Annotated in this window: 55 protein-coding genes, 1 tRNA gene and 2 other annotated features (1 of these 58 only partly in view); of the genes, 38 read left to right on the forward strand and 18 right to left on the reverse strand. The window is 37.6% G+C overall.

Annotated elements, in window-relative coordinates; all coding sequences use genetic code 11:
• From BN1068_RS00570 to ccpA, 6 genes are all read left to right on the forward strand, one after another.
• On the forward strand, positions 1 to 1,802 hold the 3' portion of the coding sequence (locus tag BN1068_RS00570) for a DNA translocase FtsK (RefSeq protein ID WP_254846679.1). Its footprint begins 748 nt before the window's first position; 1,802 of the gene's 2,550 nt are visible here — the last part of the coding sequence; the start codon falls outside the window, past its left edge; its stop codon occupies positions 1,800 to 1,802.
• A gap of 812 nt (positions 1,803 to 2,614) precedes the next feature.
• Positions 2,615 to 3,910 carry a UDP-N-acetylmuramate--L-alanine ligase gene (gene murC, locus BN1068_RS00575; RefSeq protein WP_077600902.1) on the forward strand — a complete coding sequence of 432 codons (1,296 nt, stop codon included), beginning with the start codon at positions 2,615 to 2,617 and terminating at the stop codon, positions 3,908 to 3,910.
• A 493-nt stretch (positions 3,911 to 4,403) separates the two neighbouring features.
• The gene (locus tag BN1068_RS00580) at positions 4,404 to 4,817 is read left to right on the forward strand and encodes a DUF948 domain-containing protein (RefSeq protein ID WP_077600903.1); all 414 of its coding nucleotides are present in this window, start codon (positions 4,404 to 4,406) and stop codon (positions 4,815 to 4,817) included.
• A 19-nt stretch (positions 4,818 to 4,836) separates the two neighbouring features.
• A complete protein-coding gene (locus BN1068_RS00585; RefSeq protein ID WP_077600904.1) occupies positions 4,837 to 5,412 on the forward strand; it encodes a YtxH domain-containing protein in 576 nt (191 codons plus the stop codon).
• A gap of 293 nt (positions 5,413 to 5,705) precedes the next feature.
• Entirely contained in the window at positions 5,706 to 6,782 is a 1,077-nt protein-coding gene (locus BN1068_RS00590) for a bifunctional 3-deoxy-7-phosphoheptulonate synthase/chorismate mutase (RefSeq protein ID WP_077600905.1), read from the forward strand.
• A 376-nt stretch (positions 6,783 to 7,158) separates the two neighbouring features.
• On the forward strand, positions 7,159 to 8,154 hold the full coding sequence (gene ccpA, locus BN1068_RS00595) for a catabolite control protein A (RefSeq protein WP_077600906.1): 996 nt from the start codon (positions 7,159 to 7,161) through the stop codon (positions 8,152 to 8,154).
• 108 nt (positions 8,155 to 8,262) lie between these two features.
• Here ccpA and BN1068_RS00600 read toward each other — a convergent pair whose 3' ends face one another.
• The 4 genes from BN1068_RS00600 to BN1068_RS00615 form a co-directional block, all read right to left on the reverse strand.
• On the reverse strand, positions 8,263 to 9,417 hold the full coding sequence (locus tag BN1068_RS00600; RefSeq protein WP_077600907.1) for an acetoin utilization protein AcuC: 1,155 nt from the start codon (positions 9,415 to 9,417) through the stop codon (positions 8,263 to 8,265).
• On the reverse strand, positions 9,414 to 10,061 hold the full coding sequence (locus BN1068_RS00605) for an acetoin utilization AcuB family protein (protein ID WP_077600908.1): 648 nt from the start codon (positions 10,059 to 10,061) through the stop codon (positions 9,414 to 9,416). The genes BN1068_RS00600 and BN1068_RS00605 overlap by 4 nt, the downstream gene beginning before the upstream one ends.
• Positions 10,062 to 10,090: 29 nt before the next feature.
• Positions 10,091 to 10,723, reverse strand: a complete 633-nt coding sequence (locus BN1068_RS00610; protein WP_077600909.1) for a GNAT family N-acetyltransferase — start codon at positions 10,721 to 10,723, stop codon at positions 10,091 to 10,093.
• A 167-nt stretch (positions 10,724 to 10,890) separates the two neighbouring features.
• Positions 10,891 to 13,392 carry a transglycosylase domain-containing protein gene (locus BN1068_RS00615; RefSeq protein WP_077600910.1) on the reverse strand — a complete coding sequence of 834 codons (2,502 nt, stop codon included), beginning with the start codon at positions 13,390 to 13,392 and terminating at the stop codon, positions 10,891 to 10,893.
• Between the two features lie 125 nt (positions 13,393 to 13,517).
• Positions 13,518 to 13,739, forward strand: a binding site (T-box leader).
• Between the two features lie 99 nt (positions 13,740 to 13,838).
• On the opposite strand from BN1068_RS00615, the gene tyrS reads away from it, so the two are divergent.
• Positions 13,839 to 15,116 (forward strand): tyrosine--tRNA ligase, encoded by a 1,278-nt coding sequence (gene tyrS, locus BN1068_RS00620; protein ID WP_077600911.1) that lies wholly within the window; start codon positions 13,839 to 13,841, stop codon positions 15,114 to 15,116.
• Between the two features lie 403 nt (positions 15,117 to 15,519).
• On the opposite strand, the gene BN1068_RS00625 is transcribed toward tyrS, so the two are convergent.
• Positions 15,520 to 16,377: a DegV family protein gene (locus BN1068_RS00625; protein ID WP_077600912.1), complete on the reverse strand. Its 858-nt coding sequence runs from the start codon at positions 16,375 to 16,377 to the stop codon at positions 15,520 to 15,522.
• Positions 16,378 to 16,472: 95 nt separating this feature from the next.
• On the opposite strand from BN1068_RS00625, the gene BN1068_RS00630 reads away from it, so the two are divergent.
• A complete protein-coding gene (locus tag BN1068_RS00630) occupies positions 16,473 to 17,315 on the forward strand; it encodes a YitT family protein (RefSeq protein ID WP_077600913.1) in 843 nt (280 codons plus the stop codon).
• Positions 17,316 to 17,330: 15 nt separating this feature from the next.
• Positions 17,331 to 17,762, forward strand: coding sequence for a putative periplasmic lipoprotein (locus BN1068_RS00635; RefSeq protein ID WP_077600914.1), 432 nt, complete (start codon positions 17,331 to 17,333; stop codon positions 17,760 to 17,762).
• A 415-nt stretch (positions 17,763 to 18,177) separates the two neighbouring features.
• Here the strand turns inward: BN1068_RS00635 and BN1068_RS00640 are convergent, their stop codons facing one another.
• Positions 18,178 to 18,441 carry a NifU N-terminal domain-containing protein gene (locus BN1068_RS00640; RefSeq protein WP_077600915.1) on the reverse strand — a complete coding sequence of 88 codons (264 nt, stop codon included), beginning with the start codon at positions 18,439 to 18,441 and terminating at the stop codon, positions 18,178 to 18,180.
• A gap of 113 nt (positions 18,442 to 18,554) precedes the next feature.
• Positions 18,555 to 19,397 (reverse strand): Cof-type HAD-IIB family hydrolase, encoded by an 843-nt coding sequence (locus tag BN1068_RS00645; protein ID WP_077600916.1) that lies wholly within the window; start codon positions 19,395 to 19,397, stop codon positions 18,555 to 18,557.
• A gap of 370 nt (positions 19,398 to 19,767) precedes the next feature.
• On the opposite strand from BN1068_RS00645, the gene yjfP reads away from it, so the two are divergent.
• Both yjfP and BN1068_RS00655 read left to right on the forward strand, forming a co-directional pair.
• Positions 19,768 to 20,532 carry an esterase gene (gene yjfP / locus BN1068_RS00650; RefSeq protein ID WP_077600917.1) on the forward strand — a complete coding sequence of 255 codons (765 nt, stop codon included), beginning with the start codon at positions 19,768 to 19,770 and terminating at the stop codon, positions 20,530 to 20,532.
• Between the two features lie 177 nt (positions 20,533 to 20,709).
• Complete coding sequence (locus BN1068_RS00655) at positions 20,710 to 21,021, forward strand: metal-sulfur cluster assembly factor (RefSeq protein WP_077600918.1); 312 nt, start codon at positions 20,710 to 20,712, stop codon at positions 21,019 to 21,021.
• Positions 21,022 to 21,103: 82 nt separating this feature from the next.
• Here BN1068_RS00655 and BN1068_RS00660 read toward each other — a convergent pair whose 3' ends face one another.
• Positions 21,104 to 21,925 carry an undecaprenyl-diphosphate phosphatase gene (locus BN1068_RS00660; protein ID WP_077600919.1) on the reverse strand — a complete coding sequence of 274 codons (822 nt, stop codon included), beginning with the start codon at positions 21,923 to 21,925 and terminating at the stop codon, positions 21,104 to 21,106.
• A gap of 238 nt (positions 21,926 to 22,163) precedes the next feature.
• Entirely contained in the window at positions 22,164 to 22,340 is a 177-nt protein-coding gene (locus BN1068_RS00665) for a DUF2929 family protein (RefSeq protein ID WP_077600920.1), read from the reverse strand.
• Between the two features lie 241 nt (positions 22,341 to 22,581).
• On the opposite strand from BN1068_RS00665, the gene BN1068_RS00670 reads away from it, so the two are divergent.
• The 6 genes from BN1068_RS00670 (at position 22,582) to BN1068_RS00695 (ending at position 27,745) form a co-directional block, all read left to right on the forward strand.
• A complete protein-coding gene (locus tag BN1068_RS00670) occupies positions 22,582 to 23,184 on the forward strand; it encodes an NAD(P)-dependent oxidoreductase (protein ID WP_077600921.1) in 603 nt (200 codons plus the stop codon).
• Positions 23,185 to 23,203: 19 nt separating this feature from the next.
• Positions 23,204 to 24,160 carry a BMP family ABC transporter substrate-binding protein gene (locus tag BN1068_RS00675; RefSeq protein ID WP_077600922.1) on the forward strand — a complete coding sequence of 319 codons (957 nt, stop codon included), beginning with the start codon at positions 23,204 to 23,206 and terminating at the stop codon, positions 24,158 to 24,160.
• 135 nt (positions 24,161 to 24,295) lie between these two features.
• Positions 24,296 to 25,234, forward strand: a complete 939-nt coding sequence (locus tag BN1068_RS00680; RefSeq protein WP_077600923.1) for a beta-ketoacyl-ACP synthase III — start codon at positions 24,296 to 24,298, stop codon at positions 25,232 to 25,234.
• 27 nt (positions 25,235 to 25,261) lie between these two features.
• Positions 25,262 to 26,503: a beta-ketoacyl-ACP synthase II gene (gene fabF / locus BN1068_RS00685; RefSeq protein ID WP_139344690.1), complete on the forward strand. Its 1,242-nt coding sequence runs from the start codon at positions 25,262 to 25,264 to the stop codon at positions 26,501 to 26,503.
• Positions 26,504 to 26,622: 119 nt separating this feature from the next.
• A complete protein-coding gene (locus tag BN1068_RS00690) occupies positions 26,623 to 26,829 on the forward strand; it encodes a YuzI family membrane protein (protein WP_077600925.1) in 207 nt (68 codons plus the stop codon).
• Between the two features lie 154 nt (positions 26,830 to 26,983).
• Positions 26,984 to 27,745: a DUF3603 family protein gene (locus tag BN1068_RS00695; protein WP_077600926.1), complete on the forward strand. Its 762-nt coding sequence runs from the start codon at positions 26,984 to 26,986 to the stop codon at positions 27,743 to 27,745.
• 103 nt (positions 27,746 to 27,848) lie between these two features.
• Here BN1068_RS00695 and trpS read toward each other — a convergent pair whose 3' ends face one another.
• On the reverse strand, positions 27,849 to 28,838 hold the full coding sequence (gene trpS / locus BN1068_RS00700) for a tryptophan--tRNA ligase (RefSeq protein ID WP_077600927.1): 990 nt from the start codon (positions 28,836 to 28,838) through the stop codon (positions 27,849 to 27,851).
• 163 nt (positions 28,839 to 29,001) lie between these two features.
• Positions 29,002 to 29,176, reverse strand: a binding site (T-box leader).
• Positions 29,177 to 29,368: 192 nt separating this feature from the next.
• Between trpS and BN1068_RS00705 the strand changes: the two genes are divergently transcribed.
• Together BN1068_RS00705 and BN1068_RS00710 are read left to right on the forward strand one after the other, a co-directional pair.
• On the forward strand, positions 29,369 to 30,595 hold the full coding sequence (locus BN1068_RS00705) for a putative glycoside hydrolase (RefSeq protein WP_077600928.1): 1,227 nt from the start codon (positions 29,369 to 29,371) through the stop codon (positions 30,593 to 30,595).
• A 166-nt stretch (positions 30,596 to 30,761) separates the two neighbouring features.
• Entirely contained in the window at positions 30,762 to 31,358 is a 597-nt protein-coding gene (locus BN1068_RS00710) for a GNAT family N-acetyltransferase (RefSeq protein WP_077600929.1), read from the forward strand.
• A 134-nt stretch (positions 31,359 to 31,492) separates the two neighbouring features.
• On the opposite strand, the gene BN1068_RS00715 is transcribed toward BN1068_RS00710, so the two are convergent.
• Together BN1068_RS00715 and BN1068_RS00720 are read right to left on the reverse strand one after the other, a co-directional pair.
• A complete protein-coding gene (locus BN1068_RS00715) occupies positions 31,493 to 32,863 on the reverse strand; it encodes an ammonium transporter (RefSeq protein ID WP_077600930.1) in 1,371 nt (456 codons plus the stop codon).
• An 18-nt stretch (positions 32,864 to 32,881) separates the two neighbouring features.
• Positions 32,882 to 33,223 carry a P-II family nitrogen regulator gene (locus BN1068_RS00720; RefSeq protein WP_077600931.1) on the reverse strand — a complete coding sequence of 114 codons (342 nt, stop codon included), beginning with the start codon at positions 33,221 to 33,223 and terminating at the stop codon, positions 32,882 to 32,884.
• A 423-nt stretch (positions 33,224 to 33,646) separates the two neighbouring features.
• On the opposite strand from BN1068_RS00720, the gene spxA reads away from it, so the two are divergent.
• The 4 genes from spxA to pepF all read left to right on the forward strand — a co-directional run bounded on the left by spxA (position 33,647) and on the right by pepF (position 38,575).
• Entirely contained in the window at positions 33,647 to 34,042 is a 396-nt protein-coding gene (gene spxA / locus BN1068_RS00725) for a transcriptional regulator SpxA (RefSeq protein WP_077600932.1), read from the forward strand.
• Between the two features lie 526 nt (positions 34,043 to 34,568).
• Complete coding sequence (mecA, locus tag BN1068_RS00730) at positions 34,569 to 35,267, forward strand: adaptor protein MecA (RefSeq protein WP_077600933.1); 699 nt, start codon at positions 34,569 to 34,571, stop codon at positions 35,265 to 35,267.
• Between the two features lie 199 nt (positions 35,268 to 35,466).
• Positions 35,467 to 36,666 carry a competence protein CoiA gene (locus tag BN1068_RS00735; protein WP_077600934.1) on the forward strand — a complete coding sequence of 400 codons (1,200 nt, stop codon included), beginning with the start codon at positions 35,467 to 35,469 and terminating at the stop codon, positions 36,664 to 36,666.
• Positions 36,667 to 36,763: 97 nt separating this feature from the next.
• Complete coding sequence (pepF, locus tag BN1068_RS00740; RefSeq protein ID WP_077600935.1) at positions 36,764 to 38,575, forward strand: oligoendopeptidase F; 1,812 nt, start codon at positions 36,764 to 36,766, stop codon at positions 38,573 to 38,575.
• Between the two features lie 687 nt (positions 38,576 to 39,262).
• On the opposite strand, the gene BN1068_RS00750 is transcribed toward pepF, so the two are convergent.
• The 3 genes from BN1068_RS00750 to BN1068_RS00760 form a co-directional block, all read right to left on the reverse strand.
• Positions 39,263 to 40,126 (reverse strand): ClpXP adapter SpxH family protein, encoded by an 864-nt coding sequence (locus BN1068_RS00750; protein ID WP_077600937.1) that lies wholly within the window; start codon positions 40,124 to 40,126, stop codon positions 39,263 to 39,265.
• A gap of 15 nt (positions 40,127 to 40,141) precedes the next feature.
• Positions 40,142 to 40,531 (reverse strand): globin domain-containing protein, encoded by a 390-nt coding sequence (locus BN1068_RS00755; RefSeq protein ID WP_077600938.1) that lies wholly within the window; start codon positions 40,529 to 40,531, stop codon positions 40,142 to 40,144.
• A 157-nt stretch (positions 40,532 to 40,688) separates the two neighbouring features.
• The gene (locus BN1068_RS00760; protein WP_077600939.1) at positions 40,689 to 41,270 is read right to left on the reverse strand and encodes a CYTH domain-containing protein; all 582 of its coding nucleotides are present in this window, start codon (positions 41,268 to 41,270) and stop codon (positions 40,689 to 40,691) included.
• Between the two features lie 317 nt (positions 41,271 to 41,587).
• On the opposite strand from BN1068_RS00760, the gene BN1068_RS00765 reads away from it, so the two are divergent.
• The 3 genes from BN1068_RS00765 to BN1068_RS00775 are packed head-to-tail and all read left to right on the forward strand — an operon-like array spanning position 41,588 to position 43,935.
• On the forward strand, positions 41,588 to 42,196 hold the full coding sequence (locus BN1068_RS00765; protein ID WP_077600940.1) for a GTP diphosphokinase: 609 nt from the start codon (positions 41,588 to 41,590) through the stop codon (positions 42,194 to 42,196).
• A 20-nt stretch (positions 42,197 to 42,216) separates the two neighbouring features.
• Positions 42,217 to 43,020: an NAD kinase gene (locus BN1068_RS00770; protein ID WP_077600941.1), complete on the forward strand. Its 804-nt coding sequence runs from the start codon at positions 42,217 to 42,219 to the stop codon at positions 43,018 to 43,020.
• Entirely contained in the window at positions 43,021 to 43,935 is a 915-nt protein-coding gene (locus tag BN1068_RS00775) for an RluA family pseudouridine synthase (RefSeq protein WP_254846680.1), read from the forward strand.
• Here the strand turns inward: BN1068_RS00775 and prpE are convergent.
• On the reverse strand, positions 43,922 to 44,668 hold the full coding sequence (gene prpE, locus BN1068_RS00780) for a bis(5'-nucleosyl)-tetraphosphatase PrpE (protein ID WP_077600942.1): 747 nt from the start codon (positions 44,666 to 44,668) through the stop codon (positions 43,922 to 43,924). The two genes, BN1068_RS00775 and prpE, sit on opposite strands and share 14 nt — an antisense overlap.
• Positions 44,669 to 45,245: 577 nt before the next feature.
• On the opposite strand from prpE, the gene mgtE reads away from it, so the two are divergent.
• On the forward strand, positions 45,246 to 46,625 hold the full coding sequence (gene mgtE / locus BN1068_RS00785; RefSeq protein ID WP_077600943.1) for a magnesium transporter: 1,380 nt from the start codon (positions 45,246 to 45,248) through the stop codon (positions 46,623 to 46,625).
• A gap of 150 nt (positions 46,626 to 46,775) precedes the next feature.
• Complete coding sequence (locus BN1068_RS00790) at positions 46,776 to 47,222, forward strand: CotO family spore coat protein (protein ID WP_077600944.1); 447 nt, start codon at positions 46,776 to 46,778, stop codon at positions 47,220 to 47,222.
• Between the two features lie 140 nt (positions 47,223 to 47,362).
• Here the strand turns inward: BN1068_RS00790 and BN1068_RS00795 are convergent, their stop codons facing one another.
• On the reverse strand, positions 47,363 to 47,833 hold the full coding sequence (locus BN1068_RS00795) for a CotY/CotZ family spore coat protein (protein WP_077600945.1): 471 nt from the start codon (positions 47,831 to 47,833) through the stop codon (positions 47,363 to 47,365).
• 224 nt (positions 47,834 to 48,057) lie between these two features.
• Between BN1068_RS00795 and BN1068_RS00800 the strand changes: the two genes are divergently transcribed.
• Entirely contained in the window at positions 48,058 to 48,306 is a 249-nt protein-coding gene (locus BN1068_RS00800) for a hypothetical protein (RefSeq protein ID WP_077600946.1), read from the forward strand.
• Positions 48,307 to 48,420: 114 nt separating this feature from the next.
• Here the strand turns inward: BN1068_RS00800 and BN1068_RS00805 are convergent, their stop codons facing one another.
• Complete coding sequence (locus tag BN1068_RS00805; protein ID WP_077600947.1) at positions 48,421 to 49,134, reverse strand: YetF domain-containing protein; 714 nt, start codon at positions 49,132 to 49,134, stop codon at positions 48,421 to 48,423.
• 248 nt (positions 49,135 to 49,382) lie between these two features.
• Between BN1068_RS00805 and BN1068_RS00810 the strand changes: the two genes are divergently transcribed.
• From BN1068_RS00810 to BN1068_RS00850, 9 genes are all read left to right on the forward strand, one after another.
• Positions 49,383 to 49,455 (forward strand) — tRNA-Val (locus BN1068_RS00810).
• A gap of 144 nt (positions 49,456 to 49,599) precedes the next feature.
• On the forward strand, positions 49,600 to 50,871 hold the full coding sequence (locus tag BN1068_RS00815; RefSeq protein WP_077600948.1) for a serine hydrolase domain-containing protein: 1,272 nt from the start codon (positions 49,600 to 49,602) through the stop codon (positions 50,869 to 50,871).
• 307 nt (positions 50,872 to 51,178) lie between these two features.
• Positions 51,179 to 51,643 (forward strand): NUDIX domain-containing protein, encoded by a 465-nt coding sequence (locus tag BN1068_RS00820; protein WP_077600949.1) that lies wholly within the window; start codon positions 51,179 to 51,181, stop codon positions 51,641 to 51,643.
• A gap of 177 nt (positions 51,644 to 51,820) precedes the next feature.
• Complete coding sequence (locus tag BN1068_RS00825) at positions 51,821 to 53,545, forward strand: ABC transporter ATP-binding protein (RefSeq protein ID WP_077600950.1); 1,725 nt, start codon at positions 51,821 to 51,823, stop codon at positions 53,543 to 53,545.
• Positions 53,535 to 55,340 (forward strand): ABC transporter ATP-binding protein, encoded by a 1,806-nt coding sequence (locus tag BN1068_RS00830; protein ID WP_077600951.1) that lies wholly within the window; start codon positions 53,535 to 53,537, stop codon positions 55,338 to 55,340. The genes BN1068_RS00825 and BN1068_RS00830 overlap by 11 nt, the downstream gene beginning before the upstream one ends.
• 76 nt (positions 55,341 to 55,416) lie before the next feature.
• On the forward strand, positions 55,417 to 56,142 hold the full coding sequence (locus BN1068_RS00835) for an alpha/beta hydrolase (RefSeq protein WP_077600952.1): 726 nt from the start codon (positions 55,417 to 55,419) through the stop codon (positions 56,140 to 56,142).
• A gap of 92 nt (positions 56,143 to 56,234) precedes the next feature.
• Complete coding sequence (locus BN1068_RS00840; protein ID WP_077600953.1) at positions 56,235 to 56,747, forward strand: YjcG family protein; 513 nt, start codon at positions 56,235 to 56,237, stop codon at positions 56,745 to 56,747.
• Between the two features lie 7 nt (positions 56,748 to 56,754).
• Positions 56,755 to 57,180, forward strand: a complete 426-nt coding sequence (locus tag BN1068_RS00845; RefSeq protein ID WP_077601499.1) for a GNAT family N-acetyltransferase — start codon at positions 56,755 to 56,757, stop codon at positions 57,178 to 57,180.
• Positions 57,181 to 57,386: 206 nt separating this feature from the next.
• Positions 57,387 to 57,650, forward strand: coding sequence for a sugar-binding transcriptional regulator (locus BN1068_RS00850; protein WP_077600954.1), 264 nt, complete (start codon positions 57,387 to 57,389; stop codon positions 57,648 to 57,650).
• Positions 57,651 to 57,671: the final 21 nt, after the last annotated feature.

The following is a 57,671-nucleotide window of genomic DNA, read 5'->3' on the forward strand; positions in this document are numbered from 1 at the left end:
AAAAGGAATTAGAGCAAATAAAAGAAGACGAGCAGGAAGTCAGCACGGAAGAGGATACAGAAATAAAAGAAATAGCTGAGCGGGAAAAACCTTCAAGACAGGAAGAGAATGCCCAATCCCAAAAAAGGAATCCAATTCATACGACAGCCGGCAGCCAGACACCTGATTACAGTAGACAAACCAATACTGCAACGGCTTTTAATGTAATGATGACCCCGCGGGATAAAAAGAATTTACATGAACAGAAAAAACGTGAAGAAACATTTCAGCGATTGCAGGAAGCACATCAAAAGCGGGAAGGGGAGCTTCGTAAAGCTGAAGAAAAAATCAACAAAACACATGTTGAAAATACAGAACCGGCTAATACATTTACTGGCACGCCCCAAGAGCAAAAAACAAGAGATGTTCCTTTACATTTATTGAATGATCCCCCTGTTAAATCCACAGAGGAGGATGAAGAATGGCTGGAAGAGCAGCAAAATCTCCTGGAGGAAACGTTGAAGCATTTTCAGGTAAAGGCAAAGGTAGTCAAAGCAACACAGGGCCCGTCTGTAACACGCTTTGAGGTACAGCCGGAGATGGGCGTAAAGGTTAGTAAAATAAAAAATTTAGCAGACGATTTAAAATTAAATATGTCCGCGAAGGATATCCGGATTGAGGCACCTATTCCGGGTAAAAACACCGTTGGTATTGAGGTTCCTAACCTCCATCCTGAAACGGTTGGTATCCAGCGTATTATTGAATCTGATGATTTTAAAGACAGCCGCTCCCCGTTAAGTGTAGCTCTGGGCCTCACGATTGAAGGAATGCCTAAAGTAATTGACATTAATAAGATGCCGCATGGTTTGATTGCAGGGGCTACAGGATCCGGTAAAAGTGTCTGTATCAATACAATCCTGGTGAGCTTAATTTACAACGCCAGTCATGAGGATGTAAGGATTCTATTGATTGATCCGAAAATGGTTGAGCTTGCTCCATATAATGGTATACCTCATCTTGTTTCGCCTGTTATTACGGACGTCAAAGCTGCTACACAAAGTCTTAAATGGGCTGTAGCAGAAATGGAGGATCGTTATGACCGTTTTGTACATGAAGGTGTAAGAGATATAGGAAGGTATAACCAAAAAATGGTGCGCGAAGGAAGAACAGATAAAAAAATGCCGTTTATTGTTATTGTTATTGATGAATTAGCAGATTTGATGATGATGTCTCCGCAGGACGTGGAAGATGCTATCAGCAGAATCGCCCAGAAAGCAAGAGCATGCGGTATTCACCTTCTGCTTGCAACCCAACGCCCATCAGTGGATGTTATTACAGGCCTGATTAAAGCAAATATTCCTACAAGAATTGCATTCAGTGTATCTTCTCAAGTAGATTCTCGAACCATTATTGATTCCAGCGGTGCGGAAAAATTACTTGGAAGAGGGGATATGCTTCTTGTGGAGAATGGTGCCGGTAAAAGCGTCCGTTTACAGGGCCCGTTTGTATCCGATGAGGAAATAGAACGCGTTGCAAGCTATGCAAAATCAATGGCGGAGCCGCAGTATCTGTTTGAACAGGAAGAATTGTTAGAGCAAATACAGATAGATGAAGAAGAGGATGACCTCTTAGATGCCGCCATCGATTTTGTATTACAACAGAATAGTGCAAGCACGTCCTCCTTGCAAAGACATTTCAAAATAGGCTATAACCGTGCAGCGAGACTAATTGACTCACTGGAGCAAAGAGGAATTATTTCCGGGCAGAATGGCAGCCGTGCACGGGAGATTTTGATTACAAAAACACAGAGAGACAGTATGTAAGCTGTCTCTTCTTTCTTGGTGCAAAAAAGAGAAGTGAAAAAAGTTGCTATAATTCTTGAAAGTTACTAAAATATAAAGGGAGCTTTTCACGAAGGCAAGAAATTTTGAGGCAAAAGCACATATGATACATTATCTGTATAGAATGGGATATAGGAATCCATTTGTACAGAAACAGATATTTCTTTTTATAGAGGATGTTCAAAAAGTCCAATAAAAATGACACGGCGATAAGAGGATCTTCTACTAAAGGCGCCCACGTCGTGTGGGCAACGTAGAAGCCACCGCAACACGTGAGAAGTGCGTTGACGGGAGTTTTACAATGGGGCTGCGATTACTCGCCCCACCAAAAGCGTTACTCACGTATTTAAAAGCATAGAGAAACTTCTGTTAAGGCCGTCCACGTCCTGTGGACAACACAGAAGCCATCACATCCTGTGAAAGTCCGTTAGTAAAACTCCCGTCGCCTTGAACTTCTTGGTCCTATTCATCGGCCTTTTTGAACACACACTTATAGAAGATATTCAAAAAGCCCTCAAATGATAAGCACGTTAATCTTCCTGCTTCCAATTTGGGGCTTGCCCATCGAAAACCGTCGGAACTTTTTGTGCACGAACTTTTATTAAGAACGTTCCGTTTTCTTAAATTTGCTTTCAAAAGCTTTGAAATAAAAAATTTTGCTTTAAAATAAGTTATTTATTTGTTATAATCCATTGAATGGGACAGCGGCCACCCGCGCCCTGGAAAAATTGCTGATAATTATAGAAAAAATGACATGAAAATGAATAGATGAAAAAACGTTGGAGGTTCGTTTTATGACAACTTACCATTTTATAGGTATAAAAGGAACAGGAATGAGTGCTTTAGCACAAATTCTTCATGATTCAGGTGAGAAGGTACAGGGATCAGATATTGATAACCGTATCTTTACACAGGTATCTTTGGAAGAAAAAAATATCCCTATCTTTTCTTTCTCAAAGGATAATATTAAATCAGATTATACAATTATTGCCGGAAATGCTTTTCCGGAGGATCATGTTGAAATAAAAGAAGCAAAAGAGCAGGGATGTAAATTTTACTGGTATCATGAATTTTTAGGAGAATGGTTAAAACAATACACAAGTATTGCTGTTACAGGTGCACATGGGAAAACCACGACGACAGGGCTGTTATCGCATGTTTTAGAGAGTGCGTACCCTATCTCTTATTTAATTGGAGATGGGACAGGACGTGGACATGTTGACAGTAAATACTTTGCCTTTGAAGCATGTGAATACCGCAGACACTTTTTAAGCTATGAGCCGGACTATGCGATTATGACAAATATTGATTTTGATCATCCGGATTATTTTACAAGTTTAGAGGATGTTGTTGACGCTTTTCAATCAATGGCTGACCGGGTGAAAAAAGGAATTGTTGCCTGCGGCGATGATGAAGAACTGCAGGGTATACACACGAAGGTGCCAATTATTTATTATGGTTTTAATGAAACAAATGATTTTCAAGCGAAAAATGTTATAGAAACGGAACATGGTACAGAATTCGATGTGTTTGTTCGAAGCACCTACTATGAGCACTTCTTTATTCCTACATTTGGAAATCATACAGTTTTAAATTCACTAGCTGTTATAGCAATATGCCAATATGAAGGGCTTCCAGTGGAATGTATGAAAGAAATAAGTACGTTTAAAGGGGTTAAACGGCGCTTTACAGAGAAAGAAATCGGTTCTCAGGTTGTAGTGGATGATTATGCGCATCATCCTAAAGAGATTGCGGTAACGATTGAGACGGCTCGGAAAAAATATCCCCAAAAGCAGGTGGTTGCTATATTCCAGCCGCATACATTTACGCGGACAAAAACATTCCTGCAAGAGTTTGCAGATAGTCTGAACCAGGCGGATAAAGTATATCTATGTGATATTTTTGGATCTGCACGTGAACAATCCGGCCAATTAACCATTGAAGACTTACAAAATCTTATTCCTGAGAGTAATATTTTAAATTTAGAACATACAGAGGTTTTACAGGAATATAAGGACAGCGTGTTAATTTTTATGGGGGCAGGGGATATTCAAAAATTCCAAAAATCCTACGAAGAGACATTTGCATAATAAAAAAAGCAGTGAACTGGAGTTCGCTGCTTTTTTTATACGGAATTTTTTAATTGGATAGCAATATGAAGTGTATGGTATTCCTGATCAGAGCAATGGCTGATATAATATTCATGTTACACTTCAGCCAGTAAACAGGTTGATGTTGTATTTAAACAGAAAAATAAGATACAATAGGAATAAGGATTAAATCTTTTTAAGCGGAAATGTAGTTTATTTTTAGAAAATGCGGGGTAAGAATAAATTATGGTGCATATGAAAGCTGGTATGTTTGAAATATTACCGCTTTTTAAAAATGACCCTGCATCTATCATGACTACTCTAAAAGAGGTAATTAATTATCGTTTCCGGCAGAACAGGTGAAGCAGGGAATTTTATATTGTCCACTGGATGATACCCGCTGTCTGGACAAACCTCTTTAAGAAGTACATACTATCCCTTATAAAGCTTTTAACCGGCACAGACGAATAAGGAACAAAGGAGTGATATGTATATGGAAGTTATCCTCTATAGTGCACTGGCGATTGCCGTAGCTGCCTTGCTCATTTTAATGATTTATATGGTCATTTTATTAGTTAACACAAAAAAAACGATGGAAGAAGTTCTTCAAACTTTAGGTAAGATTGATCTTCAAGTGAAAGGGGTTGCCGGTGAAGCAACAGAGGTTGTTGAGAAATCAAAAGGACTGGTAGATGATTTAACTCATAAATCATCTCAACTTGATGGTTTAATTCAGGGAGCAAAGGGAATAGGTGATACAGTAGAGGACTTTAATAAGTCATTACAGCAATTATCTAATATTATTTCTAAGCACTCAAAAGAGGACCAGGAAAAAGCTGCACAAGCAGTTAAATGGGGCGCTTCGATCTTCGAATATTGGAATAAGCGCAAAACAAATTCTAATTAAATCTCAGGAGGTTATAAAGATGGCAGATAATCAAATTAACACGAAGGATTTTATTATAGGTACACTTGTGGGGAGCTTTGTAGGAGCTGCTACAGCTTTATTACTTGCACCAAAATCAGGGAAAGAACTTCGCGGAGATATTAATGAGGGAGCAATCCAAGTAAGAAACCGTGCAACCGAGTTAGCTGGAACGGCTCAGGAAAAAGGCTCAGAATTAAAAGACAAAGCATATTCGGCAACTTCTGATTTAACGAAAAAAGCTGTGGATGTAACTTCAGACTTGTCCAAAACAGTTGCGACAAAATCTCAGGAGCTTACAGAAAACGTAAAAAAGAAAACTGCTGATTTAAAAGATACAGTAGAAGATAAACTGAGCGATGTCCAGGATACTGCGGGAGATAAGCTGGATGATGCAAGAGAAAAAGCATCTGACTTAAAAGACGAAATATCAGATAAAATAGAAGATGTAAAAAAAGAGACTGCAGATAAAAAAGCAGAAGCAGAAGAAACAGTTTCTAAAAAAACAGCAGAAGTAAAAAAAGAAACAAAGCAGGCAGCTAATGAAGTGAAAAAAGAAGTAAATAAAAAATCATAATACTTAAAAAAACATTGACGGGTGCCCCGTCAATGTTTTTTTGAATAAATTTTCCAGGTGCAATAGTGCAGATCAATCGTTTCCACAGGGAAAACATATAGCATTTACAGGCTTAAAAAGTGGAAACACTCTTTAGCTTATTTCCAGATATACCAAAATAATAAGGCTTCTTTTTTCCGATTTTCTATAAGAATTAAAATTTTACATTAATTAAGTGGTGACAAATAGAAAAATCTTAGCTATAATGGTCTCTAATTATTCTAAATGATTAAGAGATTTGAGGAGAGTGTAAAATGAGTAATGAAATGGAGCAGTTAAGACAGCAAATGGACAAGGTTAATTTGGAAATACTAGAATTGATTAACAAGAGAGCAAGTATTAATCAAGAGATTGGTGACTTAAAAACCAAACAGAGTATTAAACGCTTTGATCCAGTGCGTGAGCGTGAAATGCTAGATAAAATTAAAAATAATAATAGTGGTCCTTTTCAAGATTCGACACTTGAACATATTTTTAAAGAAATCTTTAAAGCTAGTCTTGAGCTTCAGGAAGAAGATAACAGTAAAGCACTCTTAGTATCCAGAAAAAAACAGGCTGAAAATACAGTGGTTGATCTGAAGGGTGAAAAAGTTGGAGCCGGCGGAATCAGCTATGTATTTGGTCCATGTGCAGTAGAAGGATACGAGCAGGTAGCTGCTGTAGCTGCTTCTGTGAAAGAAAAAGGGTTAAAACTGCTTCGTGGTGGAGCGTTTAAGCCAAGAACCTCTCCATATGATTTCCAAGGACTTGGAATAGAAGGGTTAGAGATTCTGAAAAAAGTAGCAGATGAATATGATTTAGCTGTTATTAGTGAAATTGTAAATCCTGCTGATTTAGAAAAAGCAGTTGATTATATTGATGTTGTACAAATTGGCGCAAGAAACATGCAGAACTTTGAATTATTAAAGGCTGCTGGGGATGCCAGCAAGCCTGTACTGTTAAAACGCGGATTATCAGCAACGATTCAAGAATTCATCAATGCGGCAGAGTACATCATGTCCAGAGGAAACGGAAATATTATGCTATGTGAACGCGGAATTCGTACATACGAAAAAGCAACACGTAATACATTAGATATTTCTGCGGTACCTATTTTAAAACAGGAAACACATTTACCGGTATTCGTTGATGTTACGCATTCAACAGGCCGAAGAGATTTATTATTGCCTACTGCCAAAGCAGCAATCGCTGTTGGTGCAGATGGTGTTATGGCTGAGGTTCACCCAGACCCTGCGGTTGCATTGTCTGATTCAGCACAGCAAATGGACATTCCTACATTTGATCAATTCTTTAAAGAAATTAAAGATGTTGAAAATCGTTTGAAAAAATAATAAAGACTATTATAAAGACTACCTCAAAAATTAATGGTATAATTTCTGAGGTAGTTTTTATAATGCAAGAAAAGAGTATATCTATAAATAATGTAAAAGGTTTTCAAAGTTACAGGTTTGGATATAATAATAATAAGGTATGTTATACTAAGAGGATATCCAAAAAGTACCCAAATGATAAGCGGCGAATTTCTGCGTTGCCGTGACCTTCTTGCTTCTAATTTGAATACTTTTTGGACACTTACTTAAGTATATTTATGAAAACTTTCATTTTGTTTTCATGAAAGCTTTGTAATTTTTTTCATGGTAGCGTATGATATATAAATAGATGCAGCATTAGTTCTTGTATAAATTGAATTTTAGGAGGCAGATAAATATGACTGTTACAATTTATGATGTAGCAAGAGAGGCAAATGTTTCCATGGCAACTGTGTCGCGGGTTGTCAATGGAAATCCAAATGTAAAACCGACAACAAGAAAGAAAGTATTAGCAACGATTGAACAATTAGGATATCGTCCTAACGCAGTGGCACGTGGATTGGCAAGTAAGAAAACAACAACAATTGGTGCTATTATTCCCGATATATCTAATATTTTCTTTTCAGAGCTGGCCCGTGGAATAGAAGATATTGCAACGATGTATAAATATAATATTATTTTAAGCAGCTCTGATCAAAATAAGGATAAGGAAATAGAATTAATCAATACGATGCTTGAAAAACAGGTAGACGGTATTCTATTTATGGGCGGAAACATAACAGAAGAGCATATCCATCAGTTCCAGACAAGCTCTGTTCCGGTTGTACTGGCTTCTACGTATGATCCGACAGATACCATTCCTTCTGTTAATATTGATTATGAACTGGCTGCATATGAAGCTACGAAAACATTAATTGAGAAGACAAACCAGCTGCCCGCTTTAGTAGGAAGCCAGGCAGATACCAGTGTGAATACATTAAAAACAAATGGATATTTGCGTGCTTTGAAAGAGGCCGGTATGGAGCCGAATGAAGATTACATTTATAAAGGTTCCTATGCTTATTCAACCGGTATAGAAGCAATGGAGCACTTTTTGAAATTAGAGAACCGTCCGGCGTCTGTATTTGTTATGTATGATGAGATTGCTTTAGGTGTAATTCACGGTGCGCAGGATAATGGATTAAATGTACCTGAGGATATTGAGGTATTTGGATTTGATAATATCCGTTTAGCAAGCATGGTTCGCCCTAAGCTGACAACAGTTGTCCAGCCGACGTATGACATCGGAGCTGTTGGTATGAGACTTCTGACAAAGTATATGAATGACGAAGAAGTAGAAGAAAAGAATGTTGTATTGCCGCATCGTATGGAATTTAGAGATTCTACGAAATAAAGTATTCTATAATAAAGACAAAGCAGTTATGAGATGGTATCTGATAATCTGCTTTGTCTTTTACTATGTGTCATCTATAGTTGTTCTACACAATGAATGCTTATACAATCAAATAATAACCGTATATTTAAGCATATCCTCCAATAATAATTTATTTTTCTCCGTAATCTCTGCTTTTCTTGGAATGTTTGGCTGAATATCAGCACCATCCTGCCAGCTCTCGGGAAGAGTGACAGGAGATTCCTGCTGCCATTTTTTAAGCCATTTTTCAGGTAACGCTCCTTTGCATGCTATGCCTGTTTTCATCACATTCCATACCTGTCCCCAGGCACGCGGAACAACACGCCACATATCATAACCGCCGCCGCCGACAGCCAGCCATCTTCCATTGCAATACGTATCAGCGATTTCTGAGGCAATGGCAGGTATTCTTTCAAATGACTTCATGGTGCCGCAAAGATGTGTTAAAGGGTCGAGACAGTGGCTGTCAGCGCCGTTTTGTGTCACGATAATATCAGGCTGGAAGAAGGCAGCAATTTTCCGTAAAGCTGTTTCATACAGCTCTAAGAAAGATTCATCCTCTGTAAATGCATCAATAGGTAAATTAAAGCTGTAGCCATGTCCACTTTTTATTCCTCTTTCACTTACATTGCCCGTACCTGGAAAAAGATAGCGTCCCGTTTCATGGATTGAAAAAGTACAGACATTTGGATCATCATAAAAGCCCGACTGTACGCCATCACCATGATGGGCGTCTGTATCTACATAAAGGACTTTTAAATCCTCCTGCTCACGTAAATATTTAATGGCAATTGCACAATCATTATAAATACAGAATCCGGATGCTTTCCGCTGGAACCCGTGATGCAGCCCGCCGCCAATATTGGCTATTTTTTTATAATCTCCATTTAAAATTTTATCAACAGCTGTAAGAGTACCCCCGACTAATTGCGCGGAAGCCTGATGCATATTTGAAAAAATAGGAGTATCCTCTGTTCCCAAGCCATATTCCTGTGCCCGATCTTCCTTTAAATCCCCATTGCCTGCTCTTTTCACTGCTTCGATATAGGATGCATCATGAAAAAGTGCAATCTCGTCATCCGCAGCAATACGCGGCGTAATTAAATCCTCCGTTATTAATGTGGATTGCTCCTCCAGCAATTCTTTGGTAAGCAGGACCCTTTTATGATTAAATGGATGATCTGCTGAGAATTGATAATTTAAAAAATCTGGAGTATAGATAAAACCAGCCTTTTTTGTCATTTTTTCGGCTCCATAATATTATTTGGCCAGAGAAGCGTGTAACCGGCCTCCCGGAGATCATTAATAATTGGCATAGGATTTAATGTTTTGACACGAAAGACAAGTATTTTATAGTCAGGGTCTTTATAAGGATAAAGCAATACAGAAACAATATTTACGTTATGATTTCCGAAAACAGCCGCAACCCTTGGAAGCTCGCCGGGTTTATCTGGTACTTTTACTTCAATGAGAGAGCTCTGTTCATGTGTTCCGGTTAACTGGATTAATTTATAAAGCATATCTTTTTCTGTTACAACGCCGACAAGCTTATTTCGACTGACAACCGGCAGGCAGGCAATCTCTTTATCATAGAAAATATAAGCAATTTCTTCTACAAAATCCATTGGGTGAATGGTGATGACCGGACTTGTCATGATGGTCTGGATCTCTTTGTTAAGAATGTGGAAATCACTTGTATCCAAAAAAGTAGATGGACTTGCATCTCTGACATCACGATCAGAAACGATGCCAAGAATCTCCATATTGTCGTCAACGATAGTAATATGTCTAATTTTATGTTTTTCCAGCAGCTGCAGAGCTTCATTAATCGTTGCTGTTGGTGGAAGCGTTATCATATTTCTGTTCATTAATTCTTCAACCAGCATGGTAAAATCCCCCTTCAGTTATATCTCTTTTAATAATGGTTTACTCCTAAAAAACGCATCTTATCAAATAACTCAATCGATTTCTGTGGTACATTGCTTCCTATTCGGACCATTAAGCAGTTAGCAGGGTGGGAGTTGATCTCAGGCTCGTCAGTAGGGGCAGGAAGCAGACCGCCTGCAGCCATCATTTTTTCCATTACTTTACGATAATCCCAGATACTTAATTGACTGTAATCAAGGTCCCAATGCCAATAATATTCCGTTGAAATAACAATATAATTTTCCATATACGGATCCTGCATAGATTGACGGAGCAGCGTAGAACCAACACCGCCGCCACGGTATTTGCGGATTATTTCAATTGCGCCAAGCTCAATTAAATCCTCCATTTGAAATTTGGACCACCGTTCTAATGGATCAGGGTGCAAATAAGTCACATACCCGATAATCGTATCCGTAGTACGGGCGATTAAAATCCGTGCTTCTTTTAATTCGGAAATGTCTAAGAGAGCTTCAAATTGCTTATCAGCAGGACGAAATGCAGTTAATTCCTCATGAAAATGATATTGTTCCAATTGCTGGCGTGAAACAGGCCCTTCAATCGTTAATACTCCTGCATCTGTTTCTAAAAGGATTGAATCAAATTCCTTTGTATGTTTCATCCATTCACCACCTTTATGAAATACAAAATGCTCTTACTATCCATTATACAGAAAACAGTTACTTTTTTTTAGTATTTTTTGATAATTACAGGAAATGGATTACAAAAAACTTCAGGCTGCCAAAAAATCTTTTGACAGCCTGAGGTTTTACTTGAAATATAGTTTGGTTAATCGTCCTCATCGTTTGAGCTGGATGAGGACATACTGGCTGGAATTCCTATTTTCAACCATTTATCTGTTTCTGTTCTTGGGTAGAGCATCGAAAAGTCGCTCATATTATCATAGCCTTCTTCCCTAAGCCAGTCAGGGTTAAACATAATGCCATTACCTTTACTCATTGAATTTCCGTCATCGCTTGATTTAGGAACAAGTCTGCTTCCTTTTGTTAAACTGTTATCTTTTTCGGTCGGTACATAGCGGGAGTCAAATAAATCTGTTTTGACAAGCCCTACTTCTTTACATAAATCAGATGGAAGCTTCCCTGATACTGCGCAATAGCTTCGTTCCACAATACCGTCCGGCCGCTCAAATCGCTTCTCTGGTGTTACTAAGACCGGGTCGACCTTTGCAGAGGCATTAATTAATTCTGTCCACAGCTTCATGTTACGTTGACTGTATGTGAGATGGTAAGGATGATCAATCGGTGCCGGTTTTTCATAGCCAATCCAGGTGCCGAATGTGACATTTGGATTTGTCGCAACAAACCAGGCATCGTGATAGTCTTGAGATGTTCCGGTTTTTCCGGCCCAGTCAACATTTGTATTTTGAAGTTGGGAATTAAGATAACGGGCTGTTCCATTATCAATAACATCACGCATCATATCTACAGTCAGATAAGTCGTTTGCGGAGAAAAAACCTCCACAGGCTCTGTCTCATGCTCGTAAAGGACATCGCCCTCAGCGTTGGTAATTTTATCAATCATATAGGCATCTGCAAATTTTCCGTTATTACCAAATGTAGAAAAGGCATTGACATTTTCTTCTACCGACATACCATAGTCCATCGCTCCGATAGAGAGAGAAGGAATAGTATGATCACTTTCTGTTAAAGAAGTGACACCCATCTTTTCTAAATATTTAGCAGCGGGATCTTTATCAATGATCTTCAGATACGTATCTACAGCCGGAATATTATATGAATTTGCAAGCGCTGTGCGTGCAGAAACAATTCCGTAATTACCCCCGCCATAGTTTCTTATTGGAGGGCCTCCATCTGGATATGATTGCGGATAATCAGCGATAGGTGTTGCCGGCTGAAGAACACCTTCCTCCATTGCTGGCGCGTAGTCAAGCAATGGTTTAATCGTACTGCCGGGAGATCGTTTTGTATCGGTAGCAAAATTTACCTGGTGATCTTCATCAAATCCGCGGCCGCCGACAAATGAAAGAATTTTACCGGTATTATTTTCAACCATGATAGCCCCCGCCTGAATTGGCTGTGTTACTTCATATTCTTCCCCATCACTGTTTGTTGCAGTATAGGTTTGGGCATAACCATAGTCTGAATAATTTTGTGCAGCTTCTTCCATAGCATCATACATTTCTTTGTTAATGGTCGTATGAATTTGATAGCCGCCGTCACGCATTTCTTTTTCTGTGCGTTCTGCATACTCTTTCCTTAAATCATCATCTTCTGCTAAATCTTCCTCTGTTACGCCATCCTCTTCCATCAATAATCCCCGAATAATCTCTTTTGCCCGTTTTTCCACTTCATAGGTGACATAAGGGTATTGATCAGTGGAAGAAGGGACAGCATCAATAAAATCACCGGCAATATCATAATTTGCGGCTTCTTCCAATTCTTCGTCCGTTATATACTCCATATCATGCATGCGGTTTAAAACAGTTTTCATACGATTAATCCCAGGCTGTAAATCTTCCTCTGACTTCCGTTCACCTTCAGCTGTAAAAGGTGTATAAGAGGAAGGACCCTGTGGAAGCCCTGCCAGGTAAGCTGCCTGCGGAAGAGTCAGCTCGGAAGCATCGACACCAAAAATACCTTTGGATGCAGTTTGTATACCTGCAATATTACGACCGGATGAATTTCTTCCATAAGGGATAATATTTAAATAAGCTTCTATGATTTCGTCTTTTGTAAAATAATTTTCCAGCCGCATTGCTAATAATATTTCTTTGGCTTTTCGATCAAATGATACTTCATCCGTCAGAATCTGATTCTTAATAAGCTGCTGTGTGAGCGTACTTCCTCCAGTCTGTACAGAGGAGTTTAGAAATTCCTGCGCCGTTGCTCTTAAGATAGCTTTCGGCACAACACCTTCGTGCTCGTGAAAATACTCATCCTCTGTTGCGATAACAGCATTAACCAGTGTAGGGGAGATATTATCGAGCTTTACTTCCTCACGGTATAAATCACTTCTGATATCTCCTAAGTAAACATCATTTGCAAAATAAATACTGGACGTCTCAGAATAATTGTAAATATCCTCTGCCATTGATGCTTCACTTCTCAGCGGTTCATCATGGACCAGTGATGCAAAATATCCAAGTCCAATTCCACCGACAAAAATTCCGCCGATGACACCAATAATCATGACAAATAATACAATATTCCAAACAACGTCATATGTAATTCTTGATGCCTGCTGGAGAATGCCTTTTTTCCACCAGTTCTTTATTGTATTAAAAAAACGTTGCAGGTTTTCTTTCATAATCTACATTAGACCTCCTAATTCTACATTTATTATAACATAGAGAAAATGGAGTTTGGTAGTAAGACGATAAGAAAATAGTTGCATAGAAATGTTATTTATGCTATGAATAGTATCAGATAAATTATGAAGCATTGAAGGATCGGAGTAGCGTTGTGAATCCCTGTATCAGAGAACTGACGGTTGGTGCAAGTCAGTATACATTCACATGCGAATTACAATCTGGAGCATTTCTTCTTACGGGCTGTTTGTTCATAAGAAGAACGGTGTAAAACATCGTTAACAAACCTTAAGTGGCTGTATATACAGCAACAAGGGTGGTACCGCGAATCCAACTCGTCCCTTTCTTTTATGAGAGGAGACGGGTTTTTTTATTTTCTCTCTTTAAAAAGTGGATTTAACAGCAGGGGCTGCAGGTGTGACAAAAAAATCAAGGAGGAAGAATCATGAACATTTTACAAGACTTAGAAAACAGAGGATTAATTAATCAAGTTACTGATCGGGATGGATTAGAGAAGCATCTCGAAAATAATCAGGTAACATTATACTGTGGGTTTGACCCGACGGCAGACAGTCTGCATATTGGTCATCTGGTTCCTTTAACCATGCTGCGCAGATTTCAGCGGGCAGGACATAAACCGATTGCTTTAGTCGGCGGTGGAACAGGGATGATTGGGGATCCAAGCGGACGCTCAAGTGAACGCAGCCTGAATACAGAAGAGGTTGTTTTTGGTTTTACGGAAAGTATACAAAATCAAATTGCTAAAATCGTTGATATGGATGATACATCGAATGACAATCAGGTTATTTCCCGTAATAACCATGACTGGTTAGGGAATATGACAATTATTGATTTTCTTCGCGGTGCAGGAAAGCATTTTGGCATCAATTACATGCTGTCAAAGGATTCCGTTTCAGCAAGGCTTGCACAGGGTATTACATTTACTGAGTTCAGTTACATGATTCTGCAGTCTTTAGACTTTTTACGGCTGTACGAAGAAGAAAATTGTACACTGCAAATCGGCGGAAGTGATCAATGGGGTAATATTACTGCCGGACTGGAGCTGATCCGCCGCTCCAGAGAAAATCAAGGGGAAGCAGCAGAAGTGTTCGGCTTAACGGTACCTCTTATCACAACAGCAGATGGCGTGAAATTTGGGAAAACGGCAGGTAACGCAGTATGGTTAGATCCTAAAAAAACATCACCATATGAATTTTACCAGTTTTGGATTAATGTAGATGACCGTGATGTTATCCGTTTTATTAAATACTTTACTTTCCTGTCTGATGAAGAAATTGCAGAATTGGAAAAAGAGGTGGAAAATCAGCCGGAAAAACGCGTTGCCCAGCGGCGTCTGGCTGAGGAAATGACTCGCAGTATACATGATGAAGCTGCGCTGGTTCAGGCTCAAAAAATTTCTGAAGCATTATTCAGCGGAGATATAAAACAGTTGAATGTTACAGAGGTAGAACAGGCATTTAAAGATGTTCCTAATCATGATGTTTTGAAGGAGCCAGCCCGTCTGATTGACTTATTAGTAAATGCTTCTATTTCTTCATCCAAGCGTCAGGCAAGAGAAGATGTTAAAAACGGAGCTATTTACATCAATGGAGACCGTGTACAGGATTTGGATTACACTGTAGATGAAGCGGATCGTTTAGGAGATGTTTTCACAGTCATTCGCAGAGGAAAGAAAAAATACTTCTTGATTCGTTTTCAATAAAAGAGGTTATTAATAAAAATGAAAAAATAGATTTGACAGCAAAATAGTGTCAAATCTATTTTTCATCTATTATAGTGCGTGTTCAAAAAGTCCGATAAATAGGGCCCGTCGGCTAAGAACGCAACATCGTGTTACAACCCCGACACTAGCACGTCCTGTGCGTCGAAAGTTCAAGGCGACGAATATTTTACAAACGGACTTGCGCGTGTTGTGATGGCTTCTGTGTTGTCCACAAATGCTTTCGGTGGGACGAGTAATCGCAAAAGCCCTTCGATGGGGCGAGTAATCGCAGTCCCAGTCCCAGTCCCATTGGAAAATATTCGTCAACGAAGAAATTCGCCACGTCATCTTTATTGGATTTTTTGAACATCCTCTTATAGTGCATACAAGTCAGAATAAATTATCACTTATTGTAGAAGAATAAGGCCAGGGTTCCTGGACCTGAATGTGCACCAATCACAGATCCAACCATTTCTATAATAATATTCTCTTCTTTGACACCAAACTTGTCCTGTATCAATTTTGAAAGCTCCTGTGCACGAGGTAAATCATCACCATGGCTGATACCGATGATTTGGTTTTCTAAATGATTACCTCGCTTGTCCATTACCTCAATCATTCGCTTAAGTACTTTCTTAGTACCGCGAATTTTTTCTAAAGGAATGAGTTTTCCATCTGCAACATGCAGGAGGGGCTTGATATTTAATAAGCCTCCGACTAAAGCTGCGGTCTTGCTGACACGGCCTCCGCGATATAGATACTCTAAATCGTCTACGGTAAATATATGCTCCATACGTGCAGCATTTTTATCGGTTTGCTCAATAAGCTCGTCAAAGGAGATATTCTGCAGGGCCATTTTTGCAGCTTCTAATACTACTAAGCCAAGCCCCAGTGATGCACATTTGGAATCAATAATATGTAGCTGTGCTTTTGGATAGTCTTCTTTAATTTCCTGCTCAACAATCTTTGCAGCTTGGTAGGTTCCCGATAATTCTGATGAAAAAGCGACATAAAGCAAAGGTTTATCCGCTTCAGCATAGGAAGTGAAAATTTCTTTAAACTGATTGACAGATGCCTGGGATGTTTTTGGAGTCTTGCCTTTCCGCATAGCATCATAGATTGTTTTTGGACTAATATCGATACTGTCCCGGTAGTCTTTTTCGTTTAGATGAACAGTTAATGGTATCATTTCAATATTATATTCGTTATAATAATGTTCGGATAAATCGCATGCGCTGTCAGCTAGAATCGTGATTGACATTTTAATCACATCCATTTCTCTAAAATGTGTTTTGTATATCAAGTTTACGTTTAATTGAATGTTTAGTCAAAAAATTTAATAAAGGAGGCTGTTTTGTGTTTTATATTGAAGCAAAAAGGATAAGTATTGTTATAATTGGTGCATTATTAAATGCTATTTCTTTAAACTTTTTCCTTATTGGAGCAAATGTTTATGCCAGTGGATTTACAGGAGCAGCCCAGCTATTATCCAGTATTTTTAATGATTTCTTAGGTATTGGTCTGTCTACAGGTATTTTACTGGCTCTTTTAAATATCCCTGTCCTTATTCTAGGCTGGGTAAAGGTTGGAAAGGGATTTACCATTTATAGTGTGATATCCGTTTTTTTCTCAACACTTTTTTTAGAAATCCTGCCGCTGGTTTCGATTTCTAATGATATTATATTAAACGCTGTTTTTGGAGGCGTTATTGCAGGTATTGGTGTTGGAATAACATTAAAAGCCGGAGCTTCTACCGGTGGTATGGACATTGTTGCAATGATATTATCCCGTCTGAAAGATAAACCGATTGGAACTTATTTTTTGATTATGAATTCCTTGATTATTGTTATAGCTGGTATTATGTACGAGCCTGAAAATGCCTTGTACACGATGCTGACTCTTTATGTAACTACCCGTGTGATTGATACAATTCATACCCGTTATGAGAAGGTCACGGCGATGATTGTTACAAAGAAAACAGATGAGCTTCAAAAAGCTATACACGATAAGATGATAAGAGGAATTACGATTTTACCTGCAAAGGGAGCTTATACAAAAACAGATAAAAGTCTTATGTACCTTGTTATTACAAGGTATGAATTGTATGATTTAGAAAGAATAATTAATGAGGTGGATCCGGAGGCATTTACAAACATTGTAGAAACTGCCGGAATTTATGGTTTCTTTAGAAAAGATTAAAAAGGTGTGTTTGACATGAAACGTTGGTATGTTGTTATTGCCGCTGCAGTGCTGCTGGCAGGCTGCGGCAATAGAGAAGAAGAAGTTATTGAACCGGCCGGCCCCGAAGATAGTGCAGAAACAGAGAATCAGACCACGGATGCAGTGAGGTTTCAGGAAATTGATGTTACAGCAGAAGGGGAACAATTCCATATTATTGGTCAGGTGAAAACTTCAGCAGATGTTTTTTTCTACAGAATTGAGCAGGGTGGAGAAATTATTCAAGAGGAAGAAAGAGTTAAGCTTGAAGGGGAGGATCCAGAGGCCTTTCGAAGCTTTGAAATCATGGAGACTTTTTCAGGTGATATATTAGAGCATGAGGAGCCGCCAATTGTAATTATGTATGGAAAAAATGAAGATAATAAAGAAATTAACTCAAATTTTGTACCAATAGATACAGAACAGTAATCTGTAGAATACATATTTGTCTGACCTGAGATAAGGGGCCCGAATGATTAGACAATTCTTTAGAAATTGTGCATCATTCGGGCTTTTTTCAGTAAACAGCTTGCAGTTTAAAATGAATGAGAAACAAAAGCGCAGAGCGCCTGCTTAAAAACGTAGAGATTGGAGCGGCGCAACTGAGATAAAGAAAACATGCCCCTTTAGGGGTATGCCGACGTTAGGCTTCAGCCTGCTTTCAGTCGGCCTTCCTTTACTTTAAACCGATGTTGACTTATCGTAGGGCGTGACGTGAAATCTCTAAAGTTTGGCGCTCGGAGCTGGACGCGGCTGTTTTTCTATAAATAGTTATACACAAGGCAATAATTCTATAATTTCCTGGACAGTAAAAAAGAAGAGGCGGGACAGCTCCCGGCCTCTTTTAATAACCAAATTTCACAAATAATTCTTCCACCTTCGGGTTAATATTTTCCCAGTCTGCGTCGAAGTGTTTGTTAACGGTAATAAAATTTTGGTAACCAAATACATTATCAACGTCTTCAAGTTTCATTAATTCATTTAATATTTCATGTTCACTGACATCGCCGGGCATAACAGAAATACTGTTTGTCCCAGAAAAAATAACCTTATCCGATGTATATTTCATTGCGTTTGGATTCGGTGTGGGGGAAATATGTACTGCCATGTGAGTACCTCCTCATGTAATTGTTCATAAGTTCATATTAACAGAAAATCTATAAGAGATAAAGAAAGGAAGGCTGCCTATATTTTGAATGGCGTCCTTCCATATAAAAATGATCAAATAATAATTTTTTTCATTTCAAGATTTAAATATTCCTCTAAGAATACGCTGATGCCATCTTCTTCATTGGTTAAGGTTTGATGCTTGGAAACAGAGACAAGTTCGTCAATAGCATTCCCCATTGAAACCCCGACACCGGCATAATCAATCATTTCTAAATCATTATCCTCGTCACCAAAAGCGATAATATTTTCCCGTGCGATATTATATTCGTCTGCAATACGTTTGAGGCCAACCGCTTTATTCATCCCTTTTTTGATGATTTCAATTATGTTCCAGGGTGCGCCCCATTTACGATGCTCAATGACTTCAGCATGATAATCATTTAAATGGTCCCGCAGCTCCTGCACCTGTGAAACATCCGGATGAATTAGAACCGACGTAGGATCATGTTGTAATTTTGACTTAATATCACCGATAATATAAGGAGATTCCTCAGGGAAGCCTTTAAAGATAGTCATAATATCTTCACTGTATTGGTCTAAATAAACCTGATCCTGTACTTCCGCTAATATATTTTTCACTTCGATATCGTTGGAAATGTCAATAATCCGATGGGCAGTAGTCAGGGGCATCGGGGTGTGAATACCTTTCCAGCCGGTATCCAAAGGATGGTGTACAAGCGCTCCGTTGAAATTTACCATGGGCGTTTTTAATTGGAGTTCCTGATAGTACTGAATACTGGCACGGCCGGGTCTTCCTGTGGCAATAACGACAATGTGGCCGGCTTCTATCGCTTGGAATACCGCCTGTTTATTTCTTGCGCTTATTTTCTTATCATCTGTCAATAACGTACCGTCTAAATCGAGTGCGATTAAGTGTCTGTTTTTATTTTCCATTCTGTCACCTCTCATTATGGTTTGACCGCAGTGTAACTGGCTATATGACTCCCGCTTCAAGAATAGAGAAGAAATGAAAATTCTTAGCGGGAGATCTAACAGCCAGTAACGGCCCGATTCATTCGGGCCTACAGGATGTAGGTCACAAAGGCGTTGCGACACGACGTCGCGAACTTAGCCTTTGTTCCTTACGTCATTCAGTGGGGATGAAAAGAATCACCACTGAATGAAGTTTTACTTTATGTTACCATGATTTGAAAATATGTAAAGTAAAGAAAAATTAAATAAAAGCTGCATTATTTGCGAAAGATATTACAAAAACTTTACAATAGAAGTAGTATGTTGATAAGCGAAAGGAAGCGTGTCAAAGATGATAGGAATTTATCAGGAACCAATTGGGGGCATACCTTGTTTACATGTTATTGATCAAAAGTTTGCGGGAGAAGAGCGGCCGGTCGTCGTTTATTTTCATGGTTTTACAAGTGCTAAAGAACAGAATTTGCCAATAGCTTATATGCTTGCAGAGAAGGGTTTTCGAGTGCTTTTACCGGATGCACTTCATCATGGCGAAAGAAGCAGTGGATTATCTGATAATGAACGGCAGCTGGCTTTCTTTGAAATTGTATTAAAAAATATTAATGAACTGGATATCATTCGCCAATACTTAATCAAAAATAAGCTTTTAAAGGAAAATAGACTCGGAGTGGCCGGAACCAGCATGGGAGGTATCACAACAAGCGCGGCGCTCGTAAAATATCCATGGGTGAATACAGCAGCTGTGATGATGGGGACACCCAAATTACAAGAATACGCTAAACAATTGCTGTATTATGTTGAGAAGAATGGCCAGTCCCCATTTACAAAAGAAGAATTAGATGATTTATTTAAACAGCTGGCTGAAATTGATTTATCTTCTCACATGGAATCCCTTCGTGAACGGCCATTAATGTTCTGGCATGGAGAAAATGATAAAGTAGTTCCATTTGAGCACTCCAGCTCCTTTTATCAAACTGTGAAATCATATTATAAAAAGAAAGAACATCTTCAATTTATTGGGGAGAAGGGCAGAGAGCATAAAGTAAGCATTCCGGCAATGCACTGTGCAGCAGATTGGTTTGAACGGTATTTAATGTGAAATTATTTCATGAATTCAACTTTTGCCAAGAAGAACACTTGGCAAGGAGAGGTCCGCTGCGGCGGTTTTCAATGGGGCGGGTAATCGTAATCCCTGGAAAAGAAAACTGGATTAGCATACTTTTTGAACACATATTGAAATTATGGTTTAATAGCAATAGGGAAAGGAGGATGACATATGGATGAAGCAACGAAAGAGAATCTAATGGGAGCATTAGAGAATGTTATTGATCCAGAACTAGGTATTGATATTGTCAATCTCGGTTTAATATATGATGTGGATTTGCAAGATGAGGGTTTATGTGTAGTTACGATGACATTGACTGCGATGGGCTGCCCGTTATCTGCGCATATTGAAGCAGATATCAAGCATGCTCTATCAGACATTCCGGAAGTAAAAGAAACAAAAGTAAATATTGTTTGGAATCCGCCTTGGGGTAAAGAGAACATGTCCCGTTATGCGAAAATTGCCTTAGGAATCCCGGATTGATCGAAAAGCAGCTATTCTGTTACTGCGAAATATAACGAAGGCATCCGCCATTTTTTTAGCGGATGCCTTCGTTTATTAAGTGTTATAAGAAAATCAATACCAGGATCCCGACGACTACACAGTAGTATGCAAAATACTCCAATTTTCCATGGCGCATAATGTTCATAAACCATTTTAGAGCAAAATAACTGGCAATAAATGCTGTAATAAATGCTACCACGTAAGGTGCCCACAGATAGCTCATTGCCGGATCTTTGGCAATTTCAGGAATTTCAAGAATAGCTGTTCCGAGACTTACCGGGATATAAAGCAGGAAAGAAAATCGTAAAGCTGTTTCCTTCTTCATTCCTACGAGCATAGAAGCAACGATAGTCGCCCCAGATCTGCTTATTCCCGGGGTTACAGCAATAGATTGAACAAGTCCGACAATAATGGCGTCCTTTGTTGACAAATCTCCATCCTGTTTACGCCCTCTAAGATTACGGATGATCCAAAGAGCAAGAGCGGTAATTAATAATGTGATTCCGACTACGTTTGTGCCGCTTAACGCCTCACCCAGTGCATCACCAAATAATACGCCGATAACTCCCACTGGAATGGTTGCAATAACAAGATAAACAACAAACATAAAGTCGCTTTTGGCGGCTTTATCCCCTTTAAATAAGAATTTCCATGTGTTAACAATTAAACGAATAATATCTTTTCGGTAAATCAGCATAACCGCCAGAAGGGAAGCGAAGTTCACAAAAATCTCAAAAGAAAGTCCTCTGGCTTCAATATTGAACAGTTCTCTGACGATGATTAAGTGCCCGCTGGAGGAAACCGGAATTGGCTCGGTGACACCCTGGACAACGCCAAGAATAAAATACTGAATCAGTGTCCATAAATTACTTAAAGCATCCATTTTTAATACCTTCCTTTATTTTTTCTATGATTGTACAGCCATTTTTTGAACACGCTAATATATTAGAGCTGTCAGCTTAAGAGCTGGCATCCGCCTATTTCAATTCAGAAGCATGTCCTTTTATGTAAATATGCTGAAAAATACAAATGTAGAACTTTTATTTAACAACTAAGCTTCACAAATGTTTTTTAGAAATATAGAAACCCCCTGTCGCATATATTTAGACAAGGGGTTTTACTTACTCGGTATCCTCTTTTAGAACAAAACCGGCTAAAGCAAAAACGGCTAATACAAAGATGCCTGCTAAAATAAGTGCATCACGTATAACAAACGGTTCTGCCCCCATGCTTGTCAGTACATAAGAGACTGCTAAAGAAATTACAACAGCCCAAAAAATAGTCATAATGTAACGCATAAGTCCACCTCACTTTACTAACTTGTCTAAGACATATCATAAATATTATTCTAACATGAAAAGCCTTTCGTTGCTTTAAACATTCTAAAAAATTCATGAAAAATTAATAATAATATAATCTGGCTGTTTTTTTGAATTTTACAAATGTAGATGTGTGCATAAAAATTTACACTGTCTCTATTGGATTATGTTTAAAAAGAGCCCGATTAAAAGCCTATCTCTATAAAGGAGTGTTTTTTCCATGAGAATATTAGTTATTCCCCATAATCATTGGGTTGGATACCATGTTGTGACAAAATTATTGGATGAAGGCTGCCAGGTTGAAGGCATCCGGGATGCAAGAAATGATACCGGACTGGAGGATTTTTTTGGCAGGAACAGTCATTTTCGGGAAATTGATCAAGCAGTAAACCATTATGAACTCGCTATTGTCATTGATGATTCAGCGACGAAAAATATAAAGGAAAATGCTGAGAAAATATTTCACATTCAAACAGATACCAGCCTGAAAATTGTACCGGATAATATGAACACCTCAGTGATTTCAGTGCCATATCTTATTGGAGAAGGCATGGAAATAAATGAGACTGGATTAGTTATGGACGGCAGACTTATTCCTTATACAGATAAAGATTGGGAGAACAATGCTATTTATATTACCGATTTTTTAAATGTATTGATACAATGGATAAAAATGACTCATTTGCCTAAATTAATTGAAGTTACTTCCGTTAACAATAACTTAACAAACACAAAAGTTGAAAAAAAACAGGTTCTGCTGGAAAATAGAAATATAAAGGAAGCAATAAAAACAATAAAAACATTTAATAAGCGATTTCTGTAAGAGAATGGGTGTGCTATGGGTGAAATATATCTACTATTTAATAATGCTTCTATTCATAATTTGCACGCTGCCAGCTTGTTCCTATTTTGAAACAGGTGAAATACAAAATGTCGGTTTTATAACGGATGCAGAAATAGATAATAATCCTTGGACAGAACAAGGATACCAAGCGATGCAGGAGATAGGCGATAAATACGATGTCGATGTGTTTTATGAAGAGAATATAGAAACAATGCATCAGGTGCAGCAGGCTGTCGACGAGTTTGTAAATGATGGTGTTAACTTAATTTATGGACACAGCAATATTTACGGAGAGTATTTTATGACGTTGGCAGAGAGTTATCCTGATGTTCATTTTGTGTATGTAAATGGAGGAGAATCACGGGAAAATGTAACTTCCATTAATTTTAATGCACATGCAATGGGATTTTTTGCAGGGATGATTGCCGGCCATATGACGAGCAGTAATGACATAGGCATTATTGCTGCCTATGTCTGGCAACCGGAGATAGAGGGCTTCTTTGAAGGAGTTAAATACGTAAACAAAGAGGCTGATATAAAATTTGATTATATAAATGATTGGAATAATGTTGATCTTGCTCTGGAAAAATATAATGAAATGGAGCAGCAGGGGGTAGACATTTTTTACCCGATCGGAGACTCTTTTAGTGAAAGCATCATAAAAAAGGCAGAGAATGATGGTCTTTTTGCAATTGGTTATATGATGGATCAGAAGGAGGTTGCTCCTGACGCTGTTTTGACCAGTACCATTCAACATATTGGCGAATTGTATAAATCAGTAGCAGATGATTTTAATAAACAGGACCTGGAAGGGAAAATTTACACCTATGATTTTAAGGATGGTTATATCTCCCTTGGTGAGCTTCATTCCTCTATCCCTGGGCATGTAAAAATGCAAGTAGAAGAAGATATCGAAGAATATATTGAAACAGGTCTGTTGCCAAACGAATATTAACAAAGCGATTGGGTAGTACGGTTTCATTGGGAAAGCCGAAATTGTAACTTGCTATCCAATTCATTTTGGCTTAAAATTAGTACCAAGTCATAATGTTTGATAGTAATGTTATATATAGAAGGGGAGCGCGGTTAAATGAGTATCGGTATTTTAGGGACCGGCCACTATTTACCTACAAATGTAGTTACAAATAATGATTTAGAGAAAATTGTTGATACCAACGATGAATGGATTCGAACCAGAACAGGAATCCTTGAAAGAAGGTTAGCTACAGACGATATTGATACTTCCGATATGGCGTATCACGCATCCGTAGAAGCGTTAAAAGAAGCAGATGTAAAGGCAGAGGATATTGATTTAATCCTGGTAGCAACAGTAACACCAGATACAGCTTTTCCTTCGATTGCTTGTCTGATTCAAGATAGATTGGGAGCTGTAAACGCAGCCGCGATGGATATAGGTGCAGCCTGTGCCGGATTTATGTATGGTGTTATTACGGCGAATCAATTTATCGCTGCAGGTACATACAAAAATGTACTCGTTGTGGGGACTGAAAAGCTGTCTAAAATTACAGACTGGACAGATCGTTCCACATGTGTTTTATTTGGTGATGGCGCCGGAGCAGCAGTAATTGGTGAGGTATCTGAAGGGAAAGGCATACTTTCATTTGAACTTGGTGCAAATGGTGCCGGCGGCAAAGAACTTTACTTAAATAAAGAAGACCATATAATAATGAATGGAAGAGAAGTTTTTAAATTTGCAGTGAGACAGATGCCTGAATCTACAATAAATGTTGTTGAAAAAATAGGACTGTCCCGTGAAGATGTTGATTACCTTGTTCCACATCAGGCAAATATTCGAATCATGGAAGCAGCAAGAGAACGATTGGGGATTTCCGAGGATAAAATGGCGAAAACCATTGAACGTTTTGGAAATAATTCTTCTGCTTCGATTCCTATGGCTTTATCTGAAGCAGTAAAAGAGGGTAAAATAAAAGATAATGATTTAATAGTATTAGTAGGATTTGGGGGAGGCTTGACCTGGGGAGCGGTTGCGATGCGCTGGGGCAGGTAAGTCTCATCTAGTAAAAGGAGGATATAAATCGTGGGAAAAAGAGTCGTAATAACTGGGCTTGGGGCAGTAACTCCTGTCGGAAATGATGTTTCTACGATGTGGGAAAGCATCATTCACGGGAAGTCTGGTATTGATTTTGTAACAAAGGTGGATAAAGAATTATTCACAGCTAAAGCAGCTGCAGAAGTGAAGGATTTCGATCCGGCTGCGTATATGGAGAAGAAAGATGCACGTAAGATGGATCCATTTACGCAATATGCTGTAGCGGCTGCGAAAATGGCAGTGGAAGATGCAAATTTAGAAATTACTGATGAAAATGCAGATCGAATCGGTGTCTGGATTGGATCCGGCATTGGCGGTATGAAGACTTGGGAGGATCAGCATTCCAAGTTTTTGGATAAAGGTGCTAAACGTGTCAGTCCATTTTTCGTACCAATGATGATTCCTGATATGGCTGCAGGACAAGTATCTATTCAATTAGGCGCCAAAGGAATTAACGCTTGTACCGTAACTGCCTGCTCTTCCGGTGCGAACTCCATTGGAGATGCCTTCAAAGTAATTCAGCGTGGAGATGCTGATGCAATGATTACCGGTGGTACAGAAGCACCTATCAGTGACATGGCATTTGCAGGATTTACTTCTGCAAAAGCGCTAAGCACGACAGAAGATCCGAAGAAAGCAAGCCGCCCGTTTGATAAAGAAAGAAATGGGTTTGTAATGGGGGAAGGTTCAGGCATTCTTATTTTAGAATCACTTGAATCTGCCAAGGCGCGCGGTGCTAAGATTTATGCAGAAATTGTCGGTTATGGAGCAACCGGGGATGCGTTCCATATAACAGCACCGGCAGAAAATGGAGAAGGTGCTGCCCGTGCAATGCAGCATGCAATTGATGATGCAGAGCTGAATTCTGATGATATTGATTATCTGAATGCACATGGAACAAGCACGAATTTGAATGATAAATATGAAACAGAGGCAATTAAAACTGTCTTTGGTGAAAAAGCCTCCAGCTTAGCAATTTCTTCAACCAAATCAATGACAGGTCACTTACTGGGAGCGGCGGGAGCTATTGAAGCGATTATTTCCATTAAAGCAATTGTTGATGGAATTGTTCCTCCAACAATCAATTATGAACATCCAGATCCTGAATGTGATTTAGATTATGTACCAAATGAAGCCAGAAAACAGGAAGTTAATGCAGTAATTAGTAACTCATTAGGTTTCGGCGGACATAATGTAGCGCTTATCTTTAAAAAATATGAAGCATAATGATAAGAAGCTTATCTCTAAAAAGAGATAGGCTTTTTTTAGATTTTATAAAACCTCGTATTTTTCGGTGGACAAGCACATAGAATGACAGTAAATGGACAAGCAAGTGAGGCGAAACTATGGGGGCTTTCTTTTTATTTTTAGTCGGGTTTGGAATGACAGTTACAGGAAGCGTTACGATTATAGCTTATTTCAATTTTCTCCCCGCCGGATTAACCTGGGCAGACTATTTTATTTTTATAGCTGGAAGGCTGGAGTGTTACTTTTTCCCTTTGGGATTACTGCTTTTATTGATTTCACTCCGGCATTTTAACATAGAAAAATAAGGGATTTCGCATAAAAATATGGGAGATGGTCATAATGTATTTTAACCTTCATGTTCAAAAGGAAGTAATAAACGTCACAGTATGACCTAAAGTTTGAACATACTCCTCTTTTGAACTAAGAGATATTAAATGGAAGATAAGGTGGGGTTAGGAAATGTTATATTTACATGATGCTTGGGTAAATTGGTTTGAAGGGGAAGAGAACGGATATAATGTATGCCCCTTCCATGAATGGCGGAAGTCTGATTCAATTGAATTATTAGATCAAGTTCCGCTGCTGTACATATCGAGTGAGCTTTTCGAATACATTGAAAACGATATTCGTGAACTCCCGAAAGATTTACTCGATAGTATTTACAAAAGAGCGACAATAAGAAAAGGTCAAAAAAGAACGGTACTGGAATATGCTGCTGTAGTAACAGACGGTGCGGAAATACTTGCTTTTGATACGGCAGGATATTATATTCCTGTAAGAAAGAGCAGGTTAATTCCAAGACAGGAACAATTAGTTTACAGCATGATTGAAAAAGCAGAGCAAAAAACGTATGCATTTAATAATGAGAATTATCAAAAGGATTATCATATGCTGTCTATGCCGCCATCTTTTATTCATGGGCTGACAAGAAGAGAACGTCAGCTTAAGCAGCTGTTAATGATTGGTTTAGATCAATTAAAGACAACAAATAATAAACAAGAGTTGAGATACTGGCTTACGGAATGGGACCCTAAAAAATACCCTTCTATCAAATATATGAATGAACAGGAAGTTTGGGAGGCGCTGTATAACGGCTTGAAGGATGGCTGGAGCCCAGCTCATGAAGAGCTTTGCAGAAAACTAATCCGTGGACAGGCTTTTTTGGAAAAAATGTGGGAATCTGAAATGGAATCGGAAGAAAATACGTCGAAGCAAAATTAAAAAAATCCAAGGGAACAGCAACATTTCGTTTCCTTGGATTTTTTCATTAGTTTTAGTTCAGACACCTGCATATTTAAACAGGCCTGTTTAACGTTTTTGATTTTTATTTTCTGACTCTCCCCAGGCCAACAGCCTTCTTCGCTTTTTTTAATGTCTTTCCGGCAGTAAACGAAGCCTTCTCAGCCCCTTTATCAAGAATAAGATCAAGCTCTTCAGAATCAACTAAATCCTTGTACCTGTCTTGAATTGGCTTTAAAACACTGATAACAGCGTCTGCTACACCTTGTTTAAAATCTCCATAGCCTTTACCTGCATATTTTTGCTCGAGGCTCTCGATGGACTCTCCTGTACATACGGAATGAATCGTTAATAAATTGGAGACACCCGGCTTATTTTCCTTATCAAATTTTACGATACCTTCTGAATCTGTGACAGCACTTTTAATTTTCTTCTCGATTTGTTTTGGCTCATCCAGCATAGAAATAAAGCCTTTCTGATTCGTATCAGATTTGCTCATTTTTTTAGTGGGCTCCTGTAAAGACATAATACGGGCACCGACTTTAGGGATGCGTATTTCTGGAATAGTGAAGATATCGTTGAAGCGATGGTTAAAGCGCTGCGCTAAATTACGAGTCAGCTCTAAGTGCTGCTTTTGATCATCTCCTACAGGGACGACATTGGTGTTATATAGCAAGATATCTGCAGCCATCAGTGTAGGATAGGTTAATAAAGCAGAAGAGACTGCTTCCTGTCCTTTTGACTTGTCTTTATACTGTGTCATTCTTTCCAGCTCGCCGACATAGTTAATGGATTGTAAAATCCAAGCCAGCTGTGTATGCTCTGAAACCTCTGATTGGACAAAAAGTGTTACTTTATTTGAATCAATTCCCGAAGCTAAGTAAAGAGCAGCTAATGATTTAATGTTCTTTCTTAAAGCTAACCGGTCCTGTGGAACCGTTATTGCATGCTCATCGACAATACAGAAATAACAATCATATTCATCCTGTAATTCGACAAATTGTTGAAGGGCTCCTAAATAGTTGCCCAAAGTTAATGTACCGCTGGGTTGAATTCCTGAAAAAATAGTTTGCAATGTCTTCACCTCATTCATTTATTTAAAAGCAGAAAAGATATTTGTTATTCATGCTTCAGCTGACTGGAGCATTTTTCAAAGAAACAATGTCCTTTACTTGATATAAGCTGGGATTGGTTGAAGTATTTCCCAGGCAATAAAAAAAGCCCACTCATTCCCAAAAAATAGGGACGAATGAACCGCGTTGCCACCCTGATTATTCTATAAATAGAATCACTTCATTGTTAAAATAAAGCTCCAAAGCCCAATTCCATCTTACCTTGATACTTGTTTGCAGCACCACAAGCTCTCTAAAAATCAGCGGGAAAGATGTACTATAACTTCTTCAATGCTTCTCATATTAAATTAAGTATATTATAAATTTATTTTTGACAAATTGCAAGCAGTCTATGCAAGTATTTGGAAAATGACAAAATGTAAGGTCCTATTCTAAAATAAAACTTTTTTCCACTTTTTTCGAGTTTTCCTTTTAAAAAATACTATCATTCCTTTATACTAATATTAAAATACATATGTAGGAGATTGATTGGATGAGGAAATGGAAGAGCCTGTTAGTAAGCTTTGCTGTTGCTGGTGCGGCATTTACCGGGCTGGGACAAGCAAATGTAGTTCATGCAGAGGATGGGGTGGATGTTGAAGCAAAATCGCATAAAGAACGAACGACCGGTTTAACAGAAATTGATCTGTCTCAGCGGTTTAGCCGCTTCGTCATTACATCTGATTATAACTTTACATACCCGGATGCAGTACGGGGAATCTATGTAACTGGGAATTCTGCTGGCGGAGAGAAGATGGAAAGTTTAATAGATTTGGTGTCTTCAACGGATTTAAACTCAATGGTAATTGATGTGAAAGAGGATTACGGTCATATCACTTTTGCTCCTGAAGAAGGATTGGTGTATGAAGATATAGGAACAACATTTATTTCTGATCCTGATGCAATGATGGAACGATTGGAGGAGGAAGAGATTTATCCAATTGCGCGTATTGTTGTTTTTAAAGATAATATCTTAGCTGAAGCCCGCCCTGATCTATCCTATAAAGAAAACGGAGAAGTATGGAAGAATGGAAAAGGGGACGCTTTTGTCAATCCATTTGAAAAAGAAGTCTGGGAGTATAATGTAGAAATTGCTAAAATGGCAGCAGAAATGGGCTTTAAAGAAATTCAATTTGATTATGTCCGTTTCCCGGAAGGCTTTGAAACAAGAGATGAAGACTTAGAGTACTCCATGGGAGATTATGCAGATTTGGATATGGATAATACTCAAAAGCGTGTCCAGGCGGTCACAGATTTTGTTGATTACGCCCATGAGGAACTAAGCGATTATGATGTTGATGTATCTGTGGATATTTTCGGGTATGCTGCAACAATTGAAGAAACACCGGGAATTGGTCAAAACTTCTCGAAAATCTCAGAGAATGTGGATATTATTTCATCTATGATTTATCCAAGCCATTGGGGTTCTTACTTTGGAATTTCCAATCCGGATGAAGAACCATATGCTCTCGTCGATGAGTACTCTAAGGTGGAAAATGAAGTATTGGGTGCTTTAGATAATCCGCCGGTATCCCGTCCATGGCTTCAGGATTTCAGCGCCCCATGGCTATACAGCGGACCGACATTCCAGTACGGTAAAGAAGAAGTAGAAGCACAAATTAAGGCGTTGTATGAGAATGGTATCGATGAATATTTATTATGGAACGCAGGTAATAATTATACAGAGAATGTAGATTATTTAATTGGTAAAGATGAGTAATAAAAGCTGCAGGGCATGCTCTGCAGCTTTTTATTACTCTGGAGGTATCCTTTTTTGCTATTGTTATCAGGCAATCTCTTTTCTATCCTCTTCCCCCGGTATCATTTCACAATTAAAATGATATCGGTTATAATGAAACGACAATAATCGAAAAGGAGCAACCTGAATGAATTGGTATGAAAAACTGAACGATTATTTTCCGGTAGAAGAAATGAAATCGAAGAAGCATATGGAGTTATTGCTGGAAGAAAAGGGTGATGTCTATTTTAAAGATGAAAGCCCAAAGCATGTATTGATGTATGCGGAATTTGATACATTTATTTTTATCGATTATCTATGGGTGTCATCGAACACACGCGGACAAGGTATTGGCCATCAATTGATGAATAAACTCAAGGAAAAAAATAAGGCAATTATTTTAGAAGTGGAGCCAATTGATTATGAAGATACCGATACAGAAAAAAGATTAAAATTTTATTCCCGTGAGGATTTTCATCATGCAAGATCTATCGGATATAACCGCAAGTCATTGGCAACAAATGAAGAAACACCTATGGAGATTTTATATTGGTCACCACAGGATGATTCAGAAGAAGTAATTTATGGTCAAATGAAAAAAATGTATGAAGATATTCATACATATAAAGACAAAGAAATTTATGGGAAAAAATATCAGCCTTCTGAAGAGGTTCTGCATTATAATGAGGATGAAAAATCAGATAATCTTTTAGCTGGTATGCAAAAACGGAAGAAATCTAATTAAATGTAAATGTGAAGCGGAAATGGAGAATGCCACCTTTGAAGAGATGGTGTCTTCTATTTTAAGTGAAAAAATAGTAAGCCTGTTAAATAAGTAAAGAAAAGCTGCAGAATCTGTTCTGCAGCTTTTCTTCATACTTATGGTTTTGCCGAGCCTTCCACAGCTGCTCCGGAGTGGTTAAGCCGATCGGCCAGAGCCAGTGGTGCTTTTGTGTTTGTCGTTCCTTCGAGATAACTATCTTTAAAATTATAAGCACTGGAACCATGTTCAGCAAAATCCAGCCCGGATTTTTCTTCATCAGCAGAAACACGGATAGGTGAGATTTTGTTTAACAGATAAGTAAATCCGCCAACAGTTGCAGATACCCAAACAATTACTGCTAAAATTCCGATTGCCTGGATTCCTAACTGACTCAATCCATTTCCGTAAAATAACCCTGTATCAATTGAGAAAAATCCGATAGCTAATGTACCCCAAATTCCGCATGCCCCATGGACTGCAATAGCACCGACAGGATCATCAAGCCGTAATCTGGTGTCGATAAAGCGGATTGCTTCTACAAGTAAAATACCGGAGACAAGACCGACGATAATAGAACCGCCCAGTGAAATTTCTGCCGCTCCTGCAGTGATACCTACTAACCCGCCTAAAACACCATTCATCGATAGAGAGGCGTCCACTTTTTTAAAACGCACTTTCGTATAAAAAGCAGAGGATACCAATGCGGCAGATGTAGATAATAAAGTAGTACCAATAACATTCGGGACAAGAGAAGGATCAGCAGCCAGTGTACTGCCTCCGTTGAACCCAAACCATCCTAACCATAGAATAAATACACCAAGTGCTCCTAACGGCAAGTTGTGTCCCGGGATAACATTAACTTTTTTACCATTATATTTCCCAATTCTTGGTCCAAGAATGAATACAACCATGAATGCTGCAATTGCTCCAGTTAAATGGACTACTGTAGAGCCGGCAAAATCACTGAATCCAAGAGCGGTTAACCAGCCATCTCCTTGCCAGATCCAGTGTCCGGTTACTGGATAAATGAATAGAGTCATTACAATAACAATAAGCGTATAGCTGCCTAATTTTATCCGCTCAGCAACTGCTCCAGACATAATGGTTGCGCAAGTTGCAACAAACATAGCTTGGAAGACAAAGAACCCAATATCATCTACCCCTCTTAACAGGAAACCATCGGTTCCGATAAAAGACCCTGCAGAGGAGCCGAACATAATTCCGTATCCGGCTGTAAAAAACAGAATAGAAGCAATGCAAATTGTTAAAAAGTTTTTCATTAAAATATTCAATGTATTTTTAGAACGGGTAAATCCTGATTCAACCATTGCAAAGCCTGCATGCATAAAGAAAACTAAAAAAGCCCCAAGCATTACCCATACTAGGTTAATGGACAGTTCTAACGATTCTGCAGTTGGCGCAGCAGCATATGCTGGTGTGACAAATAAAAATAATAAGATGGCTGATATAAAGGTCTTTTTGAACATACGATTTCCTCCTGAAATTTAATGAATTGCCTTTGTTCCAGTTTCTCCAGTACGAATTCGAATTACCTGCTCAATTGGAGAGATAAAAATTTTTCCATCACCAATCTGATTTGTTTTACAAGCATCCATAATGTGACGGACAATATCATCTACTCTTTCCTCAGAAACAACTAATTCCACTTTTAGCTTGGAAAGTAAGGTGACCTCAAACTCCGTAGAGCGATATACCCCGACCTTTCCTTTTTGCTTACCAGTTCCAGCTACCTCTGTTACTGTCAAACCGTCGAACCCGATAGATGCTAATCTTTCCCGTAAATCTTGAAATTTCTCTGGTCGTATAATTGCTTCCACCTTTTTCAATGAATATCCCCCTTTAAAACAAATGTCATAAAACCTAACATGAAAAGTTATGTTAAATATCATAATGTTCATTTGATAAAAAAGCAAGTATATTTATAAAAGTTTTTTGATAAAACGTTTTCAATTAAAAAATGTTAAAAGAAGGATAAAGATTGACATAAAGGGAGAATAGGCAGATTAATTTAAGCGGATATTTATACAACAGGAATTTATTTATAAAAATATGTTTATTATCAATTGGATAAGGGAATCTTAAAATATGTGAGAAGCGGTAGGATAAATTAAATAAATCATTTTATCGCACCCCCTACCTTTTATTAGATATTTGGTGTATAATAAGTACATATAGATTAGACTTATTATTATTTAATAAAGTCAGGTAGGATTGTCGAAAATATAAAATAGATTGAGGAGTGAAGTTTTATGGTAACACTTTATACCTCACCAAGCTGTACTTCATGTAGAAAAGCAAAAGCATGGCTGGAAGAGCATAATATTCCTTTTACAGAACGTAATATCTTTTCTGAGCCTTTATCTCTCGATGAAATTAAAGAGATATTGCGTATGACTGAGGATGGAACAGATGAGATTATTTCAACAAGGTCGAAGGTTTTTCAAAAGTTGAATGTAAATATTGATCAGCTGCCTATGAAAGATTTATTTAATTTAATTCAAGAAAATCCCGGCTTATTACGCCGTCCTATTATTTTAGATGAAAAAAGGCTGCAGGTTGGTTACAACGAAGATGAAATTCGTCGTTTCTTACCAAGGACAGTAAGAACTTTCCAATTGCGTGAAGCGCAGCGAATGGTTAATTAATAATAAAAAAATAAATAAATAAAAGAAGGCGCAGATTTTTTCTGTGCCTTTACTTATGAGTATGAACTAAAAGAGAATGCTTTTTGGGGAGATCCTTTTTTAGACTCCTGCACCTGAAATGTAAATCCCCGAAGGCTGTAATAGGACAACCTTTCCGAAGCAGCAATTCTTTTTAGCAGAAAACAAAAATCTTTTTTCTAATGAAAAAGCCCTGATAAATGACAAAACACCTGAAATACGTTAGAATAACTAACTAAATAAAAAGTGTGAACACATTGATATTTAGCAGGAAATATTCGGGAACATCAACTGTTTTTTCAGAAAATTAATGATAACTAGGCATATTCATTTCTTGTGGATTGCATTTTTGCATACAATATGATAAAAGGAATTCATGATTAGGAATATACTGATTTGGGTACATCCATTATATAAATATTGATTGATTACATGCTGTCGGCTCAGGCATTGTGTAAGATGAACATGCAGGAGATGATTCTATCTTAATGACAAGGGGGAGCTTACTGTGGAGATAGAAAGAATTAATGAAAATACCATTAAATTTTATATTTCTTACGTTGATATAGAAGAACTCGGTTTTGAAAAAGAAGAAATTTGGTACAATCGTGAAAGAAGCGAGCAATTATTTTGGCAGATGATGGATGAAGTAAATTATCGTGAAGATTTTAATCCTGACGGGCCGCTTTGGATACAAGTTCAAGCCATGGAAAAAGGACTTGAAATTATTGTTACAAAAGCAAAAGTCTCAAAAAATGGCGAACATCTCGAACTGGAAACAGAGGATGGGAATATTGATTTACCAGTAGACGATCAGCTTGAAAATATTTTAGATGAGAAGTTTGGGGATAGCAAAAAAGAAGATGAAGATGAAGACGAGAAAACGGATGATTTGAGGGAAGAGAATTTATGGATTATTGTAGAATTTGAAGAATTTGAGAATATGATTCAGCTTAGTCACCAGCTGCAGAATGTAAGTGATTTTGGAGAAGAAACTTTATATTCCTACAATGACAAATACTATTTATATATCGAATTTTCTTATGATGTATTAGATGAACATCGTCAGGAAGATGTCATCAGCCAGGTACTTGAATTTGCTACAGATTCGTCTATTTCTGTTCATTTGCTTGAAGAGTATGGAAAGAGAATTATGGAAAGTGATGCGTTTGAACAGGTTCGTCAGTATTTTCCTAAAGACGTATAATATAAGGCCTACAAGAAATCATACGAAACGATTTGTTGTAGGTTTTTCTTATGTTTTTTTACTCAACATCGTTCAGCATACGTTTGAAAAGAAAAACATGCCGCTATCCAGTCTATGCTGTAGTATAAATAAATTTTTTCTGTTTTAGCAGGAAAAGAAGGAATGCTGTCGAAATACATAGTATTGGAGGTGATAAAAATTGCAGCGGGCTATAAATAAAAAAGGAGAATCTATCCTGCTCTTCCGATATTCACTGGAAAAGGTGGCAGATTGGAAACAGGAAAAAGATCTATTTTATTGTCCAGTATGTAAGGAAAGAGTAATTATCCGGTCGGGAGAAAGAGTCACAGCCCATTTTGCGCATTTACCAAACACAGAATGTCTGTTGACAGGAGGCGGAGAAGGGCCGTATCATGAAAAAGGAAAGCTGCAATTATTTAATTGGTTAAACCGCTTTAATATGCAGGTAGAATTAGAAGCCTATTTCCCGGAAATTTCCCAAAGAGCTGATATTTTTGTTAACGTTGGCGGGAAGAAAATAGCTGTAGAATTTCAGTGCTCCAGAATACCAAAAGAGGTAGTGTTAAGTCGGATACAAGGCTATAAGTCGTTAGGGATTAAGCCGGTTTGGATATTAGGAGCAAAATATTTGAAACAAAAAGGAGCGTATATGTTTCAGCTTAATCAGTTTTTGGATGTATTTATCCGCTCTTCACCACAAAAGGATTACCCACAATTATTCTTTTATGACCCCTTCATATCAGAAATCGCTGTACTTCATCATTTATATCCACTTCAAGCCTCAAGGCTCTTCGCAAAACTGCTGGTGTATCCCCTTCATAAACTTCATTTTAAGCACCTCTTTCAAAAAGAAAAAAAACCAGAGAACTTTGCAGCCGTTTGGGCAAAAATGATATCTCGCCGACGTACAAAAGTAGACGATTTCTATGGAGATATATTTAAACTGCGTAAATGGTTATATAGAAGAGGCTATCTCTTTCAGCATTTGCCCAGTATTTGTTTTTTACCTGTTCCTTATCAGGCTTCAACTGCTGTCCCATACTATAAATGGCAAACAGAACTATATGTTTGCTGTATAGCGGGTTTAAAAGCAGGCGACAGAATTGATATAGCCGTGCTGAAAAACGTACTTTACTCATTTTACAGCAAAGAAAACTCAGATTTTTCCGATGCGCTCGATAATTACCTGAGACAGCTGCAGCAATCAGGCTATATTGACATACAATCCTCCACGATTCTTCGAACAAACAGGGAGATCATGTATTATTCCTCTCAAGAACAAGCCTTTTTAGGAGATCAATCTTTTTTTAACCAATTTTTTACGGAAAAAAAAGCAAATTACGAGCATGATTACCACTTATTTCGTTATACTAAATAAGAAGAATAAAAACAGTATAACTTTTTAAATTAGCATCCTGAGATGAGTCAAATACTGAAAATACTGTTCATTTGTAAAAAAGGGAGGCAATAATCGTATGGCAAAAGCAACAAAGCAATTACCAAAGCGTGATGAAATACCTGAAGAATTAACCTGGCGTTTGGAGGATATTTTTGAAACAGACGAGAAGTGGAAAGAAGAATTCCAAAGCTTAAAAAATGATATTTCAAAATTGGCAGCGTATAAAGGAAAATTAAATACCTCCTCGGATACGCTATTAGAAGCATTCCAGTTGCAGGATGAGTTATCAGAGCGTCTGGGTAAGCTGTATGTTTATGGGCATTTGCGTACAGATCAGGATACAACAAATTCTTTTTATCAGGGCTTAAATGCTCAAGCAGAAAATCTGCTGACTGCTGCATCCAGCCAATTTAGTTTTCTTGTACCAGAAATCCTGGAAATACCGGAAGAACAGCTTAAGCAATTTGTAGAAGAAAATAAAGAGCTTCAAAATTATAAAAAGGTATTGGATGATATTAACCGCAGCCGTCCGCATGTGTTGAGCGAGAAGGAAGAGGTATTGCTTGCGGAAGCAGACGAACCGATTGGGGCAATATCACAAACGTTCAGTATGCTGAATAATGCAGATTTGACCTTCCCGTCCATCACAAATGAAGATGGAGAAGAAGTAGAACTGACACACGGCAGATACTCTACCTTTTTAGAATCATCCGACCGGAGCGTGCGTGAGCAGGCCTTCAATGCAATGTATGACACGTATGGTTCATTTAAAAATACATTTGCTTCTACATTGAGTGGAGAAGTAAAATCACATAATTTCAATGCGAAGGTTCGCAATTATGAAAGTGCACGCCAGGCAGCTTTAGATAATAATCATATTCCTGAAGAAGTATATGATAATTTAATCGAAGCAGTTCATGAAAAATTACCATTATTACACCGTTACGCAAAATTAAGAAAGAAAATTCTTGGTGTAGATGAGCTGCATATGTATGATTTATACACACCGTTAGTCAAAGATGTGAAAATGCCTGTTACTTATGATGAAGCGAAAAAATATGTACAGGAAGGTCTCAAGCCTTTAGGCGAGGAATATGCAGGTATTTTAGAAGAGGCTTTTGGTGAACGATGGATTGACGTAGAGGAAAATAAAGGGAAGCGCAGCGGCGCATATTCATCCGGAACGTATGGAACGAATCCATATATTCTTTTGAACTGGCAGGATGATGTGAATAATACATTTACGCTGGCTCATGAGCTTGGACATTCTGTACACAGCTACTATTCCAGAAAGAATCAGCCGTTCCGCTATGGAAATTATTCTATCTTTGTAGCAGAGGTGGCTTCTACCACTAATGAAGCCTTATTAAACGATTATTTACTCGAGCATCTTGATGATGAAAAAGAAAAGCTGTATATTCTAAATCACTTTTTAGAAGGCTTCCGCGGGACTGTATTCCGTCAGACTATGTTTGCTGAGTTTGAACATGATATTCATGTATTGGCTCAAAACGGGGAAGCATTAACTGCTGACAGGCTGACAGAAATTTATTACGATTTAAATAAAAAGTATTATGGAGAAGATGTTGTAAGTGATGAGAAAATTGGTTTGGAATGGGCACGTATCCCGCATTTTTACATGAATTATTATGTATATCAATATGCAACAGGATACTCTGCAGCTACTGCATTATCTAAACAGATTCTGGATGGAGAAGAAGGGGCTGTAGATCGTTATTTAGGTTTCCTGAAATCAGGAAGCAGCGAAGACCCTATTGATGTATTGAAAAAAGCTGGTGTAGATATGACACATAAACAAGCTATTTTAGATGCTCTGGATGTCTTTGAAGAAAAATTGACGGAAATGGAAGAGCTGCTGAATAAATAAAAGATTGTCGGTTGTTGAAATACAACTTTTTAATTACGAATAACTGCGTACGAACACCAAACGGCCAGATGAGCAATGAAGCTTGCCTGGCCGTTTGACATATAGTTGATCTCATTTTTAATCTTATCGCCGATATCCTTTTGTGTTCTGATACGCAATGGAAGAAAGCATACAATAAATTGACGCGAGTAACAAAGGGAGCGTTATATAAATTGGGACCATATTCATAAATCCTAATAAATTGAAGAAAAAGGCAAGGATAACTAATAATACAAATAAGAGAGGAAAGTAATTGCGACGCATAAGGAACCCTCCTTTATTAAAAAATGACTTTGGTTTCTATGTATTGAATTATATGTCCGAGTTATTTCTCTTAGAAGTGAATATTTTGTGAAAAGATGAACAAAGTTATTGAAATTTGAAAAGGAACTTGCTAAAATATAATTGTAAGTTGATTACAAACAAATACCCCTTTTGTTTGATCATGAAACTTTCTCCCATCCCCCCTTTGTAATTATACAAAGACGGAAAAAAAGATACACGCTGCCCCGTGTATCTTTTTTTGTGCTAATAAATAAAAACCTGATCCAGGCTTCTTCTCATCCGGATCAGGTTTTTATTTATAGTATTAGAAGAAAAATAAATGCATTCAACAGGCCTGTTAAATCTGCTTGTATCAATCACTATTTACATCGTCCCGAGATATCTCCAATAAGATTCATTCTTTTCTGGTATTCTTTCAATAATTTGCTGGAACTGCAATTTTTTCAATTCTTTTTCTGTTTGGTCAATAGACCAGTCATAGATAACGGAGACTTCCCTTGTCCCTACTGTCTGCTGCAGCTTCAGATAGTTAATTAAAGAAGGTTTCACGGATGGAATCGGTGTGCGCTGTAAAATTTCTATTAACACAAATTCATATATATCATATGGATAAAGACCGGAAAGTTTTACGCCGTCATCTTCCACTTCCTGGTTAAATAAAACAATGGTAGGCGTATAATCTACTTCCATCTCACGTGCAAGCTTCAAATCACATTGCAATGCACGTTTGGAAGTTTCAGAGAACAGGTCTTTCTGAAATTCTTCTAAATCTAAGGCTGCATCTACTGCACATTTTAATAGAATTTCTTCATTACAGATATTCTGTTTATTAAAAAACAAAGTCTCCTGTATTTTTCGGATAAATTGTTTTCCGGCTTTTTTTCCCTGTAATTCTGCAGCTTTAATAGCAAGAGCAGGAACCCAAGGATAATCAATGCCTTCGTGGCTGGTTGAAAAAGAAGCTAAGCCGGACGGTTTTTTTTGTTTGATTTTATTTAATCCATTTGGATTTAATGCAGTTAGTTGTCCACTGATCACATGCTTTATCGTAAAAAAACGGCCATATTCAACAGACAATTTTTTTAGATAAGGCTCCAGTGCCCAGCATTCAGAACATAATGGATCAATAAAAACATACATTTCAATCGGTTTTTGCACATATTTCATGTAGTTAAAAGCAGGGTCTATTTGATTAGAAGATGATAGTTCTTGTTGATTCCCATTCATTTTGAATGCTCCTTTCTAAGATTCAGGGGTGTTCATCATATGATTGGCGGTCAATGTCAAACGCTCAATCATTTCCGTATAATATGGTTCTTCTACTTTATTTTCTATTAGTGACTGATTCATACAAGCCAACCAGGCGTCTCTGGCACTTGGTGTTATTGGAAAAGGGAGGTGCCGTCTTCTTAGCATAGGGTGTCCGCGTTCTTCTTCATACAGTCTGGGCCCGCCAAAAAATTGTATAAGAAATAATTTTTGTTTGTGCATTGTTTCTGTCAGGTCTTCTGGAAATAGTGGTATCAGAACAGGATTTTGTTTAACATATCCATAGAATGTTTCCACAATCTCCTCCATCTTCTTATAACCGCCAATTCCATTATATACAGTTTCTCTTTTAAATTGTTTCATAATTAGTGCTCCTTGTAATAATATTGTAGCAAGATGGATTCACTTCATCAAATAATCTGTATCGTAACAGAATGATACTGTCTTATTAGTTATTATAATAGATACATAATAATTGTTGTTTACTGAGAATAAATACCGGGTTATAAATAATCTTCGTCTACAAAGAAGTTCTCTGTTTTTGATGGAAAAAACGTGCTATTTTAGCAGGAGTTTCCCGGACAGGGATTTGATAGTTTGCTAATAAGCTGTTAAAAACTTCTTCTCCATAGTGTTTTGAAGCTGCTTCTAATTCCAGCTCAGCATCCTCGGTATCTAAATAAATACTTTTATCTAAAAAAATTAATGTATCCTGATAAGGTATTTCTTTTCGGAAGGTAGTCATTCTTCCTGCATAATTTAGGGATGACAAATCGACAGATAGTTGTCTCAACTGTTCTGCTACATTAGGAGCTTCTGTCGGTCTGCCGGAAGTCCAGGACAGAAATTCTTTTTTTGTCAGTGTATCATGTGTCTCTAACAATCCATCTGGATGTGGTTCTTTTAATGTTAAAGTATATGTTTCGTTCTTTTTACGTATTCGTAATGCAGACTGGTTTGCTTTTAAATCAAAGGAATCTGTTTCAAAGTAATAATTTGTCTGCTCTATCATTTCTGTCTGTGAAAATAAATCCTCAGCTAATAGATTATATTCCTGAATAGTTAACAGGTTCTTAAATTCAATTTCTACTTCTTGGCTCATTCATAAATCTCCAGTTCTAAAATTAGATTATCTCTATTATGGCTTGTATCGTGAAGCATTGCAAAAAATAACTATGCGGGCAGGGTTAACAAGCAGATTAAATGACATAACAGGAAAAAGAAACCTTCTATGCGATAGTCAATGTTGTATAACGGACAGAGAAAGCGGATCTAAATCCATAGAAATGTCAGCTTGTATTTTTTGGGAAACAGTTTGTAATACAGACAGCATTTTTTTAATTTCCTCTTTCCTTTGTACTAATGCAACTCTGTGATAAAATAAAGAGGATCATATTAGTTTACATATAGGGTGGTTCGATGGACTGGGGAAAAACTTTAGCGCCTTATAAACAGGCAGTAGAAGAATTAAAAGTAAAATTAAAAGGGATTCGTTCGGAATACGAAAGAGAATCCAGTAATTCACCAATTGAATTTGTCACAGGAAGGGTAAAGCCGATACCCAGCATTATTGAAAAGGCGAGGGAAAGACAGATTCCTCTTGAAAATTTAGATAAATTACAGGACATAGCAGGGATAAGAGTTGTTTGTCAATTTGTTGATGATATTTATCCCATCGTGGAGATGCTGCGAAAACGCAGTGATTTTCAAATTATTGAAGAAAAAGATTATGTTTTTCATAAGAAGGACAGCGGTTATAGATCTTATCATATGATTATCGAATATCCAGTTGAAACAGTCAGAGGTCAAATTATAGTTTTAGCGGAAATTCAAATACGTACACTTGCGATGAATTTTTGGGCAACCAATGAGCATTCTTTAAATTATAAGTATGAAGGGAAGTTACCTTCAGAGGTTAAATTACGTTTGCAAAAAGCTGCCGAGGCTGCATTTAAATTAGATGAAGAAATGTCTAAAATCAGAAGCGAAATCCATGAAGCTCAACGTGTTTTTCATCGTAAATCATAGATAAAGGATGGGAAAATATAATGAAGTTTAAAATTGTTTCTAGAGGAGACAAGCGTTCAAATAAAATAAAAAACATGATGCGGCAATATTTGGAGTCTTATGGATTGGAATATGATAAAGAAGAGCCTGATTTGGCCATTTCAGTTGGCGGTGACGGAACCTTTTTAGAGGCTTTCCATCGTTACACTCATCGTTTAAAGGAAACAGCTTTTATTGGGGTCCATACCGGACATTTAGGGTTTTATACGGATTGGACGCAGGAAGAAGTGGAGAAGCTCTTGGTTGAGATTGCAAGGACACCATTTCAAACTGTAGAATATCCATTAATGGAAGTAATCATCCGGGATGACTTAGGTAAAAAGGAAGACAGGCATCTTGCTTTAAACGAAGCAATGATTAAAACAGCAGATGGATCATCTGTTGTATTAGATGTGGAATTGAAGGGCGAGCATTTCGAAACATTCCGCGGGGACGGGATTTGTATATCCACACCTTCTGGAAGTACCGCTTATAATAAGGCACTCGGAGGGGCGATTATTCATCCATCCTTAGAAGCAATTCAAATAACGGAGAATGCTTCGATCAATAACCGTGTTTTCCGTACTATCGGTTCACCATTAGTCCTGCCTAAACATCATACCTGTTTTTTAAAGCCGATGGTTGATAATTCCTTCTTAATTCAAATCGACCATTTCACGAAAAATTATCATGAAGTCAAATCGATTCAATGCCGTGTGGCAAAGGATAAAATACGCTTTGCCCGATTCAGACAATTTCCTTTTTGGCATCGCGTGAGAGATTCATTTGTTACTGAGGTGGACTAGGTGACTGCAAGCATACAAAAAATCTGGGTGATTGATCAAACGGACGCCAAGCTTACCATTAAGGATTTTTTACAGAAAAAACAAGGTTTTTCAAGAAGACTGCTGACTGCCATGAAACAAGATGGCGGCAAATTTTTAATTAATGCAGAGGACAGTTATATAACAGAAACACTGCAGGTAAATGATCAATTAACCGTTATTTTTCCGGAAGAAGCTTCCGGCAGTATTGAGGCAACGGAAATGGACCTGGCAATTATGTATGAGGATGAAGATCATTTAGTATTAAATAAGCCGGCCGGCCAGGCATGTCTCCCTTCTATGAATGACCGTCAATATTCGTTAGCCAATGGAATTCAGGCTTATTATCAATCAACTGGTCATCCGGCAACGGTACATATCGTAACCAGATTAGACAAAGACACATCTGGTCTTGTTTTAATTGCAAAAAATCGCTATGTTCACGCTTTGTTGTCAGAGGCACAAAAAAAGAATCAAATTCACCGTATATATGAAACAATCATTACAGGGGAAATGAATCCAGCTGCAGGGATTATAAATGCACCAATTGCCCGCAAGAAAACCTCGATAATAGAACGGGAAGTAAATTGGAGGGACGGGAAAGAAGCAGTTACGGACTATCAGACATTGTCAATCCTTTCCGGAGCTTCTCTATTGCGTGTTCAGCTGAAAACCGGCCGGACGCATCAAATTCGTGTTCATTTCAGTTATTTTGGCCATCCGCTGCTCGGTGATGATCTCTATGGAGGAAAAACAGAGGTTATTTCCCGTCAGGCGTTGCATTGTGCAGAAATAGAGTGGCTGCATCCTTTCTTGAATAAAAGAATTAAACTTAACTGTGAGCTTCCATTGGATATGACTGCGTGTAAAGAACATTTATCCGTTAATCAGCAGTGAAATCTGTGAAACGATCAGGCTGAAAGGCTTGTTTAGATGAAACAGAAACAATCCTCTGTTTTGGAAATTGGAAAGCAGTCAGTTTATTTCCGAAGACACAGCCTGTATCTATATTAATTGTCCGGTTAATTTGACGCGGTTCTAAAACTGGTGTATGCCCATAAACAATCCAGGGGTTTCCTTTGTAGTGCTTTGCCCAATCCCGGCGAATGGGGCGGCCCCGATGATCTGTTTTACCAGTAATATCTCCATAGAGAACAAAAGTCTTTGTATTGGAATTCATCTGTCCGATTAAATTTTCTTTAATCCCTGCGTGGGCCACCACTAACTGCAGGTTTTCAAAATATAAATATAAAGGAGCATTCTCGTAAAGTGTCATAAACTTTTCCTGAATGTTCTTTTTTTGATCTTCTTTTAATCTTTTCCATTCAGCAATGGTTGTTTCTAAGCCATGTTTTTCCTGTACCCGGTTTCCTAAAAAATAACGGTAGAGCTTATTGCAGTGATTTCCCGGTACATAATAGGCAATTTCCTGCTCTATAACTAATTGATAAACAAGCTGGATAACAGCTATGGAATTTGGACCGCGATCTGTTAAATCCCCCACAAATACAAGCTTGTTACCTTCCGGGTGAGAATAGAGGCTGTTCATTTGGCGATATTCAAGTGTTTCCAGCAATTCCAAAAGCTCGTCAAAGCATCCATGCACATCTCCAATAATATCTAATTGCATCCTATATCCTCCTTGTTATCGATGAATGTAGCTTTACTTCTATAGTATAACTTTTTTTAGCTAATGCATGTAAAATTGAATACAATTATATTCCGTCGCTGTAATCAACATAATATTCAATATAAAACGTATTCTTGCCTTTTAGTGTTTCTTTCACATTGGTGTGAAACATATTTAATACAGCAGCCTGATCATTAAAATACATGAGCAAAATAAAATGTTTCCTTAATGAAAAATAATAGCAGCTACAAAATATACTTGACAAACAAAAACGAAGTACATAAAGTGAGTGTTGGGTAATAAAGTTTACCTTGGCCAACAAAAAAAGAGAGGGTGAAAGATGTTAAAAGGAGACGTTACCCTTTGCTACGCTAACAGAAGCAGCGTTTTTAAGCAGCTTACAGATCTAATAATAATGAATAATTTTAAGTGATTGATCAGCAAAATAACAACTGATAAATTCACCATGGAAACTCTTTTTATTATAGATAAGGCTTGCTATTTGTTTCTCTTCTTGTAAAATAGGGTAGGATGTGTAAGTATATAAAAAATTAGCGGAAAGAAAGGAGGAACTGCTATGAAAAAGGATCAATATGATGTTCAATATGAAGAACAGTTTCAAGAACATATTGATAAAGTTCAAGAAGCATTAGAAAATGAAAATATGGAGGAGTTTCGGACAGAATTTCTCGAAATCCATCCATATGATCAGGCTGTGTTTTTCCAGCAGCAGGATGAAGACAGAAGAGCGCAGATATACACGTATTTATCTCCTGAAGAAATGTCAGAGATATTAATTAACATTGATTTAGATGATGTCATTGAGTTTTTTGAGGAGATGGATCCGAGATATGCTGCGATGATTTTTGGGGAAATGCCTGTCGATGATGCAGTAGATATTTTAAATGAGCTGGATAAAGAAAAAGTAGTCAGTTATTTGACTATCATGGATAAAGAATCTGCTGATGATATTAAACAGCTTCTTCATTATGAAGAGAAAACCGCTGGTAGTATCATGACCACGGAGTATGTTGTACTTTTCGAGGATCAGACCGTGGCAGAGACCATGCAGCAATTAAAAAAAGAAGCACCCGATGCAGAGACAATTTATTACTTGTTTGTCCTGGATAACAGTAAACGCTTAGTAGGTGTCTTATCTATCAGAGATTTAATTATTGCAGATAGTGATACTTTGATTAAAGAAGTCATGAGTACGAAAGTGGTTGCTGTATCTGTTGCAAAAGACCAGGAAGATGTTGCACAGATGTTTAGAGATTACGATTTCCTTGCACTTCCGGTAGTTGATTTTCAAGATCATCTTCTCGGGATTATCACAGTCGACGATATTTTAGACGTTATGGAAGAAGAAGCAAGTGAGGACTACTCCAAACTAGCAGCGATGTCCAATACGGATATTAAAGATGACACAGCGATTCGTTCTGCAAGAAAGAGACTTCCCTGGCTGGTTATTCTGCTGTTTTTAGGTATGTTAACTGCTACGTTAATTGCCAGTTTTGAACAGACCCTGGAACAAGTGGCTATTTTAGCAGCCTTTATTCCTTTAATCGGAGGAACGGCAGGTAACTCAGGAACACAGGCACTTGCTGTATCTGTACGTGGAATGGCGACCGGAGAATTTGAAAATACCGGGAAGTGGAAGCTTTTAGGCCGGGAAGCACTAACGGGACTAATTAATGGGATATTATGCGGAATCATTCTTGCTACGATTATTTTTATTTGGCAGGGCAATATTTATTTAGGTATTCTCTTAGGTTTGTCTATTATGGGCTCTCTTCTAGTAGCAACGCTGGCAGGTGCTCTTATTCCAATGCTGATGAACCGCCTGAATATTGATCCGGCAGTGGCATCAGGACCCTTTATTACAACAATTAATGACCTTATTTCCACATTGATTTATTTCGGAATGGCAACTGCATTTATGAGCTATTTAATTTGATAATAAGATGAAAAAGAGGATTGTCACCATTTTGGCGGCAGTCCCTTTTATTTAGGCGATTGGCGCAATTATGAGGCCAGACACAAATCAAATTCTAGGTTCATACACTATACAAGATAAGCTAAGAAAGCCAAAAGAGGTGAATGAACGATGACAAATAAAAATAAAGCGCAAGCCCCCTTACTCTACATTAGCCAGCCTCAGCTGCAGGAATTTTCAGCTCCAATGCAAGAAAACTATGTAGGTGATTACAGGCGAAAGAAGCAAACGGAGATGAAACCTGTTCCGCAGGTGAAAAAAACACAGTCCAAAGACAGAAAAAATGCAGATGGAGACAACTCCAAAACAACTGAACAGCAATCAAGCAAGAAAAAGTTTATGGAGATGACAATTGCAGAAAAAATAAATTATTTAACAAACCGCTCTGAATTTGCTCCTCCTATAAAATGTGAAATAATTACAGCTTCCAAGAAGAAGTATCGCGGTGTGATTCGTGAAAACAATACAGATACACTGGCTTTACAATTAAATAATCGGAAAAATAAAATTGATATTGCAATCAAAGATATTGAAAACATTCAATTATTAGGATTTTAAAAGACACCATCCGGGAGGGCCTCCCTGGATGGTGTATCTTTTGGCAGTTAAGAAAGTTTATACTTTCTTAACTGCATAAGTGTAACTAAGGTTGTCACCTAAAGGAATGGTGACAACCAAGTTTTTTAATGGAAATTATTTTAATGAAATGCTCTGATTGCCGGCAGGCAGGTAACATGGCAAAAGCAATCTAAATCTACTGTGATACAAATGCCTGTTGCTTCCAAGTCTTCTGTATTTTGATCAGTCGGATCCTTCATATGATCAAATCCACAGCTTTCTCCATCACTGAGTAGTAACTCAAGAATAGCACAATTGTCTTTATCTACTTTCTTTACTCTGAAAATAAAACTAGATAAAATTGGATTCATTTTGTTGTGATGATTTTTTGTTGTGCCGAACCCTTTAAATGGTTTGCAATCTTTGCAATATAGAATAACAGGTACCGTATCTAAATCATTACTTACCTCATTTGTGCACAAAAGGTCATTGATTGATTGTTCACAGCTCGTATCACAGCAGTTTTCTACAATATCGTTTTGAGCATCAACAATGTCTTTTAAAATATCTGCAACACAACTTCCAGTATCATAATTTTTTCCACAACCCATGAGAAAATGCTCCTTTCACAATTTGAATTTTCTTTCCTTATAGGATATGTGTCTTCCCAGTGTTGGTGTGGGCGAGTGTAACTATGAGCAAGGGCTATTTCAATAAAAATAAAATTCTGACTATACAACATAAAATAATCTGTATATAATAATGTATAAATAAAACGGTTTCATTTTTCTGGAACGGGGTATATATAATTGAAGATACAAGGGAGGTGCAGAGGATGGGGTATATTCTTCCGGTTCAAAACTCACAGTATGTTGATTATCAGCAAAGGCTGCAGCCGACACAGAAAAAAGACCATCATATAGAAGGAGCTTTTAAAGTTCAGTTAGAACGGAGGCATCAGGAGATTGGCGCAACATATGACCGCTATTACCGCAATAGATCTGAACCTCAAAAACAGTTAGACCTGCCATTAGACTCATCCCTGATTACGGGTAAAGGCAGGTATATTAATAAATACGTATAGAAGCATTCCTCTTATTATAAAAGGAATGCTTCTTTTATTTTCATATTATGTTAAGAAAAATATTTTCAGTGGGGCGGATATTCAAAGTACTTTCAGATAGTTATAAAATTAATTTCAATCCAAATCGCTATATTTCTGATGCTCCCGATTAAAGAAAGGGACAATATATAATGGATTTCCTTTTGTGTATTCTGCATAAAAAATTTCTGAAATATCTTTATACCCTTGTTCCCGGATAGATTCCTCCAACCAGGAGACGGGAAGGTTTTTCTCTTCCAAGTTATCTTTTATAATTTCTCCATCATTAATAAGCGTAATTGGTAATGCTACATCCTGAGGAGATAATTTTAAATCCTTGCGCGTAGGTGTTTGATAATCTGTTTTTTTTAGAACTGATACGGTTCCATTTGCTTCTAACACGGCAAATTCAACCTCACTGATGGAAAAGACGTCTTTTTCTCTTAAAAGGTGCTGCAGCTGATTAATATCCAGCTTGGTTTTTTTCATCATATCTCTGACAAGCTTCCCACGATGAATTATTATTGTCGGGCTTCCTTCGAGCAAATGCCGTGTGCGCTTATATTTTTGTGAAATAATTTCAACAGTATACATAAGAATACCATAAAGAGCTACAACAAAGGCTATTTCAGCTATCCCTGCCTTTGGATCAAATAAAGCATTCCCAACTAATTCACCCAATAATAATGCGGAAATAAAATCAAAGGGGGTAATCTGGGAAATTTGAGTCTTCCCTAATATTTTTGTGATTAAAAATAAAGCAAAAAATCCAAAGATAACCTCTACAAACATACTCATGTAACTGGACATATTATACGCTCCTTTATCTTTTACACAGTATTTTATATTGTGTACAGAAGCGGGAAAAAAATGTATATGAAAAAAGAAAATATATAAGTGGAGGGAAGATGTACCTTCTCTCTATATGAGCGGGAGGTAAATGAAGCTTATTTCATAATCGGTAATATAATGCCGCTGACTATGGGCTTGCCAGCGCAAATATTGTTAGCTTGTTTTCTTGTTCATTTGGTTGTATAATATGTATTGTACCTACATACGATTCCGTAGCTCAGCTGGGAGAGCGCTTGCTTGACAGGCAAGAGGTCGTTGGTTCGAGCCCAATCGGAGTCACTTACTAAAAGCGGTTCATAGAGAAGATTTTCTCTTTAATTGCGTGAAGACACATTATTATGGATGTGTCTTTTTTCTTTTTTTGAAGAATTTTTTAAGAGAACGGGAATCCATGGAGTATTTATTTATAAGGAGTGGGTGATGATGCAGGAAATAAAATCAAAAATAGATACATATATCAACAAATATCTGGAGTTGTGGGATTTCTACGGAGTTATTCAAGTTATAAAAAATGATGACGTTCTTTTTGAAAGCGCATACGGTTATTCCAATATCGAGTTTGGGATCAAGAATAATATAAGCTCATGCTTCTCGATTGCTTCCATGTCTAAGCAATTTACAGCCTTTGCTGTTATGCTTCTGCATGATAAGGGAGTATTGGATATTGATAAACCAGCATATTTATTTCTTCCTGGTGATATGAAGATTGAAAAATCAATAACTGTCCATCATTTATTATCGCACACATCAGGTTTAAGTAATTTCTATAATTTTGAAAGTGACTTTTTCTCTGAATACAATAGAATGGATTATTCTAGAAACGATTACTTTCAACGGTATATAAATAAAAAACCTGTTTTTCCACCAGGCATGAAATATGACTATAATAACGTAAATTATAATTTACTTGCATGGATTATTGAAAATGTTACAGGAGAGACATATGAGGATTATATCCGGAACAGTATATTCCTGCCTTTGGACATGGTAAACAGCGATATAGATGACGGATGTAAAATTATTAAAAACAGATCCTCTAATTATGTAAAAGATTTTGATGCAACTATCAAACGCCCATATTATAACGAAAAATTTAGTATTGGTGCAGGAGCGATTATTTCTAATTGTGATAATTTATACAAATGGTACACCTGCTTGCGCGATAGAAAAATTCTTTCTCAAGAAGCATATAAAAGGTTTTTCAATGAAAACAAAAATAACTATTGTTATGGGTTGGAATATCGTCATGTTTATGGAACAAAAAGATACGAACATGGGGGAGACCATCTTGGGATAAGCACTTATATGCAGCATTACTTTGATGAAAATATTTGTATCATTATACTTTCAAATAATGAAGCTATCAATCAATATAGATTAGGCAATGCAATTGCAGATATTCTGCATCATGTGGAGGTAGACCTCCCTGTAAAATTTAAAGAATTTCCTCTTTGTGCACACGAGCTTGAAAAGTATTGCGGTATATATCTGAAAGATAAAATCGAAGTAGATTTTATTAATGGAAAATTATATTTTGTAAGATTCTCAGGCAATCTTCATATTGAAATCTATCCGGTAGGTGAAGGAAGGTTTGTACGACGATACTTTGATCAGATTGAACCGTATCGTATTGTAGAGAATGAAGACGGTAAAATGACGTTTTTTGGATATGTCATTGGTGGAGCTGCAAAATGAAAAATTTAGTATGAAATCAATTACAATTTACTATTGTCATGAATGAAGGAAGGGAGCACAACACTCATGGAAACGTATTTATATCATGTCGTTACTGAAAAGCCTATGCAGTCCGGGCAAACAATCATTTTTGACACAACACACTATAATGGAATCTATAATCGGGTTATGACTTGTAAAAAAATATTAGATGGTGATAATCCTGTGGATGAACTTCTATAATAAATTTACAATTTGGAAATTAAATCTACCTTTTTTAAAATGTACTCAATTTACATTATTTCAAAAAAGTGACAGGAGGATTTTAATGAACATAAGAAACTCAGCAAAAGCAATTATTATTCAGGATAAACAGCTGTTAGCCATAAAAAAACTGGATAAAGATGGATACTATTTTATTTTACCCGGCGGTGGTCAAGAACATGGAGAAACACTGCATCAAACATTAAAAAGAGAATGTATAGAAGAAATTAATGCAGGTGTCGAAATAGATAATCTTTTATTTATAAGAGAATATATCGGGAAAAATCATGAGCACTTTGAGTTTGATTCTGAATTGCATCAGGTAGAGTATATGTTTTTATGTGATATTAAAGACAGCATCAAAGAGATAGGAAATGGCGCGGTACCTGATGAAGGACAAATAGGTGTTGAATGGCTGCCGATAGCAGATTTAATGAATTATCGCTTATACCCTCAAGCAATAAGAGAAAAGATTATTGCTTGTACTTTGGGGAAAGAATTCCCTGTGTATCTTGGCGACATCAATTAATATAGAATAATGAAAGAACTGCTCCAATAACAGCGGGTTATGATGACTTTAATCATCATTTCGGAAACCGAACTAAATACTGGCTTATTTATCAGCGTTCATTCTATAATAAAATAAATAATTTATTTTTCATTGAATTTCTGAATACTTTTACTTTTTGGTTGGTAGGTGGATTATTTGCGAAAAGTTTTTTCTTATTTAGGTCCTTATAAATTTCCTTCGATTATTGCATTTTCACTTATGCTTATCGAGCTGGCAGTAGAGTTATTGCTTCCTCTTTTCTTAGGGTTAATGATTAATCAGGGGGTTGTGAATCAGGATATCCAGAATATTGTATTTTGGGGATCGGTTATGATTGGTTTGGCTTTATTATCATTTCTTGCAGGAGTTCTGAATTCTTTTCTATCGTCTCATGTCAGTTTTTCTTATGCTTATGATTTACGAAAAGAATTATTTGCAAAGATTCAAAGCTTTTCCTATGCAAAATTGAATAAATATCCCACATCTTCTCTGGTTACAAGGTTTACAAATGATATCCGGCAGATTCAGAATACCGTTTTTATGGTTCTCCGTATTATGGCAAAGGCACCGTTGACTGTAATTGGCGGTGTTATTATGGCTTTTATGGTAAATGTCCGGCTGGCGTTAATCTTTTTAATTACTGTACCGCTTCTTATTCTATTTCTTTTGTGGGTATTAAAGATTTCAAGCAAATTATTTAAGCAGGTCCAGAGTCAAGTGGACAGTGTCAATCGTGTGATGCAGGAAAACCTTGCCGGAATGAGACTTATCAAAGCCTTTACACGGCGTTACACAGAAGAAAAACGATTTGACGATGCCAACCGTACACTTGCTTTAACGACACGGAAAACCTTTCGAATTGTGGAATCAACAGGACCAATTCTGCTTTTTGTGATGAATTTGAGTTTAATTTTTATTATCTGGTTCGGGAGTATTCAAACGATTAACGGGCAGGCAAATATCGGAGAAGTCGTTACAATGATTAATTATGCACTACGCGTAGCAATGTCCATCTCGATGTTCTCTTTTATTATCATGGCGCTGTCTAGAACAAAAGCATCTGCCGAACGAATCAATGAGGTGCTGATAGAAGCCGGCGGAGAACAGGAAGAAAAGCAGGCGGATTATTCTGTAGGTAAAGGTCGCATTGTGTATGATGAGGTTTCTTTCCGTTACCCGGATGCATTACAGGACACACTATCCGGTATATCCTTCTCCGTAAATCCGGGGGAACGTCTGGCGATTATAGGAGCAACCGGTTCCGGGAAGACGTCTTTATTCCAGCTAATGCCCCGTCTTTATGAGACTTCCGGAGGGAAGGTATATGTAGATGACATACCTTTAGAGGACTATTCATTTAAAGCTATACGAAATAGTATCGGCTATGTGCCGCAGTCGCCGCTTTTATTTACCGGATCCATTTTTGATAACATCGCTTTTGGAAAGAAAGATGCAACAATGGAAGAAGTGATTCAGGCAGCTAAGGATGCACAGATTCATGAAACAATCCAAGGTCTGGAGCATCAATATGAAACCAGAGTCGGCCAAAAGGGAGTAAACCTTTCAGGAGGACAAAAACAGCGCATATCCATTGCGCGTGCTCTTGTCCGCAAACCGGAAATTTTAATGCTGGATGACAGCACCAGTGCTCTTGATTTAGCTACAGAGGCACGATTCCTGAAGGCGCTGGATGGCTATCAGTGTACCGTGCTCTTAATTACACAAAAAATAACCACTGCTAAAAAATCAGATCGTATTCTCCTGCTTGATAAAGGAGAGATTCTGGATATAGGCTCTCATAACGAATTGCTGGAACGCTCAGATCTATATCGGGCTATTGCGGAATCACAGCAGGAAAAGGAGGTTCTCCATGCGAAATAATTCATTAAAAGCCGCCTTTCGATATAAACGGATAGATGTATCGAATGTGAACACATCTGGTTCTAAAAAAGCAGAAAATATGGGAGCAGCCTTAAAGCGGATATGGAATTATCTAAAGATGGAGAAGGGGAAATTATTTCTTGTTATTTTGATGGTATGTATCAGTTCTCTATTTGCTCTTCTGGGACCATTTCTGGTAGGAAAGTCGATTGATAATTTTATTGTGGCCCAGCAGCTTAATGGACTTGGACTCTTACTTCTGGGCTTGGTTATCGTTTATATTGTTCATTCTCTGTCCCTCTTTCTTCAAAATTATTGGATGGTTGATATTGCCCAGCAGACAGTATATACATTGCGGAAAAATTTGTTTGAACAATTTCACCGGCTGCCCATTTCCTATTTTGACCAGAGGCAGCACGGGGAGCTGATGAGCCGGTTAACAAATGATATAGATAATATTAATAACACATTGAACCAATCTGTCATTCAAATCTTCGCCAGTGTCCTGACGTTAGTAGGAACAGTGAGTATCATGCTTTATTTGAGCCCTGTTTTAACACTAGTGACGATGTCTATTATTCCTGTCATGTTTTTTGCAATGCGCTGGATTACAAGAAGAACCGGGCCATTGTATAAATTGCAGCAGCGTGACTTAGGTGATGTAAACGGCTATGTGGAAGAAATAGTTTCCGGTCAGCATGTTGTCAAAACATACTCTCAGGAAGATTATGTAACCAGTCAGTTTGAGCAAAGAAATAAATCCTTGCAAAACACAGGTTTTTGGGCATTGACCATCTCCGGACTCATCCCTAAAATCATGAATACATTAAACTTTTTAAGTTTTGCAATGATTGCCTTTGTAGGCGGAGTACTTGTGATCACGTCAGATGGATCGCTGGTGACTGTAGGAACTATTGTTATCTTTACAGAGTACGCACGACAATTTACAAGACCTTTAAATGAATTATCAAACCAGTTTAATTTACTATTATCCGCTATCGCCGGTGCAGAAAGAGTGTTCCAGGTAATGGATGAAACTGGAGAAGAAATCGATGAGAAAGATGCTTCAGAGATTCCGGATACAAAAGGTCATCTTGTTTTTAATCATGTAAGCTTTGGCTATGAGTCAGCTAAAATTCTGAATGATATCAGCTTTGAGGCGAAGCCTGGAGAAACGGTTGCATTTGTAGGGCATACCGGAGCCGGAAAAACAACTATCATTAACCTTATTTCCCGCTTTTATAATTATGATAGCGGTCAGATTACATTAGATGGTATCGATATCAAAAACATAAAACGCTCCAGCCTCCGCAAACATATGGCCTTTGTGCTGCAGGATACTTTCTTATTCCACGGAACTATCCGTGAAAATATCCGGTACGGAAGACTCGAAGCAACTGATAAGGAAATAGAGCAGGCAGCTAAAGATGCTAATGCACATGACTTTATTCTATCTTTACAGGATAAGTACGATACGGTTCTGGATCAGGAAGGAAGCGGTATTAGCCAGGGCCAAAAACAGTTATTAACTATTGCGCGTGCATTATTAGCAGAGCCTAAAATTTTAATACTTGATGAAGCAACCAGTAATATTGATACCGTTACAGAATTGAAAATTCAGGAAGCGTTAAAACGACTGATGGAGGGGCGAACCAGTTTTGTTATTGCCCATAGACTAAATACTATCCGGGAAGCAGATGAAATTATTATGCTCGAAAATGGGGAAATCATGGAGCAGGGAAGTCATCAGGAATTAATGAACCAGCAGGGAAAGTATTATCAGCTTTATCAATAAAAATGCTTCAAGTGACAGTCCGGCCATACAATGATAGACTATTGCTATACTATTAAGAAAGACTGGGGTGGGACGTTTGCGCAGGAAAGGTAAAATGATTGAAAAAGAAATAGACAGCTCTTTTTTAAAAGAGACGATGACATTACAAATTTATCATCCGGAGACTTTTTCAGAGCTGTATAAATATGAAATCTGTATTATGCAGGATGGAAAAGATTACTTTCAAATGGGCAGAATTGCTACATTAAGTGATAAGCTTCATGATGAAAAAGAAATGCACAATGTCGTCTTTGTTGGTATTCACTACAAGGATAAATATGACCGCAGAAAGAAGTATCATCCATCCGGTGAACAGAATGAGGCTTATACAAACTTTCTCGTGCGAGAGGTTGTCCCTTATTTAGATGATTTAATACCGACATACCATATGGGGAAATCGCGTTCACTAATCGGCGACTCTTTGGCGGGGACCCTGGCATTGATGACAGCAATAAAATTTCCGCATACGTTTGGAAAGGTGGGGATGCAGTCTCCTTACGTTGATGATTCTGTATTAACGTATGTAGAGCAGGCTCAACCCTTGTCCACCCTGGATATTTACCATACAATTGGTACAAAAGAAACAGAGGTGCAAATGAGTGATGGGAATACAGCTGATTTTGTAGAACCGAATCGGAAATTAAATAAAGCATTAGAAAAAACTGGAGCAGTTTATACGTATCACGAATTAGATGACGGCATTCACACTTGGAAATATTGGCAAAATGATATGCGGCGTCTATTAACAACATTGTTTGATTAAAATTTCTATTTTCATTTTCTTTTGCTATACTTATGTAGATACAGATTATATAGAGCTTATAATAAATAATATAATATCAGGAGGTTGTATTAATGAAATATGGAATCGCTATTTTCCCTTCAAAAACTGTACAGGATCAAGCCAATGCCTTAAGAAAGCGTTACGACCCAAGGTACTCTTTAATCCCTCCACACATTACATTAAAGTACCCGTTTGAAACAAATTCTGACGAGATAGATGAAGTTGTCCAGGCATTGCATAAAATTGCCGGAAGTACAGATCCTTTTTATATTCATATCAACAAAGTCAGCACCTTTGAACCAGTAACAAATACAATTTATTTAAAGGTCGAACCAATTGAGCAGCTGAAGATGCTTAATGAACAGCTGCAACAGGGAATATTCGAAAATAACCAGGATCATTCTTTTGTGCCGCATATTACGATTGCGCAGGACCTGGTACATGATGAATTCAGAGATATTGTTGGAAGATTGAAAATGGAAGGCTTTGAAATCAAAGATTATATTGACCGTTTCCAGCTCTTATATGAATTGGAGAATGGCTCCTGGACAGTCTATGAAACATTTTTATTGGGAAAGGAATAAAGAATTCATGTTAGTAAAGATTGCGACTGCTCCTAAAGAGTTAGAAACTGTATATCAAATCCGGACAGAGGTATTTGTTGAGGAGCAGAACGTACCGCCGGAAAGAGAAATAGATGAATTTGATAAAAAGGCAACCCATTTTATTGCATATGAGGATGAACTCCCTGTTGCTGCAGCCCGTTTACGGTTTACAGAAGACGGTTACGGTAAGCTGGAACGGATATGTGTCTTGAAATCGCAGCGTGGAAAATCTCTCGGAAAAAAATTAATGACTAAGATGGAAGAAGAAATCAAAAATCAGGATTTTCATAAAGCTAAGCTGAACGCGCAGACACATGCACAGGATTTTTATCGAAAGCTGGGCTATGAGGTTACTTCTGGAGAATTTCTGGATGCAGGAATCCCGCATGTCACAATGGTTAAATACTTATAATTTTAAGAAGGCTCTTATCTCTCGGGGATAGGAGCTTTTTTTATTGCAGATTAACCAGCTGCAAAATTCCCATAAACATAGAGCTTATGTGATAAATATTTCAAAAATCGTTCACAAATAGGAATGAGGTTCAATTTTTATCGAATATTCAGGAAAACCCACATAAATTACTATTAATGGAGAAAAGTTTAAGGAAAGCGTTATTATTGAAAAGTGTATATATGTATTATATCGATAATATGTCCCAGCACGATATCGCGCAGGATTTTCATTTTTCCAGAAGTAAAATATCAAGGCTTTTGCTGGAAGCAAGGGAGCAAGGTATTGTTCAGATAAACGTAACAACTCCGGTAACACGCTGTTTTGATTTAGAGCAGCAGCTGAAAGATGTATTTGGGATAAGTGAAGCCGTTGCAGTTCCAGTATATTCAACGAAAGAAGCAATTGACTCAGCGCTGGCGGGGAAATAGGCAGATACATTAATTACCGAT

The organism is Oceanobacillus sojae (assembly GCF_900162665.1).
Taxonomy (GTDB): Bacteria; Bacillota; Bacilli; order Bacillales; family Amphibacillaceae; genus Oceanobacillus; species Oceanobacillus sojae_A.

What these genes read in the sequence shown, in the direction of transcription:
- murC (WP_077600902.1), top strand. Translation starts at nt 2,615, where the DNA reads ATGACAACTTACCATTTTATAGGTATAAAAGGAACAGGAATGAGTGCT.
- BN1068_RS00580 (WP_077600903.1), top strand. Translation starts at nt 4,404, where the DNA reads ATGGAAGTTATCCTCTATAGTGCACTGGCGATTGCCGTAGCTGCCTTG.
- BN1068_RS00585 (WP_077600904.1), top strand. Translation starts at nt 4,837, where the DNA reads ATGGCAGATAATCAAATTAACACGAAGGATTTTATTATAGGTACACTT.
- BN1068_RS00590 (WP_077600905.1), top strand. Translation starts at nt 5,706, where the DNA reads ATGAGTAATGAAATGGAGCAGTTAAGACAGCAAATGGACAAGGTTAAT.
- ccpA (WP_077600906.1), top strand. Translation starts at nt 7,159, where the DNA reads ATGACTGTTACAATTTATGATGTAGCAAGAGAGGCAAATGTTTCCATG.
- BN1068_RS00600 (WP_077600907.1), bottom strand. Translation starts at nt 9,417, where the DNA reads ATGACAAAAAAGGCTGGTTTTATCTATACTCCAGATTTTTTAAATTAT.
- BN1068_RS00605 (WP_077600908.1), bottom strand. Translation starts at nt 10,061, where the DNA reads ATGCTGGTTGAAGAATTAATGAACAGAAATATGATAACGCTTCCACCA.
- BN1068_RS00610 (WP_077600909.1), bottom strand. Translation starts at nt 10,723, where the DNA reads ATGAAACATACAAAGGAATTTGATTCAATCCTTTTAGAAACAGATGCA.
- BN1068_RS00615 (WP_077600910.1), bottom strand. Translation starts at nt 13,392, where the DNA reads ATGAAAGAAAACCTGCAACGTTTTTTTAATACAATAAAGAACTGGTGG.
- tyrS (WP_077600911.1), top strand. Translation starts at nt 13,839, where the DNA reads ATGAACATTTTACAAGACTTAGAAAACAGAGGATTAATTAATCAAGTT.
- BN1068_RS00625 (WP_077600912.1), bottom strand. Translation starts at nt 16,377, where the DNA reads ATGTCAATCACGATTCTAGCTGACAGCGCATGCGATTTATCCGAACAT.
- BN1068_RS00635 (WP_077600914.1), top strand. Translation starts at nt 17,331, where the DNA reads ATGAAACGTTGGTATGTTGTTATTGCCGCTGCAGTGCTGCTGGCAGGC.
- BN1068_RS00640 (WP_077600915.1), bottom strand. Translation starts at nt 18,441, where the DNA reads ATGGCAGTACATATTTCCCCCACACCGAATCCAAACGCAATGAAATAT.
- BN1068_RS00645 (WP_077600916.1), bottom strand. Translation starts at nt 19,397, where the DNA reads ATGGAAAATAAAAACAGACACTTAATCGCACTCGATTTAGACGGTACG.
- yjfP (WP_077600917.1), top strand. Translation starts at nt 19,768, where the DNA reads ATGATAGGAATTTATCAGGAACCAATTGGGGGCATACCTTGTTTACAT.
- BN1068_RS00655 (WP_077600918.1), top strand. Translation starts at nt 20,710, where the DNA reads ATGGATGAAGCAACGAAAGAGAATCTAATGGGAGCATTAGAGAATGTT.
- BN1068_RS00660 (WP_077600919.1), bottom strand. Translation starts at nt 21,925, where the DNA reads ATGGATGCTTTAAGTAATTTATGGACACTGATTCAGTATTTTATTCTT.
- BN1068_RS00665 (WP_077600920.1), bottom strand. Translation starts at nt 22,340, where the DNA reads ATGCGTTACATTATGACTATTTTTTGGGCTGTTGTAATTTCTTTAGCA.
- BN1068_RS00670 (WP_077600921.1), top strand. Translation starts at nt 22,582, where the DNA reads ATGAGAATATTAGTTATTCCCCATAATCATTGGGTTGGATACCATGTT.
- BN1068_RS00680 (WP_077600923.1), top strand. Translation starts at nt 24,296, where the DNA reads ATGAGTATCGGTATTTTAGGGACCGGCCACTATTTACCTACAAATGTA.
- BN1068_RS00690 (WP_077600925.1), top strand. Translation starts at nt 26,623, where the DNA reads ATGGGGGCTTTCTTTTTATTTTTAGTCGGGTTTGGAATGACAGTTACA.
- BN1068_RS00695 (WP_077600926.1), top strand. Translation starts at nt 26,984, where the DNA reads ATGTTATATTTACATGATGCTTGGGTAAATTGGTTTGAAGGGGAAGAG.
- BN1068_RS00705 (WP_077600928.1), top strand. Translation starts at nt 29,369, where the DNA reads ATGAGGAAATGGAAGAGCCTGTTAGTAAGCTTTGCTGTTGCTGGTGCG.
- BN1068_RS00710 (WP_077600929.1), top strand. Translation starts at nt 30,762, where the DNA reads ATGAATTGGTATGAAAAACTGAACGATTATTTTCCGGTAGAAGAAATG.
- BN1068_RS00715 (WP_077600930.1), bottom strand. Translation starts at nt 32,863, where the DNA reads ATGTTCAAAAAGACCTTTATATCAGCCATCTTATTATTTTTATTTGTC.
- spxA (WP_077600932.1), top strand. Translation starts at nt 33,647, where the DNA reads ATGGTAACACTTTATACCTCACCAAGCTGTACTTCATGTAGAAAAGCA.
- pepF (WP_077600935.1), top strand. Translation starts at nt 36,764, where the DNA reads ATGGCAAAAGCAACAAAGCAATTACCAAAGCGTGATGAAATACCTGAA.
- BN1068_RS00750 (WP_077600937.1), bottom strand. Translation starts at nt 40,126, where the DNA reads ATGAATGGGAATCAACAAGAACTATCATCTTCTAATCAAATAGACCCT.
- BN1068_RS00755 (WP_077600938.1), bottom strand. Translation starts at nt 40,531, where the DNA reads ATGAAACAATTTAAAAGAGAAACTGTATATAATGGAATTGGCGGTTAT.
- BN1068_RS00760 (WP_077600939.1), bottom strand. Translation starts at nt 41,270, where the DNA reads ATGAGCCAAGAAGTAGAAATTGAATTTAAGAACCTGTTAACTATTCAG.
- BN1068_RS00765 (WP_077600940.1), top strand. Translation starts at nt 41,588, where the DNA reads ATGGACTGGGGAAAAACTTTAGCGCCTTATAAACAGGCAGTAGAAGAA.
- BN1068_RS00770 (WP_077600941.1), top strand. Translation starts at nt 42,217, where the DNA reads ATGAAGTTTAAAATTGTTTCTAGAGGAGACAAGCGTTCAAATAAAATA.
- prpE (WP_077600942.1), bottom strand. Translation starts at nt 44,668, where the DNA reads ATGCAATTAGATATTATTGGAGATGTGCATGGATGCTTTGACGAGCTT.
- mgtE (WP_077600943.1), top strand. Translation starts at nt 45,246, where the DNA reads ATGAAAAAGGATCAATATGATGTTCAATATGAAGAACAGTTTCAAGAA.
- BN1068_RS00790 (WP_077600944.1), top strand. Translation starts at nt 46,776, where the DNA reads ATGACAAATAAAAATAAAGCGCAAGCCCCCTTACTCTACATTAGCCAG.
- BN1068_RS00795 (WP_077600945.1), bottom strand. Translation starts at nt 47,833, where the DNA reads ATGGGTTGTGGAAAAAATTATGATACTGGAAGTTGTGTTGCAGATATT.
- BN1068_RS00800 (WP_077600946.1), top strand. Translation starts at nt 48,058, where the DNA reads ATGGGGTATATTCTTCCGGTTCAAAACTCACAGTATGTTGATTATCAG.
- BN1068_RS00805 (WP_077600947.1), bottom strand. Translation starts at nt 49,134, where the DNA reads ATGTCCAGTTACATGAGTATGTTTGTAGAGGTTATCTTTGGATTTTTT.
- BN1068_RS00815 (WP_077600948.1), top strand. Translation starts at nt 49,600, where the DNA reads ATGCAGGAAATAAAATCAAAAATAGATACATATATCAACAAATATCTG.
- BN1068_RS00820 (WP_077600949.1), top strand. Translation starts at nt 51,179, where the DNA reads ATGAACATAAGAAACTCAGCAAAAGCAATTATTATTCAGGATAAACAG.
- BN1068_RS00830 (WP_077600951.1), top strand. Translation starts at nt 53,535, where the DNA reads ATGCGAAATAATTCATTAAAAGCCGCCTTTCGATATAAACGGATAGAT.
- BN1068_RS00840 (WP_077600953.1), top strand. Translation starts at nt 56,235, where the DNA reads ATGAAATATGGAATCGCTATTTTCCCTTCAAAAACTGTACAGGATCAA.
- BN1068_RS00845 (WP_077601499.1), top strand. Translation starts at nt 56,755, where the DNA reads ATGTTAGTAAAGATTGCGACTGCTCCTAAAGAGTTAGAAACTGTATAT.